A 56,653-nucleotide genomic window follows, 5' to 3' on the forward strand; every position below is an offset into this window, starting at 1 on the left:
AAAAAAGTTTGATTTTTAGAGTGCTAAATCCCCTGCGCTTGGCGATTCTGCGAATGTGGGAGAGGCGATTAAGCGATGAGGAATACTTCAAAAAAAGACATCAAAAAATCTTTGGTTATGTGCCTAATTTCGCCCACCCAAAGACATTTAATGAAAAAATCATCCATCGCATTTTATTTGATAGAAATCCGCTTTACACGCACCTCGCGGATAAATTAAAGGCGAGGATTTATATCGCTTATAAATTGCGAGATTTTGCGTTTGAGGGGGGGGGGCAGATGAGGTAAAGAACGCAGAATCTACGCCAGATTCTGCAAATTGCGATAAAAATAAATTAGATTCTGCGAAAAATTCCACAGAATCTCCCCCAGATTCTGCGCTTTTTCAAACACTTCAAAAACCAATCGATGAGTTAAAATCCACCCTTTTTGAGACGAATTCCTGCAAGTTTTTGCCAAAACTTTATGGCGTTTGGGAGTGCGTGGAGGCGATAGATTTTGATATTTTGCCAAATTCTTTTGTGTTAAAAACAAATCACGATGGCGGTGGCGTGGTGCTTGTGAGCGATAAAAATGCGCTCTTGCGCGATAAGAGCGCATTTAAATCCGCGATGAAAAAACTAAAAAAGCACCTTGCGACAAATTACTACACACTTTACCGCGAGTGGCATTACAAAAACATCACCCCACGCGTATTTGCGGAGGAGATGTTGTATGAAAAGTTTGAAAATGGGGATTTTCAATACCCAAGCGATTATAAAGTGCATTGCTTTGGTGAGTGTGCGTATATTCAAGTCGATACCGAGCGATTTACAAATCACACGCGCACGATTTTTAACGCGCAGTGGGAAAAAATGGAGTGCGAATATTTATATCCCACGCCAAAAAATATTCCGCCCCATCCGCAGAATCTCGCCCTTATGCTTCAAATCGCCACGCATTTATCGGCGCAAATAGCGTATTTACGGGTAGATTTGTATAATTGTGGGTGCGTTGTGGTGGGGGAACTCACGCTAACGCCAGAAGGTGGCACGGGGCGATTTAGTCCAAATTCGTGGGATGAAAAATTAGGTGCGCTGTGGAAATAGCGCAGATTCTGCGATTTTACACAAAAAAATTTAATAGATTCTGCGATTTTTGCGCTTTTCGCAGAATCTAAATTGCCACGATTTTCTAGCGAACATCCCACAATACCAAAAACGCGCAATCTACATTTTCCACAAGTCACCTAACTTCCTATCCCACTCAGTCGGCGTAAAAATATCCGTCCCACCCGCAGGCGTAAAGGTGAATTCCCCCACAAACACGCGCTTATTGACATTATACAAATCCACGCGCACATACTTTGTCACACTCAAAATTTCCGCGATTTGCAGCATTTGCGATAAATTCGTAGGTTTGCTTGGCAGGGAATTTGGGTGCTTTTGGTAGCGAAAGGGCATCGCCTGCCACTTGCAACTCATCGCAATCTCGCATTGCTTCACAAAGCGATTTGTGATGGTATCGATGTGACTTATCGCACCGCCAAAGCAATGCACTTTATAATCGCTTGGGTATTGAAAATCCCCATTTTCAAACTTTTTCGCGTGAGTTTTCTTAAAACGGCATTTTTAAAATAAAATTTTGCGAATCTCTACTCTTTAAACAATGCCTTAAACATTTTTTCTTTTTCCTCGCTAGACATCGCGCCGTCATCCGCAGAATCTGCCGAATTTTGCGTTAGATTCTGCGTTTTCTCCGTATTTATCGCAGAATCTAGCGCATTTTCCGCGCCTATGTCATTTATGACTAGCTCCAATCCCAAAAGCATCGAAGCCAAGCGGATATTTACGCCATCTTTGCCGATGACTTTGGGCTTTTGTTCGCTGTGGATTGTGATTGTGGCTTTTTCGTCCTCTATTTTTACGCTTTTGATTTTGGCTGGGCTTAACGCATTTGCGACAAAGATTTCAGGGACGGGCGAATACTCGATACAATCGATATTTTCGCCACATATTTTTTTGCTAACGGCGTTGATTCGCACACCTTTCACGCCAACGGTCGCGCCTACCGCATCTACGCGGGGCGTATTGCTTTGCACGGCGACTTTTGCGCGGACACCGGGGATTCGCGCACTTTTGATAATGCTGACTTCCCCATCGGCGATTTCAGGTACTTCAAGGCGCAAAAGTTCCTCCAAAAACTTCGGCGTAGTGCGACTTAGCTCGATTTGAATGCCATATTTTTTGTCAAAATAGATATTTTTCAAAATGCACGAAATATTCTCACCCACCGCGAATCTCTCGCCTTTTATGCGGTTTTTGCGTGGCAATTTTGCGCGTGTAGCGTCAATCTCTACGATACTATCCTCGCTTTTCTTATCCACAAAAATCACCATACCATTGACAATCTTGCCTATGTGACTTTTTAGTTGCTCATAGATTTGATTTTCCAAACTCTTATCCATAAGCTCTTCAAAGTCCTTTAACAGCGCACTTGTAATGTTGCGATTGATGTCAATTTCGCTTAAATTTATTTCAAGCAAAATCTCATCGCCGATGTGAAGTGCGCTACTATCGATATTTGGCAGATTTTGCGCCGAATCTAGCGTGATTTCTGTCTCACTATTAAAATCCGCCGAATCCACCACTTTTAGCTTATAAAAAAGCTTTATGGTTTTGTCTTTTTTGTCAAAATCAATGACATAGTTTTTATCCCAGCCAAGCGTGTTTTTTGCTAATTTTAAAATCTCGCCTTCGACAATATTTTGCACCGATTCAAGCTGCAAACCCTTCTCGTATGCGATAATCTCCATAACATCTAAAATCTTATCCAAATGATTATCCTTTGAAATTTAAAATCGCAAATTATAACAAAATTGCGCTAATTTTTAAGGGTAATTTGCTACAATCCGCAATTTAAAATTTTTCACATTTTTAAGGACGCAAATATGGAATTTAAACTAGCAAAACCCGAGCTAAACAGCAAGGCAAAAAGCATTTCGCTTGATGAAATCATCAAAGTGGCGCAGGAAAATGGTAGCGCGACATTTTATTTGGATAGCGAAAATGGCGCAAAAGACATTCAAAAACTCCGCACTTCGCTAGAAAAAGCAAATAAATCCGTGCAATTAAATGAGCTAAAATATGGATTAGATAGCTATCTTTACGAATTGCATATTATAAGTTACTGATGAATTTCGCAGAATCTAATTTGGTTTGTCATTCTCGCTCATTTTGTCATTCTGAGCGGAGCGAAGAATCTCAAAAATCCCCAGAATCTAGCGCAGATTCTGCGATTTTGGATAAAAAATTGCAAAAAAAACTTTTTATCAAAACCTTTGGTTGTGCGATGAATGAGCGTGATTCAGCCCATATCATCGCAGAACTTGGCGCAAAAGAAAATTACATTCTCACAGATGAGCCAAAAGACGCGGATTTGATTTTGATAAACACCTGCTCTGTTAGAGAAAAGCCTGAGCGCAAACTTTTTAGCGAAATAGGCATTTTTACAAAGCTCAAAAAAAAGGGCGCAAAGCTAGGGATTTGCGGGTGTAGCGCAAGTGCGATGGGCGAATCGATTATCAAAAAAGCCCCTAGCGTGGATTTTGTGCTTGGTGCGCGAAATGTCTCCAAAATCACGCAGATTTTAAATGTCCCAAAAGCAGTCGAAGTCGCCACAAATTACGATGAAAGCAATTATGAATTTGCGCTTGGCGGGGGCGAATCGGGCATTCATAAATTTCGTGCGCTGATAAATATCTCAATCGGTTGCGATAAAAAATGCGCCTATTGTATCGTCCCGCACACGCGTGGCAAAGAGATTTCAATCCCCCTTGATATGATTATAAATGAAGTGCGATTTCGCGCAGAACGGGGCGCAAAAGAGATTATTTTGCTAGGGCAAAATGTCAATAATTATGGCGCGAGATTTTCTAGCCCCCATAAGCGCGTGAATTTCACTGAACTTTTGCGCGAAGTAAGCAAAGTTAGCGGTGTTGAGCGCATTAGATTCGTCTCTCCGCACCCACTGCACTGCGATGATGAGTTTATCGCGGAGTTTGCGAGTAATCCAAAAATCGCAAAATACATTCACTTACCCTTGCAAAGCGGGAGTAGCAAGGTTTTGCGCGATATGAAGCGCGGTTACACAAAAGAGTGGTTTTTAAATCGTGTGGAGCGATTCCGCGCACTTGCCCCAAATGTCGGCATTGGCACGGATATAATCGTGGCATTTCCCACAGAGGGCGAATCTGACTTTGATGAAACGCTTGAAGTCGTGGAGAATGCGCAGTTTGATACAATGTATAGCTTTATTTATTCGCCTAGAAGCAATACAAGCGCGTTTGACTTGTCAGAAATCCCTAAAATCGTGGCAAATGAGCGACTAAAAAAACTGCAAAATTTGCATAAAAAAATTTTAGCGCAAAAAGCAAAGCGCGAAATAGGGCAGATTCATAGCGTGATGATAGAAAATCATAATGATAAGCGCGAATTTGAAGGGCGAAGCGACAATGGCAAATTAGTGCGCCTAAAAAGCGCAAATCCACTTACCATAGGCGCAATCTATGACACAAAAATCACACACGCCAAAAACGGCGCATTGTTTGGAGAAATCGTGTAGATTCACAGAATCCTGCGTGAAAATTTTATAAAAACGCAGAATCTCGCGTGAAATTTTTACAAAAACGCAGAATCTAAAATAAAAATTACCCACCCATAGCCCCCTCCGCAAGGGATGGGGAAATCAAAGCAGATTCTGCGATTTTCGCAGAATCTCTTTTTTGTTGAGATATTTCGCTACGCTAAATCCCCGCGCAAAAAATGGCATTTTTGACATTAAGCGCGTGAAAAATGCACTTATAAAACTTTTTTAGCGATTTAACTTCTTGCGCCAAAATTTTTTTCAAATATTTAAGTCAATTTTCAACCAAACTAAATTAGAATTGCGAAATTTATTTTTTGGAGTTTTTAATGGAAAATTTACCGCAAATTTGGAACACACTTGGCAGTTTAAGCACTATGACTTTTATAAAAATGTCTATAACAGGCGCACTAATTTTTGCCGTAGCCTATTTTTTATATGGCAAGATTCCTACACTGCTAAAAATTGCACTTTTGATTGTAGTGGTTAGTTTATTTGGTAATTATGGCGAATATATCGCAGATAGTGGCTATCACAACTTATTGCTACTTGTCTTTGGATATTTTGTAGTCTGCTCATTTTGGCATACCAAAATGCTAAATCATATCAAACAATTAGCTTATTACAATGGGGGGGGGGGAATTAGCCAGAATCTATAATAATTCTCGCCTATTTTATGCTTTTGGATTTTTGTATGCTTACGGGTTTGGCTTAAATCTAATCTTATTTCCGCTTACAAATGAATATTTTGAATATATCGCTTTAGCTTTTGGGATATTTCTATTCTTTTTAGTTAAAGATTTTGGCAAACTAAATAAAATCTACAAACAAATTAGCGAAATTGTCGGTAGTTTAGATGATAAATATTTGTATTTTACATTGCAAGATATTTATAGTGCTTGTGAGATTAAAGACAAAAGGCTAAAATTTAAAGGCTTTATTGATGAAGTGATTCAAGGTATTGAGTATAGCGGTTCAATTTCTGGCATTATGCTCTATGATAGAAATTTCTACTTTAAGCCAAAGGATTTGCAAAATATTATAAGCGCAATGGAATCTCTTATCAAAGAAACCCTCAAAGTTGCCTACAAAGAAGCCATATCACAAGCAAAAGACATTATAGATTTACCTGCCGAATATTTAGAGGATTTTTTAAAATCAAGTGGCAATGTCAATAAATATATTTTCGATAATGGAGCGTATTTTATCCACAATGTAAATTTGGATAATTTTGTCTTTTGCGAATCCTGTGGCAAGGCAGAGGACAAAAACGCCACAAATGACATTGATGGTGAGTGGTTTTGCTCTAACTTGTGCGAGGATACCGAAAATCGCTGTTTGGAAATTAGTGAGGATTTAAATCCTGTGATTTTAGATGGGGAGAGCTATGAATCTTATAAAGAAAGATTTACCAAAAATCTCTCAAACACCACTTCGACTGCTGCGACTACTTTGGGAGTGGCTGAAGTATGGACGAAAAATTTTAAGGCAATACAAGGAAGCGAGGATTATCTAAAATACATAAAAGGCTATACAGAAAGCACTACAAGCTACACAGATGCAAATGGTAGATTCGTAAAAATCGGTGATTTTGTAGATAGCAGTGGGAATAAAGTTAATCTTAATGCCACAGGACACGGATTTTCAGCAGAGATTATGAATCACGAAAATGACACAAACGCTTTTGAAAGATTTTTTAGGGTAAATAAAAATGAAATCGTAGGTGATGATAATGCCAAACACGGTGCAGACAGAACTGTAGGTGATACTAAAATACAAACCAAATATTGTAAAACAGCTAATAGAAGTGTTAATGCAGCCTGTGATGATAATGGCAATTATGTATATATCGATAAAGATACAGGCAAACCTATGCAACTTGAAGTGCCAAAAGACCAATATGAACAAGCCGTTAAAATTATGGAGGAAAAGATTAAACAAGGACAAGTGCCCGGTGTTACCGACCCAAACGAAGCAAAAAATCTTGTTAAAGGAGGTGTGCCTTACAAAGAAGCAAAAGCCTACTGCAAATTTTGTTCTAAAGAAAGCCTAAAATTTGACGCACAAAATGGAGCTGTTATAGCTGTGGTATCTTTTGGAGTGTCTTTTGTGATAAATACTAGCCTTTGCTATTATAGAGAGCGGGATTTGAAAAAAGCATTAAAAGAATCATTTATCATAGGCATAAAAACAGGTGGCAAGGCATTTGCTGTTTATATGGTAGGCGCACAAATACAAAGAATCCCCGCAATAAATCACTTTTTAGAACAAGTGATAAATTTTAACTTTAATGGTAATGCAGTAGGCAGAGCGTTAGCCGAAGTAGGCAAAAAGGGTGCGTCAAAAGCAGGTGAGAAAGCTGTTCATAGCGCAGCAAATAGCGCATTACGCGGAACTATCGTAGTAGCCGCTGCGACTATGGCGGTTACTTCTAGCGTGGAAGTCGTCCGAATGATGAGAGGGCAAATCTCTGGTATGCAGTGCGTGAAAAATATCGTGGTAAATGCTGGTGGTATCGCAGGTGGCGCAGCTGGAGCATTGGCTGGGGCGGCTGCATTGTCATTTATCCCGGGCGCAGGAACGATAATCGGCGGTTTGGCAGGTGGCATAGTCGGCGGTATGGGTGGCGGAGCAGTGGCTAAAAAGCTAATGGATAAATTTATCGAAGATGATTTAACCAAAAAACGGCGCATATTTTTTGAGCATATCATTGCGTTAAGTGTGCTATTTAAACTATCAAAAGATGAAGGGGCTGAATTTTCTGCCATAGTCAATAAAATCTTGCAAAATGATAATGATTTCTTTGGCAAAAAATTTGAAATTAAAGCAATGTTGCCTTATGCAAATAGCGTTCTAAAACCCATAGTTGTAGCTATCGTATCACAACGCCCAAAATTGCCAAACTTTGATAAAGATATGGTAATAGATGCAGTCGTGGAGGAAATACAAGAGGCTAGTTAGTGCGCTTACTCATTGCGCTAGATTGCAATATAGATTCTGCGATTTGCAATAATTTTCGCAGAATCTCGCACGAAAATTTTATCAAAACGCAGAATCTGCCCCAATTTTGTCATTGCGAGGCGCGTGAGCGATAGCGAACGCAACGAAGCAATCCACGCCTTATTTGTCATTGCGAGTCCTTGCGATAGCAAGGCGAAGCAATCCAAATTTTTGTCATTTGGTTGCTTTGCTACACTCGCAAAACAAGGCAAAGCCGAAGTTTCTTTATCCAATCCTACGGATTGAGCGTAGCGAAAAATCTCAAAAATAGAGTTTCTTCGATTGCTTCGCAATCTCAGAATGACAATTTTATTTAGATTGCCACGAAGTCGCCCGACTTCTCACAATGACGGGAATTTGGCGCACTAGATTCTGCGATTTTTAGCAAAGTCTAAAAGCTAAACACATATCGTGCCGTTACGCTAAATGGGCTATGGAGCGTATTTCTAACTTTTACATTTCCGCCTCCATTGCCATTTATTTTCACGGATATGCTTCTATCAAGCAAAGTGGTTTTCAAAAACGGCACTTTTGCCACTAGCTCAACGCCGTGATTTTTAGCGATATTTGCGCGAAGTCCCACATTTAGCGACAAATCAAAGCCCGTTTTGGCAAGGCTAACGGGAGCTGTGATATTTTGCGCCAAGCTATTCAAATAGTCCTCGTGCTCGTCCAAATCTTGCCCACTCCACGAGTTTCCACCCACTCCAAGCCCGATAAATCCGCCAAAGTCCATCGTCTCATTTGCCACAAAATTTGCCAAAAAATCCACATTCGCGCCGTAATTTATCAAAGTGCCTTCAACTCTATCTTTCCAATTATAGCCCTGCGCTACGGCGTTTGATTTTAGTGTGGCGTGTGTAATGCCGACATTTGCGTAGTAGCGCAATCCCAAGTATTGCGTGAAAAACTGCTTGTATCCTACGACAACGCCGTATTTTACGCCTCCGCCGTCATATTTTGCGCTTTGGTTGAATGCACCGCTGATTTTATTTTCAAATTTTCCCGCGCCATAGCCGATTTCCGCGCCTGCAAATACGCCACTTTCTTCGGCAAATGCGAGATTTGCGCTACAAAAAATTAGCGATAAAGCTATTTTAGGGAGTTTGTGAGTGTGTGTGAAGTTCGCAGAATCTGCGTGGTTTGCGCGACTTAAACCTTTACTGCCCCCCCCCCTATGCGCGAATCTTGTGCGTTTGATAAAAATGTCGAATTTTGTTTCATTTTGGTTTCTCCTTTATGATTAAATTTGCTATAAACCCACGCGAATCGACAATCCCCGCGAATTTATAAACGCGAAATTATAGCAGAAAATTGGATTTATTGTATATTTTTTAGGTTGCGTTGCGCGAATTTATGATTTCGCCAAAGCAATGACGGGGCAAAACACATTAGATTCTGCGATTCGCAGAATCTCGCGTTAAAATTTACAAAAACGCAGAATCTCGCAATGACGATTTTTCAAACTCCCGCAAACGCGCACAAAGCACGCACTTTCTTACGCGCCCTTTGCAGCTGCGCCAAGTCCCCACATCGGCAAGAAAATCCCAAGCGCAAGTAGCAACACCAAACACGCCAAAAAGAAAGTCATTATCGGCTCAATATACGCCGATAAGTTATCCAAAATGTAGTCATATTTGATTTTGTAATACTCTGCCACACTTGCTAGCATTTTATCTAGCTCACCGCTCTGCTCTCCCGTATTTACCATTTGAATGCTCATCGGGTCAAAATATTTTGTCTCAGTGAGCGCATCTGTGAGCGTGACACCCCGCTGAATCGCGCGATTTACGGTGATTAGATTGCTTTTCATATAGTCATTACCTAAAAGTGTGGCAGATGATTCTAATCCCTCTTCTAGCGCAATCCCCGCTTTTAAAAGAAGCGATAAAGTCGTGGCGTATTGCGTGATATTAGATAAAAATACGATTCTGCCTATCAGCTTTACCTTTAAAATATTCTTATCAAAGGCGTATTTGAACTTCTCGCTGCGCTTGTAGCGATTGATAATCAAAATAATCACCCCCGCAATGCAAAACGCCACCAAAATCCCATAATTTGTCAGCACCTCTTCAATACCGATGAGAATCCTAGTAGGCAACGGCAAGTCGCTACCAAGCTCGTTAAATATATCCTTAAACTGCGGGATAACAAGCAAGCACAACGCCACAAACGCCACGCTCATCGCCACCATAACGATTATTGGATAGCGCATCGCTTTTTTAAACTTCGCACGATTATCGCGGAGTTCTTCTAAGTTTTTTACAAGCATATCCAAAGATTCTGCGAGATTACCCGTCTTTTCGCCCAAAGAAATCATCGAAATTGGCAATCCGCCGATGACAAGCTTATGGTCCATAAATGAATCCGTTAGCGTCCGTCCGCTATTTACGCCTGTAAGCACTTCATCAAAAATGCCTACGAGCTTGTCATTATTCGTGTATTTTACCAAATCCTCCAAAGTCGCCTGAATCGAAATCCCCGCATTTAGCATAAAGCTCATCTGCTTAAATGCCGCAATCAAGTCATCATAGCGAATCGCCTTATCCTTCGTCATATCCGCATACAGCTTCAAATATGCCGGCGGGTCAGCTTCAACTGCGGAGATGGGTTTTAGATTATGCTTATTTCTAGCAAGCTCAAATGCCGCATCTGCCGTCATTGCTTTGATTGTCATCTCAACTTTTCTGCCGTTTTTCTTTGCTTTTACTTTAAAAAATTTCATAGTTTTGCCACCCTATACACTTCATCTAAACTCGTCCTACCCTCCAACGCCTTTGCTAACGCGTCCTCAAACATCGTAACAAAGCCATCTTTTCTAGCCTCCGCCAAAAGCTCATCTTTTGTCGCATTTGCCGAGATAAGTCGCCGCATACCTTCTGTGCCAAGCACGACTTCTGAAATAACCTCCCTGCCTGAATACCCCTGCATACCGCACTTTGAGCATCCGTGCGATTTGTAGAAGTGGTAATCCTCCGGTATCAAATTTTTGATTTGATTTAGCATTTTTTCAGGTGGCTCTACTTCATATCGGCATTCTGGGCAAAGTTTGCGCACAAGTCTTTGCGCCTGTAATCCACACATTGTCGAGCCGATGAAAAATGATTCAACGCCCATATCAAGCAAACGCGCAACCCCGCTAATGGCGTCATTTGTGTGAAGTGTCGCTAACACCAAATGCCCTGTGAGTGCCGCTTGGAGTGCGATTTGCAAAGTCTCTTTATCCCTAATCTCGCCTACCATTATGATATCCGGGTCTTGTCGCAGAATCGAGCGAAGCCCCGCAGCAAAAGTCATACCCGCGCGCTCATTTACCATCACCTGCTGAATCATATCCATTTGATACTCCACAGGGTCCTCAACCGTGATGATTTTGTGCGTGACACTTTTGATGGCATTTAGCGCGGCGTAAAGAGTAGTCGTTTTCCCGCTCCCTGTGGGTCCTGTAACTAGCACAATGCCATTTGGCTGTTTGATTGCTTCATTAAATCTATCGAAATTTAGCTCACTAATCCCCAAGTCCTCCAAGCGCACGAGCACTTTGCTCTTATCCAAAATCCTAATAACGATTGATTCGCCCGTGATAATTGGCAAAGTAGAGATACGAAAATCATAAGGTTTATTTAAAATAATATCGCTGTAACGCCCATCTTGCGGTTTTCTACGCTCGGCGATGTCCATATTTGCCATCAATTTAATTCGCGAAGCAAGTGGCGCAAACATATCTTTATCAAACTTAAATGCTTCTCTCATCACGCCATCCACGCGGATTCGCACCAAAGTGCTTTTTTCAGTGCCTTCGATGTGAATGTCGCTTGTCTTTTGCTTAATCGCCGTTTCAAAAATCACATAGACAAGCTTTGTAATCGAGCTTTGATTCACATCATCGGCGAGTAAAATATTTTGCGAATCGCCGCTAATTTCTTCGCGGATTTTTTTAACGAGCAATTTTACAGAATCGTGCAACGAAATGCGAATCACAATCCCCACAATCTGCTCTTTTTTAGCGATACAAAATGCTACCTTTTTGCCACGAATGGAGCGCGCCATCGCGTCCCTTGCCTGAATGTCAAATGGGTCTGCCAAAACCACCTTTACTTCGCCACCACTCTCGCTCAGCGGGAAGCTCAAATATCGCTCAATAATCGCAAACGGCACTGAATCTGCCACTTCGGGATTAAACTCAATCGCGTCTAAATCCACATACTCCATATTTAGCATTCTTGAGAGCAACTTCAAAATATTCTCTTCGCTATTTGGGAAGTCCTCCAAAATGGAGATTAGATTTAGCTCGCGCCGTTTGCAAAGCTCGACAAAAAATCCAAGTAATTTCGTCTCTTCTAAATATCCTAAATCCACTAAGATTCGGACGATTTTTTTGCGGCGGACTTGCTTTTTTTGCTCTTCTAGTGCTTTGTTTAATTGCTCATTTGTGATTAAACCAGCGGAGATTAGTCTATCTCCAATTCTCACTTTTGCCACTAGATGATGCCTTGTCGCATTTTGTTTAGCACATCAAGTGCGTCTTTGGCGTTTGTGCTTGAAGTGTAGCGGTCTAAAACGGAGATTGCCTGCTCTTTTTTGCCGCTTAAATAAAGCGACTTTGCATAAATTATCCAACTTTCGCTTTTTTGCTTACCACGCGAATCGGCATTTGACGCGTTGAGTGCCCATTTTATGCTGTTTTCATAGTCTTTGATTTCATAGTAATATCGCGCAACTTCAATGGCGGTTTTGTAGTCTTTGTTGTTACGAAAATCTACTTTTTTAAATTCGATGGTTTGCTCTTTTGTGATATTTTGCGAAGTGATGAGTAGTGGCTTTTTGGGTTTAGATTCAGCGATTTGGGGCGTAGTTTGAGATTCTGCGCTATTTATTGGTTTGTCAAATACGCGCACTTCTTCAACGCTCGTCTTTGGTATTTGCCTTTTAGCGGGGGTGGCGATATTTTGATATTTGTAAAATCCCGTATCGACAAACATATTCACATCTACGATTTGACTATATTTATCACTAATATTCACCCAACCATTTTGCGTTTTCGCCCAACTGCTATTGCTTTCACTCGCGCAAAAAATAGCATCCATTGGATAATAACCAAGTGGCGTGGATTTTACAGAGGCATTTTGCCTTGCGGTGAGTTTATCTACGATGACTTGCCTGCAAATAAATTCTATTTTGTCTTTATCTTGCGTGAGCGCAGAATCTGCGGTAGATTCTGCGACTTTATTAGATTCTGCGAAATTCGCAGAATCTGCATTAGAATTTATGACTTTCGCAGAATCTAGCGGTATTTTTGGCGCAGAATCTACGCTTTTTACTAGATTCTGCGGATTTTGGGCAATGCGATATTTTTTATCAAAAACTTGCATTTTGATAAAAAATGTAAGAAGCGCGATGAATGCCACAAGCAAGGCGACAAATAGATAAAATATCGCCCTTTTATATTTGTATGCTTTCCAGCGACCCTCTAACTCTACAACTTTTTTCATCCAAAAATCTTAATCCTCGCTGACAACTTCTTCGATATTTGCCTTGACATCGCCTGTTTTGATGATTTCATTCACATTTTCGCTATATCCTAAATCCTGCAAGCTTGGATTGTCATTTCGCTTAACAATATGCGGAGTGATGACAATCACCATCTCAGTGGTTTCTTCTTTTTGCGAATCATAAGAGAAAACATATTTAAAAAGTGGGATATGTCCTAAAAATGGCACTCTATTTTTTACAACTGTCGCATTTTTATTTATCAAACCGCCAATTACGATTTTATCACCATCTTTTGCACGGATGAGAGATGAAAGCTGACTTGCACTTAGGTTTGGTGGCTCCAACAAAGCCGTAGCTTGATTTTCCACTGTGGTATCTTTTGTCTTTGTAATGCTTGGATTGATTTTTAACATAATGTATTCGCCCTGAATGGATGGCGTAATATCTAGTAAAACACCGGCAAACACACTTGGATAATCCTCGTCGGTTGTAGTTGATGAAGTCCCGCTAGTCGCCGTTAAATATGATGAAGTTTTCTTATAGCGCAAAATGCTTCCTACGCTAATTAAGGCGGGTTGATTACTTAGCGTTAGCACTTTTGGATTTGAAACAGAGCGCACCGTGCCATAAGTAGCCAAAAGCTCTAAAACACGATTAAACGACATACCAGCCGGGACAAATCTCCAAGGACCAAATTTCTCCCCTGCGGTAATGTCACCTTGTTGCTGATTTGGTACATTAAAATTAGTTAAATTAAACACTTGATTCCAATCCACACCAACGGTGTTGCCATTATTATGCGTAACTGTCAAAATATTTACATCAATTAGCACTTGATTTTGAAGCTGTGCCTCTAAATCTTTGATATATTTTCTAGCGCGCTCAATTTGCTTAATCGTCCCTGTAATGCTAATAAATCCAGCTGCTTTATTCACCACAACTGCTTGTCCTTGGATACCAGCACTTGTATTTGCCTTTTTGACATTATTATCTGCGGTAGCACCATCATTTTCATTGCCCTCGCCCTCCAAACTCGCTGGTTTATTTGGGCGATACTCATCGCCGGGGCGAAATGTGATTTCAAAAATCTCTTTTTCTATTTTATCCCAAAAGTTATAATCATCAGTGGATTTTATTTTTGTCCCGCTAACGCTATCTGCCGTCCCGCTTTCACTGCTGCCACCGCTAGAAGTTCCGCTACTGCCACTGCTACTACCACTTGAAGTGCCCTGTGATAGTGTGATATCTGTGCTACTTTCGCCCGTCCTAGCAGTGCCAATATAGTTAATCCTAAAAGTCTCAGTCATAAGATATGAAATCCGCAGAATCTTACCATCAAACTCGTAATTTAAGTCGTGCTCCGTTAGCAATAAATCAAAGATTTTCTCCAAGGGCCACTCAACGACATTCAGCGCAGGCGCAGAATCTGCTAATTTATTCTTCGCGGCATCATCGCGCATAATCATACTATAACCGCACTCATTTGATAGCTGCACTAAAAGTTCGCCTATCGTAGTCCCATCCGTAGCACCAGAATAAAAACTAAATGTTTTATCCTCGCACACGCCACCTGCTTTTAACAAACCTAAAAACACCAATGATACAAAAATATACTTTTTCATCCTAATCCTACCTACTTATCGTTAAATTTGCTTACTATGATTTCGACTTTCTTTGGCATTACTGCTAAATTCACATCATCAAGTCCCTTAATCCGCGCATCCGCAACGCGCAAAGTCACCTTATCTTTATCGATTTTGATAACCTTCCACCCTACGATTTCATCGCATATTTGCTTGCCACTTTCCACTTTACACTCCTTCACCCATTTGTCATTGATGTGGGCAACATATCGCTGTTTTTCCGCAGAACCCATCGCAGAATCTGGTGCCACAACAATGCTCTTAACTTTTAGTGTAAGCACATCTTGTGCCAACTGAACTTTTTTCGCCTCTCGCTCTGCCATATCCTCCGGCTGACGATAAACATACACAAACGGGTCATCTACATTCCCCCCATTATCTTGGAAAAACTGCTCTCTCTCAAATCCCACAATATCATCTTTCAACTTAATATCCGGGTCTGCTGACGCGATAGTCGCCTGTGCTTCTGGTGCTTTTGCCTCATTTGCCATAAGCACAAATACAGCGATAAATGATAATAGCACTGCCTTCATCATACACCTCCTTTAAAATTGCGTATCAAAATGCTGAAATTAAGGCGATTATCCTTACTTTCGATGATTATACTATCAAGCGAGACAAACTGCCCGAAAGTCTCCAACCAATCGATATATTCTAAAATTTTATTATACCTGCCATAACCATACAGCACAAAGTTAGAATGCGTCATCCCGCCAAGACTGATATTATCTTGAAACTCAATATCCGTAGCATTTACGATAAGTCCTAATTCAGTTGCCTTTTTACTCGCCTCATCAAATGTGAGAAACCAATCTCTACTGCTATCAAAAACATCATTTAGCAGACCATTTAGTCGCTTCAAAGTGCCTTGTGCTTGCACTATTTGCTCATTTGTGCTACTTATTTGCTGCTCTAATGCCAAAAATCCGCCACTATCCATAGAGTTTATATAATCTCGTTCCTCTGCCACTTTGGTGCTAATATCGTTATGCGAGTATTCATATCCAGCGCGATATTCACTTGCCATATCATATACGCCAAAATACAGTGCCGCTGCTATTGCCGCACCGACAATTAACCCAAATAATGCCCGTTCGGATGAGTTCTTATCCGCTAGATAATCATCTAATTTATCTAGTTGTTCGTAAAATTGTGTTTGCAGTTGATTCATCGCACCACCACCTTAACTATTGAATTTAAACGCTGACTAACCCTCTTTTCCAAATCGGGATTTATGCTAAAATCATATTTCGCACTGATTGATTCAACTTCAAGCGTTTCACTCGCAGAATCTAGCGCAGATTCTGCGGTATTTGCGACATTTTTAGCGACATTTGCAATCTTTTGCGCGGGGGTTTGCTCTGCTTTATTTGGCGCAGTGTCCCTAGATTCTGCGAATCTTTGCACTTTTGTGGTTTTTACACTTTTATAAATCTTTTGATTATTTAGATTTAAGATAAAGTCCGAAATGTCTTTTTGCGTTTTGGCAAAGAGGTTTAGCTCGACAATCAACTGCTGATTATTATTCGCAATCGCCGTGTATTTCACAATATCTACCTTGCTATTTTTGGCGACTTTTAAAATATCATCTACGACTTTTGACTTTTGGATATATCCCACTTGCCAAGTGTGAATATCGCTCATATTTCCACGCACATCGGCAATCTCTTTATCAATTCCCGTTTTTGTTTGGCGCAAAGAGTCAATTTGCGTTTTTAGCTGTCCTTCCCTACCGCGATATTCCTCCGCTTGTGGGTGTAAAACGCTATCATATTCACTTTGCAAAGTATCGCCTCTAAAACTTAAAAATGCGCCCATTCCCAAATTATACACAGGATACGCAAGTGAAAGCACGAAAATCCCCGCCACAATCATCACAAACTGCCCGCATTCTCTTTGAGAAAGTGGCTTTGGACGCTTTGCATACGAGAAGTTTGGCAGTTTTGACTGCGGGTCGTTGATATATAAGTCCGCATAGTGCATTGCAATGCTTGCTATCGCGTGCTCGCCCCTTTGCACATCGGTAAATGCGAGTTGATTAAATGGCTGCACATCAATCAAAAATGAATCTTTGAAAAACTGCAAGTAAGCATTATCATACTCCGAACTCATCCCAAAATACATTGTGTGCGGGTCTAAATCCTGATAAACTCGCTTAATATACAAAATATTTTCCTCAATGTCTCTGCTGATTTTATCTAGCATTGAGTCGATTGACGCTTTGTGCTCGGCGGATTCCTGTGAGTTGCCAGAGATGAAGTTTTCAAACTCGGTTGTGCTAAGTTCTAGCGAAGTTTCTTGATTAAACTCCACGCGGAGGCGGTGCATATTGCAACCTATTGTTTTTACATAAATCGGTTCGCCCTTGCTATAAAAGGCAAAAATCCCGCTATTTGCCCCTACAAATACAAAAATATGATTATCCGCCACATCTAATTTGCCCTTTTTATAAAGCACAAGTGGCAAAAATGGCGAAGCGGTGATAACATCGATAAACTGCGACTTTGCGACTAAATCATCATAAGTTTTCTCTAACTGCCCCGCATCGATGGCATAAACATCATAATTCCAATGGTCTGCGTCAAAACTCGTCTCAATCTTAAAATACGATATTTCATAACTCGCATCCGTGGGGATATTTAGTTGCTTATAAGTATTTTCGATGATGAAGTCGTCTATGTCGTTTTCATCCGTATCTTTTGGCACTTCGATATTTGTTTTGAGTAACAAATCAAAATTTAGCAAAGTGGCAATTCTAGCACTTGGCGTGACTGCCTTTGTAAATTGCGAAATTTTCCCGCCCTGCGATGTAAAAGATATTTTCGAATCGCAGTTATAATACAGCAAATTTGCCGTTTTCTGCTTTATGCTCTTTTTCCCTGAACTAAACAGCGATGATATATTAAACTTCATTTTTATCCCTTGCTGACAAAATATTTTATCAAATCGGTATTATCGTTTCAATATTTATAAAAATTTGAAATTTTAGCAGTAAGTTTATAAATTTTTGTATATTATTTTTAAAAATCTACGATTTAAGATAAAATATTTTGAATTGTGGTAAGATTTTATTTATTTTTGATTTACGAAAGGAAAAGGAAATGCAAAATTTACAAGATTCTGCGCTAGATTCTGCGAAATTCGCAGAATCTACGACAAAACACAGCGCAAGAACCGCCTTTACGATGATTGAGCTCATTTTCTCCATCGTCATTGTCGGTTTTATCATCCTCTCCATCCCGCTAATCGTCCGCCAAAGTAGCGCAAATACGATGATGTCGCAAAATGTCATCGGTTATTACAACGCGCTAACGCTTATGGAGACGATAAAATCCAAACCTTGGGATAAAGAAAATGTCGATGATTTTCAAAATTCTGGCGTGTATTATATCCTAAACACGGGCAACACAGCGACAGATTGCAAGCAAGTCGCCGTTGAAAAATTCATAAACGGCATAAAAACAAATGTCACCGAAAATATTATGACAAAAAAGGGACTTGCAAACGCAAATAAACGCCGTATGTGCGACCCAAATACGAAAGTCGCGTCTTTTATCTTGCCAAACTTTAAGGATTTAAACTCCATCAATGATTTTCACACTTATGAGATAAAAGTCAAAGGTGGCAGCGAGCGGGACAAAAATGGCAATGTTACAAATCTAAATAATGAGATTTTTGCACTAAGGACAACTATTGCGTATAAAGATTTTGGCGATGGGGATGGCAATAGCGCGAATACTGCATATAAAATCATAAATCCCCGCTTTACTCGTAGCGATATTAAGGAAATCAAAATCGAGTTAAGACGCATCGACCCAAATGGTGGCAATGAACTCTCCGCCGTATTTACATATTATGCGACAAATATCGGCACGGATATCCCGCTAATCAAAGACAACACGCAGAATCCATAAAGGGGGAGAGATGAAAAATTTTAATAAATTCGCAGAATCTACCACAAAAAGAAGTGCCTTTACAATGTTAGAACTCGTCTTTGTCATCGCAATCGTAGGACTTGTCTCAGTCGCAGGTGGCAAGGCAATCGTGCAGATTCTCACAAACTACACTTTGCAAAAGGAATTCGCTAGAATTGAGTTAGATTCTGCGTCTGCCATCCGCCAAATTTCAAGTTATTTGCAAAATTCTATTTGGGATTCGATTGCTATTCAGGGGAACAATAATTATACTTCAATGCCCTTTGTAAATAACGCCGAGCAGGGTAAAATCGGCATCGAGCACGGCACGAGATTATATTTCATCGAAAAAAATAAGAACATCGAGCAGGGATATTTTGATGGTAATCGAAGACTAAATTTGCCGTTATTTAGCGGATTTGTCGATGTGGAAAAGAGCGGTTGCAAAATGAATAACGGGAAAATCGAGGGTTGCAACATAATTTATAGTCAAAGTTCAACGGATAATATGCGAAGTTTCATAAACAGCGATAAAATCGCGCTGTATTTCCCATTTGTCAATGTCGGGACGAATAGTTATGTGGGGAATAAATATTACGCACAAAAAGTAACGGACAACACCGCGATTTTCCCCATTCGCGGATTTAGCTACAACAATAAAGACAAGCAGGAAGTTATGGAACTTTTTAGCGTCCCAAAACAAATAGGCGATGTGGCGATTATCGTAAATCAACTGCCAAGTTTCATCACCATCGAAAATGGCGCAAATCAAAATTATGAAAAAGGCGACTTGACAATCACCCAAAGCGTCCAAACGACTAAAACCACGCTCATCGCCAAGCGCGTCTCAAATCTCCACATTTGGACGGAGGCGAGTTCTAGTCTCATTCGCATTCGCATTTGCTTTGAACCAAGCGTGGTAAAAAGCGTGATGGATGAATTTTGCAAAGAGGGGATAATAATGCAATGAAAAAGGTAAATGATATGAAAGAAAATAAATTTGTTGTGAGATTCTGCGAACGCAGAATCCAAACAATCCAAACAAATCTTTCGTCATTGCGAGGGAGCGAAGCGACCGAAGCAATCCAAAAAAACAATCCTATGGATTGCCACGATTTGCCTTTGGCAAATCTCGCAATGACGGAGAGCAATGCAGATTCTGCGAATCGCGCGAATTTCGCAGAATCTAATATAAAAAACAACTCAGATTCTGCGAAAATCGCAGAATCAAATGCGCGCAGAATCCCGCAAATATACGCAAGAGGCAATCGCGCTGCCTTTGGTATGATTTTTGCGATAATCTTAACCATCATAGTCGCCGGACTTGGCATTTTGGGACTGAAATTTAGCGCAAAAACGCTAAACACCACGACAAATGAATACATCGCAATTCAATTAGATTTATATCTAAACTCCACTGCGGAGTTAGCGATTTTATATGCGCAACGAAATGGATTTATTTGCGCGGAGGGCGCAGATTGCGATTTAGGACCGAATAATATTTCAGGGCAAACCGCCGGCAGAAATAAACGGCAAAACCCTGCCGACCCGATTGAAAAATATATCGAATACGGCGCAAATGGCGAGTATAAATTCAACTTCAAAATGACGCCATTTGATAATTATGACGAGTATGACGCAAGAGTGTATATGCAAAGCGCAGACCTTATTTCGTGCAAGGCGGATGTGCAAAAACCTGAAAATGCAAATAAGCGATGCTACGAAATACAAGAGGAAACCAAAAACGCCTTTTTGCTTGACATTTCAGGTAGCGTCACAAATCCAATCACAAATCAAACTTTGCGCGTTACCAAACGGCAAATCATTAAACCTTAAAAATGGAGTAGAAAATGGAAGAAACGAACTTAAATTACGACATCAGTATGCTATTAAGAACCACCGTAAAGCACAACGCAAGCGACTTGCATTTAGTCGCACGAAGCGAACCGCAAATCCGAATCGATGGGATTTTGGTAAAGCTAAATTTGCCTGTGCTAGACAAAAAGGACATCGACAAACTTTGCTATTCGCTTCTAACCGACAAGCAAAAAAAGACGCTTGAAGAAGAGAGAGAGCTAGACTTCTCAATCGAGTTAGAGGATGTGGGGCGATTTAGGGTGAATTACTATTACACGATGGGGAGCGTGGCAGCGGCGTTTAGGACGATTGTCACCAAAATCCCAACGCTTGATAGCATAAACGCACCGCAGATTTTAAAACAGCTAGTTACCCGCCGAAAGGGTTTGATACTCGTTACAGGACCCACAGGTAGCGGGAAAACCACCACCGTTGCCGCGATGATAAATGAAATCAATCAAAATGAAAAAAAGCACATTTTGTGTATCGAAGACCCCATCGAATATGTCCATAAGGGCATAAATTGCCTTTTTTCATACCGCAATTTGGGCGAGGATACAAAGTCATTTCAACGCGCGCTAAAATCCGCACTACGCGAAGACCCAGACATCATATTCATCGGCGAGATGAGAAATATTGAAACGATGGAAATCGCCCTTGAAGCCGCCGAAACGGGGCACTTGGTGATTGCCACACTTCACACAAACTCCGCAGCGCAAACGATAAACCGCCTTGTAAGCTCATTTGAGGGCGCGAAACAAGAGCAAGTGCGAAGCCAAGTGGCAATCACAATCGAGGGCATTTTGTCACAAATCTTGCTCCCACGCGTAGATGGCGGACGCGTAGCGGCAAATGAAATTCTAATCGGCACGCCCGCGATTCGCAACCTAATCCGCGAAAACAAAATCCACCAAATCAACTCACAAATGATGATAGGACAAACGCTAACCGAGATGAAAACAATGGCACAAAGCCTAAATGAGCTTTATGGCAATCGCATAATCTCAAAAGAGGAATACGACATCGCAAGCGCCACGCTGTGAGTTTTTGCGGATTTGTGTAAATTTTATAAGTTTTATGAGCTTTGCGAGTTTTGCGGGGAGATTCTTGCGCTTTTTGTGTGAAATTCTACAAAAACGCAGAATCTACGCTAATATTGTCATTCTCGCGCGAAGTGTAACGAAGCGAAGAATCTCAAAGATTCTGCGAAATTTACTTGATTTGCAGAATCTAGCGCGTTTATTTTTTGTCATTGCGAGAAGTCGCACTTTTAGGGCGACTTCGTGGCAATCCAAAAAAATCAAACACGAATCCACTACGCCGTCATTGCGAGATTCGGCAATGCCGAATCGAAGCAATCCATAAAAAACAATCCCACTCATTTTCTTAAAAATCCCCACAATTTCTTACAAATTTTTTCACTTTTTTATTGACTTGCGTTTTTTTTTTTTTGTATTATTCGCAGAAATTTAAAAATTAAGGAGTTAAAAATGAAACATTCATTTTTAAAAATGGTAGTCCTAGCGTTTATAGCGTTAGGATTCGTGGCGTGTGGCGATGATAGCGCAAGTGGCGATGATAAAGACAAGATAATGCGAAAGGCTAATAACGAATAAAGCTATGCGATGAAGGTGTAAGCGAGATATGCTACAAATTGGCGCATTATGAAAAAGGTTGCAATGGTAAAGATAAATATGGCGAAAAATATATTGGCGAATCTTGCAACAGAATAGCAGATATATATGCTCAAAAATTAGAGGGCGATAAAGCCAAACAATACTATGCCAAAGCCTGTGAAGTGGCTGGTAACTGCAATAACAGACTAGAACAATTAGATGAATCGCTCTACATCGCTTCTAAAAATTTATATGATTCGCGTAATAGTAAAAAAGCAGAAGCACAACAAAAAAAGCAAGAGCAACTAGAGCAAGAGAAAAGCCAAAAAGAGCTAACCCAAACTTGCGAAAGCGATGATGATACTTGTAAATGCGAAAATGGCGACGGCAAAGCGTGTAATTCGTTAGGCGATATGTATGAAAGAAAGTTAGATGGCAAACAAGCAAAAGCCTACTATCAAAAAGGCTGTGAATATGATGATTATGATTACAGAGCGTGTGGTAATCTAGAGAGAATAGAAAAAGATAAAGAAAAATTAGTCGCCATATTTAAAAAAATGTGTGATAATGGTAATGGCAGAGGTTGTTCATATTTAGCGAGTTATTACGAAGACCACAAACAAATAATAGCTACCTATGTGAAAGCTTGGGAGTTAGGATATGATGGCAGCTTAAATATTTTAGCTGGCTTTACAGCACCAGAATACAAGAACGAACTTTTAAAATATCTACCAAATCTTTGCAGAACAAAAGGTGGCAATGCTTGTAATTTGCTGTGGAAAATAGGAAATGATTCAAATTAAGCGAAATTTAAGTAAAAGTGGGAGGACTATTTTGGAAAATAATGAAACAAATGGGCAAGATTCGCTCGATAAACAAGCCAAAGATATTGTTAGAGTATTAAATCTTTATGAAAATGCAAAAGAGAGAAATATGCAAGAACAATCCAAAATAATTATGGCTATATCATCTGCCTTATTTGGGCTACTACTAGCGATAGTGGATAAAGATTTTTTATCCAAAATACCACCTATATCGCTTAAAGTGGTAATTGCAAGTAATGCGATTACGCTAATCTTTGCGCTTTTTTCTTATTGCACGGCAAATAAATCGATGGGCATAAAACAACAAAATACTTTGGATGGAATCCAAAGACCAAATTGCTGGGCTTGTGCTACAAAGTTTTTGAATTTTGGATATGTATTTGCTACCTACATAACAATTCTAGCTCTATCCACAATTATGTGGCAAATTTCTTAAAAGGAGGTGATATTATGAGTAATGATAGCAATGAAAATTCAAGTGTAAATAATCAAAAACCGCAGATTGCACAAGAAGATGCAACTTATCACACCGAAGAAGAGATTAAGAAAATAATAAGCAATCAGCAAAACAAAAATAACACTAACACACAGCCCAAAACTACGCAAACTACAACTAAAAAGTGATTGATGGTTGCGTGAATATTTTGTGTCATTGCGAGGCGAATCAAAGCGTAAAAATCCAGTCATTGCGAGAAGTCGCGCTTTTAGGGTGACTTCGTGGCAATCCAAAAAAATCTCAAATTCTCCCCCTCCCTTGTGATAAATACCCCGCCCCAAACCCCTCCCGCAAGGGGAGTGGCTTTTTCTAACTCCCATCCATTGCGAAGTGCAAATTCAAACTTCCCCCACCTTTGCGGTGTGCAAATCCGTAGCTCCCCCTCCCAAATGCGCGTGGGATTAAGGTGTGGGTAGATTCTGCGCTTTTTAGTTTTTTCACACTAGATTCTGCGATTTCACACGATTCGCAGAATCTAATCGCCATAAATCGCAGAATCTGCGTTAAAATCGTTACAATTCTACGCATTTTTTGTAAAATCTACATAAAAAATCAAAAAAATAATTATTTTTTAAGAAAACTTTAAGGGGGGGGGCAGTTATAATCGCTGTTTTTAATTAAAATTTAAGGGAGAAAATATGACAACTTCACTTTACTTATTGCGTCTGTTAAATAACCATAATACACCGCAAAATAAACGCAGTGAAATTAAAAATATCGAGCAAAAATGCCGTGAAACTAAGCATAGAGTTGCGTTTTATGAAGTGGATATTAGAGATGGCGGATTTATGAGAGAACCATTGGGAAATTCTAATGGGTTATATTAAGTGAAAGGATAGGGTATGTATTTAAATAATGAATTATTAGAATTTGCCAAAAGTGGCAATTTAAGCGGTGTCAAACAATGCCTAGCAAATGGAGCGAATATTAACTTTGCAGATGAGCAAAACAATACAGCTATAATGTATGCCTCTATGAATGGGCATTTGGAAGTGGTAAAATTTTTATTAGAAATCCCCACTGCTAAAATTTTTATTAAAAATGATGACGGCAAAATGGCTATTGATTTCTCAAAAACTAATGAAATAAAACAATGTATCCACAAATCGATGATTGCCGTAGTAGCAGAACAGATAGATGGAATAGTAAAAGCAGCAATTCGGGAAGGCGATAAAAAGGCAATGGCGATATTAAACAAAATGGGGAGACCTGATTTTTGGCATTTTATTTAACTTAAAATTTAGATTGAGATACAAAAATCAAAAGGCAAGATTTGTGTAAAATTTTGTTTGATTAGAGACAATCCACATTTAAAGTTAGATTCTACGATTTTTTATATTCGAATCGCAATCTGCTTTTATTTTGTCATTCCGAGCGAAGCGAAGTAATCAAATGACAAATTGGCGCACTAGATTCTGCGATTTTTAGTTTTTTTCACACTAGATTCTGCGATTTTCACACGATTCACGCGAATCTAGCGCAATTTCGCAAAATCTAACTTGCGCATTTTCTGTCATTTATCAAATGCCCGATTTTTAGATTGTAACTCTCAATCATCGCCAAATCTTTGCGCGGGGCTTCGCCACTTGTGGTTAGATAATCGCCAAGCACGATAGCATCAATGCCGTATTTGAAAATCTCGCGCTGATTTGCCCCAAAGACGACTTCTCTCCCCCCTGCAAGCATTAAAATGCAATCGCGCAACATTTCTCGCGCCATTATAATCGTCTCTAATGCCTCATCGCGCGACATAACGGCGTTTGGCAAGGCGGGGTTTGGCAAAGATGATTTAATGGGTATATAAAAATTTATCGGGGACGAATGCGGATTTAGGCTTTTTAGGGCGGATAGAAGCTCGATTCGCTGCGCCACGCTCTCGCCCAATCCATAAATCCCGCCACTGCATAGTTTTAGCCCCGCGCTTAACGCATTTTCACAAGTCTCAAAGCGCGATTCAAAGCTGTGTGTGGTGCAAATGCGCGAAAAATTGCTTCTCGCGGTCTCTAAGTTGTGATTGTAGCTATCCACGCCGTTTTGCTTTAAATGCAATAGCGAATCCCTATCGGCAATCCCACAACACGCAATTAGTAGCATTTTTGGCAACTTTGCCTTTATCGTGTGCGCCAAATCCGCGACATACTCGCATTTTTTGCTATCCAAACCACGCCCCGAAGTTACCAAGCAAAAGCCACTTGCGCCAAATTTTGCCAAATTTTGCGCTTCGCTTAAAACCTGCTCTTTTGGCTTGTAAATCTGTGCGTTTTTGCCATATTTTATGCTTTGATTGCAATATGCGCAATCCTCCGCACACGCGCCACTTGAAACATTGCTAATAGAACATAAAAAGACTTTTTTCATTGCGACTACCCCTTTATTTTTATGCGAATCTTACACAAAATTCACGCCAAAATTTTAGATACACGCAAAAATATTATTTTCACCGAACTCTCTCTTTTAGATTTTTATACGCTTCGCACGAATTTTCTACGCCAAAATCGCAACCTCTTTTGTAGATTCGCAATGCTTCATTTGTATCGATTTTCACGCCCACACCTGATTCAAAAAAGCTCCCAGCACTTAAACACGCGCTCCCTGTGGTGAGCTTTGTATTTCTAATGCAAATCTCTTGCGTTGCGTTTGTATCAAATTTGCCGATAGTTTGGCACTCTTTTAGTGGGTCGGCTTCACAGGCTTTTAGCGTGTTAATCGCAGCTTCTCTCATATCTTTTGCGCCCACTCCATAGCCTTGCACTTGATACATTCCAAGCAAATAGCACGAATGCGAAAGCCCCAAATCACAGCCTTTTTTGTAGAATTGCGATGCTTTTGTTTGATTTTTTACCGCGCCATTTGTGCCGTGATGATAGTTAAATCCAGCTCCCAAGCACCCCTGCGGGATACCATTTTCGCATTGCGATATTTTATCTAGCGCGTCTTTTGAAAGCACTTCGCCTTTGCTTAATTCTATCTCTTTTGCTAACTCGCACCCATCGCCAAATCCATATTTACACGCTTTGTTTGCGTAATCGCTTGCTTTTTTTAAATTTGCATTTTGGCTGTGGTATTCTAAAAGCGATAGATTGTAGCAACCACCGCCATCGCCCAAATCGCAGGATTTTGTATAGGCATTTTTTGCTTTTTTCATATCTGCTTTTAGCAAAATGTTTTCTTTTTCATTTAGCGCAATGCCTGTATCTTTGCCACTAAATTCGGCTATTGTGTTTAGATTTTCTTTTATGCCATATTTATACACCACGCCCAAAGCCCTACAACCAAACGCCGAATCTAACTCACAAGCGACATTTGCGTATTGTTGCATTAGTGTAGCTTTGTTTGCGGAGATTGCTTGAAAGCTACCTTGCCAAATATCCACTATCGCCACTTCGCAAGCCTTTTTTCTATCCATTTGCAAAATAATCTCTGTGGGCTTTTGTAGGCATAATTTGCCATATTTTGATTCTGCGCTTTTTAGCTTTGGCAGTGGGCTTTTAGCGGATTTTTTCACGCGCTCAATATAATCCCACTCAACCAAACCGCTATGCAAATTTGTAATGCTGAAAATAAAGCTATACTCCACGCTATTTATCGCGCCAAGTGCCTTTGATTCGCTTGAAATTGTCGCGCTCAAAGAATACTTGGGCGACAAAAGCAAACCCTTTGGGACAATATCGCCAAACTCGCTTTCATTGCGCATAGAGCGGATAGAATCTAACATTTTATCCTCGCTCATTGCATTGCCAGAAATGGCGGTGGTTAGATTTAGCGTTTTTGATTTGAGTATGTCTTTTAGCGTGGCACGGGCTAGAAACTCGATATTGATAGGATAGCTACTTGTGCTAATAAAATCCGAAATTGCGATGACTGCTTTGTCTATCTCATCTGTGCTATTTTCTTTGCGCAAGGTGCGGATAAAAGCGGAGTTTTGCAAATCAGCATTTGTAAGCTCGGCAATGGATAGCAAATCATCAGTGGTTAGAAAAAATGGCGAAGATTCATCTAAAAAAGATTCGCCCAAATTTGCGCTAGATTTGGCTGAATCTAGGATAGATTCTGTTAAATTTGTGCTAGATTCTGCTAAATTTGCGCTAGATTCTGCGCATAGATTCGATAGATTCAAAAACGCCAAAATAATGCAAAAGACTTTTTTCATTGCGATTCCTTTAAGGATTATTTAAGGTTTATTGTATTATTATTCGCCCGTTTTCAAGGTGGCACTTGCCACCACCTTCGCATTTTCCGCATAATAAATCAAATCCTTACATTGAAAATGATTTTATTTCGCCATTTTGATATTTTCAACCACAAATCGTTTGACACTCAATCTTTCCCCAAATCTACTTTCTTTTTGCAATCCAAACATTCCAAATATTTTTTGGTTTTGGTTTCTTTTAGCGTTAGCATTCCGCCAAACTCCGCGCCTTCGCAGGATTTGCACTTTTTGGCGGTAGGTTCGCCATTGCTTACAAATTTGCATTTTGGATAATTCCCGCAACCATAGAATTTTCCGCGCCTTGATATGCGCTCGACAATGTCGCCTCCGCATTTGGGGCATTTCACGCCTTCGATTACTTTGCGCTCTTTTTTCGCGCCAAGTGATTTGGTGTTTTTGCAGTTTGGATAGCCACTACACGCTAAAAATGCGCCGTTTCGCCCGACTTTTTTAATCATCGCTTTGCCACATTTTTCGCAAACGCCAAATTCATCGCTAGATTCTGCGTCAGATTCTGCGTTTTCGCCGACAACTTCATCTCGCTTTATAAATTTGCATTTGGGATAGCCGCTGCACCCGACAAATTCGCCAAATTTGCTTTTGCGCTTTACTAGCTCTTTGCCACACTCTGGGCAAGATTCGCCTGTGGGTGTGTTTTGCTTTAATGAAGCGATATTGCTTTTGCCGCGTTGAATCTGTGCATCAAAATTCTTATAAAATTCCCAAAGGACGCTCTGCCACTTTTCCTTTGCCTCCGCAATAGAGTCTAACTTCTCTTCAAGCCGTGCTGTAAAGCTCGAATCGACAATCTCCAAAAAATGCTCTTTTAGCATATCTACCACCACAAAGCTAATCTCTGTGGCAAAAATCTGCTTTTTTTCTACCTTAATATATTCGCGGTTTTTTAGCAGAGTGATTGTAGGCGCGTAAGTGCTAGGACGCCCGATACCAAGCCCTTCTAGCGTTTTGATTAAGGATGCTTCGCTAAATCGTGGCGGTGGCTCGGTTTCGTGCGCGTTTATGTCGCATTGTTTGAGATTCGCGCCATCTCCCACAGATAAAGGTGGCAAAATTTTGTCCTTATTTTTTGCGCCAGAAATTTTGTAAAATCCGTCAAACACAAGCTTTGAGCCACTTGCCTTAAAATCCATCGTCCCACTTTTATCACTAAAAATAATATTTTGGCTATCAAATTTTGCGTCCGCGCTTTGAGAAGCCAAAAATTGATTGTAAATCAGCGTGTAGAGTTTTAGCTCATCACTCGCAAGATAGGACTTTGCAACGCTTGGACTAAAATCCAAATTTGTCGGGCGAATCGCTTCGTGCGCCTCTTGGGCGTTTTTTTGTTTGTTTGCGTAGATTCGCGGTTTTGGCGGAAGATATTCTTTGCCAAATTCGCGCTCAATAAGTTTTAGTGCCGAATCTTGCGCGATTTTAGCGATATTTAGGCTATCTGTTCGCATATAAGTGATAACGCCCATCGTGCCTTTGTCGGTGGGGACGCCTTCGTAGAGCTTTTGTGCGATTTGCATCGTGCGGGATGGCGAAAAGCCCAAATTGCTAGATGCGCTTTGTTGCATTGTCGAAGTCATAAATGGCGGTGGCGGGGAGATTTTTTTGCTTTTGTTTTCAATATTTTGAATGTTAAATGTTGATTTTAGCGCAAGGGTTTGAATCTCTTTTGCTAATTTTTCATCTTGCAAGTCTAATTTTGCGATTTTTTTGCCTTTGTATGCGCATAAAATTGCTTCAATGTTGCCTAAATCCGCGCTTTTTTTGCCTTTTGATTCGCCTACATCTTTGCCAAAAATCGCATCAATGCTAAAATATTTCACAGGCTTAAAGTCGGCTATTTCGCGCTCTTTATCGACTATGAGTTTGAGTGCCGCACTTTGAACTCGCCCTGCGGATAAGCCTTTTTGGATTTTTTGGTTTAAAAGTGGGCTAAGTTTGAAGCCTACGATTCTATCCAAAAGTCGCCTTGCTTGTTGCGCCTGAACCATATCTAAATTGATTTCGCGTGGATTTTTTAGCGATTCGACAATGGCGTTTTTGGTGATTTCGTGGAATACGATTCGCGGGAATGATTGCTTTTTGTCGATGATTTGGGCGATGTGATAGCCGATTGCTTCACCCTCTCTGTCCTCGTCTGTTGCGATATATACGGCGTTTGCGTCTTTGGCAAGTTTTTTTATTTCGCTTACAATGTCCTTGTGGTCGGTGGGAATCTCGTATTCTGGGGTAAATGAGCTATCCTCAATCTTTATGCCAAATCGCTTTTTTGGCAAGTCGCGTATGTGCCCTTTACTTGCCACCACTTTGTAATCGCCACTCAAAAAATTCTTTATTGTCCGCGCTTTTGCGGGGGATTCGACTATGATTAGTTTCAAAAAGCTGTCCTTAAAATTTTTAAATAAAATGCGAATTGTAGCGAATTTTTTTAAATTTCGCAGAATCTGGCGTGATTATTGTTTGATTCGCAGAATCTAGCGGTAGATTCTGCGATTTTATGCTAGATTCTGCGATTCGCAGAATCTAGCGCACTTTTACGAATAATCGAAATTTTTTTCACACCTTAAATACAATCGGATTAAACGCCTTGCTTGCGACAAAAATCTCATCGCCGATTTTGAAATCCCACGCTTCGCGCCCCATTGTAATGGTTGCGATTTGATTATTTACCAAAATTTTCACAATAAAAATCAGCCCATTTTGCCATATATCAACGATTTTCGCGCTAAAATTAAACTTCGCGCTCACAAAATCCGCGCCCAAAACGCTATTCATATCGCCATCGCTGATGATTTTGCCATCTTGTAGGTGCAAGATTCGATTTGATAGCTTAAAAATCTCGCTAATATCGTGGCTAACCAAAATCGTAGTTAGCCCAAAGTGCCGATGAGCGCGGATAATCTCATCTTGCAAAAGGACGCGCATTTCATTATCAAGCGCGGAGAGCGGCTCATCAAGTAGCAAAATTTTTGCATTTGATACAAGCGCACGGGCAAGTGCCACGCGCTGTTTTTGCCCACCGCTCAATTCGCGTGGGAGTTTATCACGCAGATTTTCTAACTGCATTAGGTTTAAAATCTCATCGATTTTGTGCGATTCGCGCTTGTTTGGGAGTGCAAAAGCCAAATTTTTCCACACGCTAAAATGCGGAAAAAGCGCGTAGTCTTGAAATACGAATCCTATTTTGCGCCGTTGTGGCGGGAGATTTATTTTAGATTTGCTATCAAACCACACTTCATTATCTACCACGATTCGCCCAGAGTCCGCCACTTCAAGCCCTGCGATTAGACGCAAAAGCGTAGTTTTCCCAGCACCTGATTTGCCAAAAAAGCTGATAAAATCCCCGCGCTGAATCTGCGTAGCAATATCTAGCAAAATCGCCCCATTTGCGCCATTTAGCGACTTTTTTATATTAAGCTCAATCACTTTGCAAACCTTTTATTTATAAAAAAAATCACTAGCAAAAGGGCGAATGATACCGCAAATAGCGTGAATGAATACTTGTGCGCTAGTCCCATATTTATCGTATCGACTTCCTCATAAATGGCGATACTTGCGACTTTTGTCTCCCCTGCGATGTTGCCGCCTATCATCATCACCACGCCAAATTCGCCGATTGTATGCACGAAACTTGTGATTGCGCCTAGCATTAGGTTTGATTTGATATTTGGTAGCAAAATGCAAAATAGTGTCCGCATTTTCCCCGCGCCAAGCGTGTAACTCGCTTCGCTTAAAGATTTTGGCAGATTTGCAAAGCCATCTTTGATAGGGTTTGTCATAAATGGTATCGAAAAAATCACACTCGCCAAAATGAGCCCCTCAAAGCTAAAAACAAGCTTTATGCCAAATGTTTCTAATAGCCATTTGCCGATGAAATTTTGTGGCGAAAATGTGATAAGCAGGTAAAATCCAAGCACAGACGGGGGCAAAACAAGTGGCATCCACACCAAAACTTCGATGACTAGTGCGTAAGCGCGTTTGCAAAATGCCAAAAAGTAGCCTAGCATAATGCCTATCGGCAATAAAATCAGCGTGGTAATGGTGGCGATTTTAAATGTCAGTGCCATCGTCTCTAAAAATTCGCTTTGCATTTGTGTGCCTTAATATTTTTTTATATATATCGGTTTGGATTTGGGTGAATCTAATATTTGCAATCCACACAAAGCGCAATTTTGCTATAATGCCACCCTTATTTTCACAAAAGGATAAAAATGGCAAAGATTATTTTTCAAGGCGGGGGATTTGGCGATTTTTTGTGCTGTTTTAAGGCACTCTATGCAATCAAATGCCTTTTTCCAAATGATGAATTACTTATTTATCATAGTGGCATTCCGCTTGATTTTATGCAAAAAGTGGGGTTTATTGATGGCGTGATTGATTCAAATGAAGTTAGCATAGAGAGACTTCGCGCGATGAATCCCGATATTTTTATCACAAATCATCGCAGTGGTAAGTTTTTCCGCGAGATTTTGAAGCTAAATTTTAGGCGCATTATCGCTCATCCGCATTGGATTAGTTTTACTTCGCGCAAAATTGAAACGCCATTTCCGTATTTTCGCGCTAAAAAATATATGGCTGATATCGTGCTAAAACTCGTGCGCGTGATAAATCCAAAGCATTATGATAAGAATTTCGCCAAAATCGACTTTGGCAAAATGCGCGATTTTTTGCCACAAGATTCACGCCTAACTACGCCATTTTTTCAAAGCATAGATTTTCCGTATAAAAAAATCATCGGCATTAACGCTTTTTCAAATCACAAAGAAAGCGTGGGGGTAAATTTTTATTACAAAGATTGGTATTATTTAGCGGTGAATCTTGCGCGGAGTTATCCGCAGTTTTTGTTTGTGTTGCTTAATTTTTCGCATAATCCTTTGCAGTTTAATAATATCGCAAATCTCCCAAATCTAAAAATTTTTGTAAATGACGCAAATATCGCTTCGCTTGTGAGTATTTCGATGAGTTTGGATTATCTAATTAGCATTGATACGGGCAATGTGCATTTGTGTAATATCTTGCAAATCCCTACGCTTGTATTTATCGACAAAGCAGCGCAATATCGCTTCGGGGGGGGGCAAATCAAAGATTTGCAGTGGAGTTTGGATGGCAAAAAACTTATAGAAAAACCTTAAATGAATTTACGCAAAAAGCAAAAGAAGTATTGGATTTTGAAATGTTAAATTCGCAGAATCTAGCAAAATTTACGCCTTAAACTCCACCATAACTTCATTTGATTTCACAAACCACAGCACGATTTCGCCCACTTTTAGATTCAGCTCCAAACTCGCTTCTTTGGTGATAAGCGCGGTGATTTGAATGCCATCAAAATCCAAAAAGATTCGCGCAAAAATTTCATCGCATTCGATTTTGACAATGCGCGAAAGAAAGCAATTCCGCGCACTCACACGCGAATCTAGCGCTGCAATCATCACTTCGCTTTCTTTGAAAATGACATTGCATTCGTTGCCTTGCGCCAAATTATCCGCAAAGTCAAGCAGAACCGCGCTAAAAATCGCAGGATTTGCGGTAGATTCTGCGTTTTTGTTTGCAGGATTCGCTCTTGTTTGATTCGCCAAATCGCCATTTGGATTCGCACTAGATTTAAGCGATTCAAATTTCACTAGCGCGACTGCGCCACTTTTGGTGATTTTGGTGATTTTAGCGCGAATGCGATTCATAAAATATCCTTCTATTGCTCTAAATATTTGTGCGGAAGTATCTTGCGATGGATTTGTGGGTTTTCAAGCACGAAACTGCGAAAATAGGACATAAAAGTCAATGGTTGCTTCGTTTCACTCGCAAATCCTACGGATTGAGCAGTTGAGTGCGCAGAATCTCGCAAATACACGCAAGAGACAACGCACATCAGGGTTTATCATACCCATAACTCGCAAAAATTTCTTGCGCCTTTTTGCCTAAAATATACGCCTTAAAATCTTTTGCAAGTTTGGAGTTTTTCCCAGCCTCCGTGATAACCATAGCCTGAGCGATAGGCTCATAAAGTGCCGAATCCACCACAAAATAATTCGCGTCCTTATCTTTGATAACCATAGACAGCGCGTTAAAGCCCACTTCACTCGCTCCCGTTTTGATATACTGATACGCCTGCCCGATGGATTCGCCCAAAACAAGTTTGCCTTTCAGCGCGTCATACAGCTTTGATTTTTGCAGTGATTGCTCACCAGCCACGCCATAAGGGGCGAGTTTGGGATTTGGGAGTGCAATTTTTTTGATTTTGCTATCCTTTAAAATATCTAGCGAATCGATTTTCAAACTCTTATCATAGCTCACAAGCACAAGTTTGCCTTTGACATAATTCGTAGGCTTATCGCTCGTGCGCTTTTCATCGAAAAGTTTTTGCGTGTAGCCCGTGTCTGCCGCGATAAAAAACTGCGCGGGAGAGCCGTTTATGATTTGATTATACGCCTTGCCTGAGGCGATGTAGCTGACTTCTATTTTATCGCCTGCTCTATCCTTTAAAAATTCGGCTTTTATGTCTTCAAGCACGAATTTCAAACTTGCCGCCGCCAAAACCATTATATCCTCCGCATTTGCAAAAACTGCCAAAAATGCGATTAAAAGTAGCTTTTTCATTTCCCATCCTTTTGATTTAAATTTCAATATTTCGTTTGAAGCGAAATATATTTAAAAATATAGCAAAATTATCCATAAAAATACAAGATTCTGCGATTTTCGCAGAATCTAATCGCAGAATCTGCTAAAATCCCACTTTTATTTTCACAAAATTTCGCCAAAAAAGGATTTTTTTGTCAAAACGATTATCGATTCGCGCACTTGCTATCCCTATATTTTTTGAAATGTTTTTGCGCTATTTGAGCCTAATGCTAAACACTTATATGGTTTCAAAGCACTCAAGCTATCTTGTGGGCTCGATGGGCGCGGGAAATCAGGTGCTTGATTTATTTATCACCATTTTTAGCTTTTTAAGCGTGGGTTGTAGCGTGGTTATCGCACAGGCAATCGGCGCAAAGGACGCAAATTTAGCTTCAAAGGCAATGCACCAAAGCCTTTTTTTAAACGCACTTTTAGGGCTAATATGTGGCGTGATAATCCTAACGCAGGGCGATTTTTTGCTCTCTCAACTCAATGTCCCGCAAACGCAGTTTGAACAAGCGCACATTTACCTAAAAATGCTAGGAATCTGCCTCTTTTTTGACGCGCTTGGCATTGTCTTTGCCTCAATCGTGCGCGTGTATAATATGGCAAGTTTTGTTACGCTAACTAGCCTTGTGATGAATATCATTTCGGTTTGTTGCAATTATTACACGCTAAATCACACAGATTGGGAGCTTTGGGGCGTGGGACTTGCTACAATCATCGGGCGCGTGGTAGCTATGCTAATCTTGCTATGTGTGATAATCTTTAAGCTAAAAATAAAAATTTATTTTAAGCAACTTTTTAGATTTGAGCGCGAAGTTTTGTCGAAAGTCTTGCGAATCGGCTCATTTAGCGCGGGAGAAAATCTAATATGGATTGTGCAATACACTATCGCGCTAAGCTTTGTGTATTCGCTAGGTGCGGAAAATGCAAGTGTGCAGACGATTTATTTTCAAATCTCAATGCTGATAATGCTCACAGGACAGGCATTTTCAATCGCAAATGAAATCATCATCGGCAAATTAGTCGGCGCACGATATTTAGAAATCGCCTACAAGCACACTTGGCGGGTGCTATATTTAAGCATAATGGCGACTTTCATCGTAGTCATCACATTTTTTGTAGGCAAACATTTTATAATGGATAGATTGGGGCTAGATTCGGCACTGCGTGCGATAATGTTGCCACTTTTCACGCTCTCAATCGTCCTTGAAATCGGGCGGACATTCAATATCGTAATGGTAAATTCGCTTCGCGCAAGTGGAGACGCAAAATTCCCATTTTTCGCAGGAATCGTCTTCATGCTTGGTGTCTCGCTCCCTGTGGGTTATACGCTATGCTTTCACTTTGGGCTTGGAATCGTGGGGATTTGGATAGGATTTTGCGCTGATGAGTGGCTACGCGGACTTTGCAACGCATATCGCTGGAAGTCGCGCAAATGGCAAAACAAAGCGGTGGTGTGATTCTGCGGCAGAATCTAGCGTAAAAACGCAGAATCTAAATAATTTTTGCAGAATCTACCGCAAGATTCTGCAATTTCGCAGAATCTAGCATAGATTGCTTCGCCTTGCTATCGCAAGGACTCGCAATGACGAATTTAGCGTAGATTCTGCGATTTTCGTGCGAGATTCTGCGATTTCGCAGAATCTAATATATTTTCGCTATAATGCCAAAATTTTTTAATAATTTTTTAATGATTTTTGGAGCGTAAAAAATGATAAAACTACGAGAAGCCCTAAAACTCCCCAAAGACGCGCTAAAAGAGCTAAAATCCACTATCGCCAAAAATGCCAAAGATTCGCCACTAAATGCCTATATCATCGATGAAAGTTCGCTAGATTTGGGTGATTTTGGCGAATCAAGCGATTTAGATTCGGGCGATTCACGCAAATCTAGCGCAAATGCCGTCCCCATTCTTATCAAAGACAATATAAATGTCAAAGGCTGGGAAATCACCTGCGGTAGCGCGATTTTGAAAGGTTATAAGTCGCCTTACAACGCCACTGCGATTGAAAATCTACTGAAACACAACTGCGCCCCCTTTGGCAGGGCAAATATGGACGAATTTGCAATGGGAAGCACGACTGAATCAAGCGTCTATGGCGCGACAAAAAATCCGCGTGATTTATCGCGCACACCGGGCGGGAGCAGTGGCGGGAGCGCGGCTGCGGTGGCTGGTGGCATTGCGGTGGCGGCACTTGGGAGCGATACGGGAGGTTCGATTCGCCAGCCTGCGGGATATTGCGGGTGCGTGGGTTTGAAGCCCACTTATGGCGCGGTTAGCCGATATGGGCTTGTGGCGTATAGTTCTAGCCTTGATATTATCGGTCCTATCGCGCAAGATGTGCGCGATTGTGCGTTGCTGTTTGATTTTATCAAAGGGAGCGACAAATTGGATTCGACAAGTCGAATCGAAATAGATACGCAAGGTGGGGCGTTTGAGAAGCTAAATGAAAATCGCAAATTTAAAATTGGCATTTTAAAAAACGCGCTAAAAAACGCAAATAGCGAGATTTGCAAGGCTTATGATGATTTGGTGCGGACGCTAGATTCGCAAGGACACGAAATCAAAGAAGTGGTGATGATTGACTTAAACTACCACATTTCAAGCTATTATATCACTTCGATGGCAGAAGCAAGTGCGAATCTAGCGCGGTTTGATGGCGTTCGCTATGGCAATCGAGCGCAAGGTAGCGCAAATCTCAAAGAATTATACGAAAAAACGCGCACACAAGGCTTTGGCGATGAAGTCAAACGGCGAATCCTAATCGGCAATTTTGTGCTATCAAGCGGATATTATGACGCATATTATTTGAAAGCGCAACGGGTGCGGGATTTAATCGCATTTCAATATAGTGAGATTTTTAAAAATGTCGATGTGATTTTAAGCCCCATTGCGCCCAATGTCGCGCCCAAATTAGGTGAAAAATTAAGTCCGCTTGAAATGTATTTAAGCGACATTTACACAATCGGCGCGAATTTAGCAGGAATCCCCGCAATCTGCGTCCCTATCGCAAAAAATAGCCAAAATCTCCCCATCGGCATTCAAATACTTGGCAATCACTTTGATGAGCAAAACTTGCTAGATTTGGCACTATTTATCGAATCAAAATGCGAGGTTTAGGATTTATGAAAAGATTTTTGATATTTTTTATCGCAATAAATGTGCTATTTGGCGCAGAAATAAGCGAATCAAATTTACAAGATTTAATTAAAAAATGCAATGAAAAAGATAAAATCGCGTGTGGAGAAGTGTCTAGATTCTACGGCAAGAGCAGCAAAAAATCGCGCTTTTTAGATGTAGAATCTATGAAACTTTGGGTAAATTATGCGTTAAAGGGCTGTGAATTAAAAGACGGCGAGTCTTGCTACACAATCGCCTATCATTATGCGAAAGCTGGGGTGGCTTCACCGCGCTTTTTTAAGGCGGATAATGCCAAAAAAGAAGCATACCTTGCCAAAGGTTGCGATTATGGATTCGCGCAATCCTGCTACATACTTGCGCTTATAAACTACGATAATTTTTATAAATCGCAAGGGATTAAGCAAAATGAAGCGAAGCAAAAATCAAAGCAATTTATTAAAAAAGCCTGTGATTTAGGGCATAGTAGAGCGTGTGATGAAAAGTGGGATTTGCCTGAAAAATAACTAAATTGCATAAGAGTAAATTTGCTTTGGCGAGATTCTGCGAATCGCAGAATCTAAATTTTAATTTTGTCATTGCGAGATTTTGCGACTTTGCTAAAAGTTGCAAAATCGTGGCAATCTATCTTTTTTATTTTTGAAATTATGGATTGCCACGAAGTCGCCCAAAGTGCGACTTCTCGCAATGACGAAATATTTTTGAGATATTTCGCTTCGCTCCCTCAGAATGACAAAAATTAGATTCTGCGAATCAAATTAAAATCGCAGAATCTAAAATTTCAACTTTAAGCACCAAAACGATATAATGCCAAAATTTTTTAATTTTAGAGATTTCGCCCCGTGAATCTAAAAATGGCAAATCTAAAAATGACAAATTAAAAAAATGACAAATCTAAAAAATGAAAGGTTGAAAAAATGGCAGAGAAAATCATCAAAAAAGCCCTAACTTTCGAGGATATTTTGCTTGTCCCACGCTACTCCGAAGTTTTGCCAAAAGAAGTTAGCGTGAAGTCAAAATTAAGCAAAAATATCACGCTAAATTCGCCCTTTGTGAGTGCGGCAATGGATACGGTTACTGAATACAATACGGCGATTTCTATGGCTAGAATGGGGGGAATTGGCATAATCCACAAAAATATGGACATAAACGCGCAGATGAGCCAAGTAAAAAAGGTAAAGAAAAGCGAATCTGGCGTCATAACCGACCCTATTTACATTCAAGCCGACAGAACCCTAGCAGACGCAAAGCTAATCACCGATAATTACAAGATTTCAGGCGTCCCTGTGGTGGATAGTGAAGGCAAACTCATCGGCATTCTTACGAATAGAGACACGCGATTTGAGCGGGATTTGCGAAAATTAGTAGGCGATGTGATGACAAAAGCCCCGCTCATCACGGCAAAAGAAAACACGACGCTTGATGAAGCAAAAAAGATTATGCACAAACACAAAATCGAAAAACTCCCCATAATAAACACCCAAAATGTCCTAAAAGGGCTAATCACCATAAAAGACATTCAAAAGCGCATCGAATATCCAAACTCAAACAAAGACGCGCTAGGGCGACTTCGCGTGGGCGCAGCGATTGGCGTCCTCCAAATTGACAGAGCTAGGGCGTTAGTCGAAGCGGGAGTTGATGTCATCGTGCTAGATTGCGCACACGGGCATTCGATAAATGTGCTAAAAACCATTGAAGCGATAAAAAAAGAGCTAACGATAGACTTAATCGTAGGCAATGTCGTTACCAAAGAAGCCACGCGCGATTTGATTAGCGCAGGGGCGGACGCTGTAAAAGTCGGCATAGGACCGGGCAGTATTTGCACCACGCGAATCGTAGCAGGTGTGGGAATGCCACAGATTTCAGCGATTATGGACTGCGTGGCAGAGGCAAAAAAGCATAAGATTCCAATAATCGCCGATGGCGGGATAAAATATTCAGGCGATGTCGCAAAGGCAATCGCTTTGGGCGCAAGTTGCGTGATGATAGGCAGTATGTTTGCAGGGTGCGAAGAAACGCCGGGCGATTTAATCATTTATCAAGGACGACAATACAAAAACTATCGTGGTATGGGCAGTATCGGGGCGATGGCTAGTGGTAGCAGTGATAGATATTTCCAAGAGGGTGTAGCGCAAGATAAGCTCGTGCCAGAGGGCATTGAAGGGCGAGTGCCGTATAGGGGCAAGATTCGCGATATTATTTTTCAGTTAGAGGGCGGATTGCGAAGCTCTATGGGATATTTGGGGAGCAAGGACATTCCTACATTTTGGAAAAACGCCGACTTTGTGGAAATCACAAGCGCAGGACTTCGCGAATCCCATGTCCACGATGTCGATATTACCAAAGAATCGCCAAATTATCACATAGGATAGGCTTATGAGCGAAAAAGACAATATTCACTTTGAGGATAGAATCGCAAAGATAAAGCAAATCATCGACAAGCTAAATAGCACCGAAATCACGCTAAAAGACGGAATGCAACTCTACAAAGACGGCGTAGATGAGATAAACGAAGCGCAAAAAATGCTTGAATCCGCCAAAAATTTATATGATGAAATCAACAAAAAAGAGGGCAATAAATGAAGATTTTAATCGCGCAGTTTGCGCATATTTCGCCACAAAATAAGATTTTGGATAAGCATTTGAGTGCGTTAAAATTGCGTAAAAAAGAGATTGATTTAATGGTGCTTGGCGATTTTGTGCTAAATAAATTTTTCAAAGAATATCACACGAAAAGTGCGCTAAAAAGGGAATTTGCGGTGGGCGAGAAATATTTGGCGGGGTTAGCAAAAAAGTATCAAACCACCATCGTTGCGCCGTTGATTGAGTGGGTGGATGGGAGCGTTTATAAAAGCATTTTGGTGGTAGATTCTGCGAATGTGAAATATTATCGCGCCACGCGGTTGATGAGCTATCCGCATTGGGATGAAAAATCATTTTTTGATAACGCAGAATCTATTAAAAATGCAGAATCTCGCACGAAAATCGCAGAATCTCGCAAATCCGCAGAATCTACCGCAAAAAAACGCAAAATCGCAGAATCTACCGCAGATTCTGCGCTGATTTTTGAAGTGTGCGGATTGAAAGTAAGTGCGATTTTTGGCTGGGAGGCGCACTTTGATGAGATTATGATAGATTTACGCAAAAAGGGCGTGGATATTTTGTGTGTGCCGACAAGTAGTTCATTTGGCTCAAATGCGCGGTGGCAGCGTCTTTTGCAAACTCGTGCGTTTTTAAATTCTTGCTTTGTGGTGCGTGCGAATCGCACGGGCAGATTTATGGCGGACAAAATCGATGGTGGTGTTGCGTGGGATTTTTATGGGGAGAGCTTTATCGCCTTACCTGATGGGAGTTTGGGCGATATGCTGGGCGAAAAAGATGGCATTTTGGTAAGTGAGATTGATTTAAAGTTACTAAATGAAACAAAAGAAATTTGGAAATTAAGATAATTTTAAGCAAAATTATAGTAAAAGCAAAAATTTTTCGATATTTGAAAATCCAAAGGGGAAAAATATGAGCACTAAAAAATCCACCACAAAAACCGCAACAGATTCAGCGAAAAAGGCAAAACTAAATTTAAGCAAATATAAAACAATCAAATTTGCCAAAAAACCCGCCAAAAAGCCAAGCAAGGTAGTTTCAGTGAAATCTGTAAAAGATTCTGCGAAATCTGCGAAAAAAGCAAATTTAGCAAAAAAAATCGCCACAAAGCCAAAAATCGCAGAATCTACAAAAAAAATAGTTTCTGCGCCAAAAGTCGCTAAAAAACACATTGCACCAAAAGCAAAAACCACAAAAAAAGATTCAGCACCAAAAATCACAAAATCCGCCAAAATCGCAAAATCTAGCGCAGATTCTGCGAAAAAAGCAAATTCAGCAAAAAAACTCACACCAAAGCCAAAAATCGCAGAATCTACAAAAAAAGCAGATTCTGCACCAAAAATCGAAAGCAAACAAAAAGTTGAAAAAAAACAAAAAGAGATAAAAGAGGCAAAAACGCCAATGGGACGCTTGGAGCAGCTTTTTAGGAAAAAAGATGGCGATTTTGTCGCGTATGAGGAAATCGCAGCCACGCTTAAAAAGCCACCTACGGAGAGCCAAATTCAAAAGATTGAGATTTTTGCCAAAAAATATAAAAAGTCCTTTGTTAGCTCATCAGAGCTTGCCAAAAAGCTAAATTACGAGGAAAAGCAGCTCGCCAAAGAGCAAAAGAAAAAGCAGCTAGATGATGATGCCGATGATGAATTTGACTTGCTAAAAAAGCGCGAATCGCTTGAATGGAGCAGAAGCGATAGCCCTGTGCGAATGTATTTGCGCGAAATGGGGCAGATTCAGTTGCTTACAAAGGATGAGGAAACCGAGCTTGGGCGCAATATGGAGCGAGGCGAAAATATTATCATTGACGCGATTTGCTCTGTGCCATATCTCACGGAGTTTATTTACAACTATCGCGATGCGCTGATAAATCGTGAGCGGCGCGTAAAAGAGCTGTTTAAAAACTTTGAGGACAAGGATGGCAAAGAGGGATTTGATGATGACAGCGATGATTTAATGCTAAATGACGACAAAAAGGACGATGAGGACGAGGATTTTGATGAATTTGAGGATGGCGAATTTAAAGCAAAGCCACCCAAAAAGACTGCCAAAGACAATGAGCGCGTAAAAGCCGTGCTGTCGGCGTTTAAGGATTTGGATAAAGCTAGAAAAGATATGTTAAAGACGCGCGATTCGCTCCCGCAGGATTTGACGAAATTAAGCGATATTTTGCTTTTGGCGCATAAAAAGGAAGTGCTGAAAGAAAAATTACTTGCTTTGGGACCAACAAGTAAGCTAATCACTGAAATCGTAAAGATTATGGAAAATGTCCTAAAAGGCGATGAATCCTTTGAGCGCGAAATGAAAAAGTTAGAATACAAACTCCCGCTTTTTAATGAAACATTGCGCGAAAATCACCGCAAGATTCTCTTAAATATCACAAATATGAGCAAAGCCGACATCGCCCAAGCTGTGCCAGAGACGACTATGGTAAGCACTTATGTGGAGATAAAAAAGCTGATTTTGACAAAGGAAGCGAGTAAGGATAGCTTTGATTTAGAGCCAGAGAAGCTAAAAGAGATTTTGGAGCAAATCAAGCGGGGCAAAGTCATAGTCGATGAGGCAAAAAACAAAATGGCAAAAAGCAACCTGCGCCTTGTGGTATCAAACGCTAAAAAATATACCAATCGCGGGTTGCCGTTTTTGGATTTGATTCAAGAGGGCAATATCGGGCTAATGAAGGCGGTGGATAAGTTTGAATACAAGAGAGATTTGAAATTCTCCACTTATGCGACTTGGTGGATTAAACAAGCCATTTCACGCGCCATAGCCGACCAAGCGCGGACGATTCGAATCCCTATCCATATGATTGACACCGTGAATAAAATCAATAAAGCACAGCGCGACTATATGCAAAAGCACGGCAAGGAATCTGATATTGACAATATCGCAAAAGAGGTGGCAATCCCCATCGATAAAATCAAAAATGTGATAAAAATGACAAAAGAGCCAATTAGTTTGGACGCTCCAATCGGCAACGATGATGACGGCAAATATGGGGACTTTGTGGAGGATAAAAATATCATAGGACCGATGGAGCAGGTGCTAAAAGATGATTTGCGAAACCAAATCGAAGATGTTTTGTCGCAACTAAATGAACGCGAACGGGCGGTAATCAAAATGCGCTTTGGGCTGCTTGATGATGAGAGCGATAGGACGCTTGAGGAAATCGGCAAGGAATTAAATGTTACGCGTGAGCGAGTGCGCCAAATCGAATCAAGTGCGATAAAAAAACTAAAACATCCGAGAGTGGGAAGGAACTTAAAAAAATATATGGAGGATTGAAACGCGTTTGTCTCGTGCGCGTCTTTGCGGGAGTTTGAAAAATCGTCATTGCGAGGAAGTGCGTAGCACTGACGAAGCAATCCAAAAAAAATGTCATTTTGAGCGAAGCACTTGTGCGTAGCGCAGAATCTCGTGTGTTTTTCGTCATTGCGAGTCCTTGCCAAAGGCAAGGCGAAGCAATCTATTTCAGCGATTCGTGAATCTTATGCGAATCGCTTAATTTAGGCGAATCTAAATGCAAATAATTTATCGATTCGCTTTTGGGTCATTTATTTTATTTATCTTTTAGATTCGTGTGTTTTGGATTGCTTCGGCTTTTTCAAAGCCTTCGCAATGACGGAAATTTTATGATTTGATTCACCTTTTTTTCAAAATAACCCCACCATTTTTTTTGCTCTTTCATAAGTCGCTTTTGCGATGGGGGCGACATTTTCGCGCCCTTGTTTTAGAATATCCATCACAAAATCCCTATTTTTTTGCAAGTCGTTATATTTTTCACGAATCGGCGTTAGCTCTGCGATTAAAAGTTCGGCAAGCGCACTTTTTAGCGCACCATAGCCTTTGCCACTAAATTCACTCTCAATTTCACTGCGATTTTTGCCACTTAAAATCTCCACCATACAAAGCAGATTATAAAGCCCTGCGCGGGATTCATCAAAGGCGATTTTGCCATCTGAATCCGTTACCGCGCGTTTGATTTTGCGCGAAATATCATCGGGCGAATCTAGCAAAAAGATTGCGTGATTGGGCGATTTCACGCTTTTGCTCATTTTTATACTTGGGTTGTCTAATCCCATAATCCTAGCTCTTTCGCGCACGATGAGCGCGTCTGGGATTTTAAAGCACTCGCCAAAGTCTTTGTTAAATTTCTCCGCCACATTGCGCGTTAGCTCGATATGCTGTTTTTGGTCGCTCCCCACAGGCACTAAATCCGCGTCATAGAGCAAAATATCCGCCGCCATAAGCGCGGGATAGTTGAAAAGTCCGACATTGATATTTTTGGCATTTTTCGCGCTTTTGTCCTTAAACTGCGTCATACGGCTCATATCGCCCATAAAAATATTGCAATCCAAAATCCACGCAAGCGCGGGGTGATAGTCGATTTCGCTTTGGATAAAGAGATTTGATTTTTGGGGGCTGATGCCACAGGCAAGTAGCATTGTGGCAAGATTTAGCGTCTCTTCGCGCAAGGTGGCGGGATTTTGGCGAATCGTGATTGCGTGAGAATTTACCACGCAAAAGATATTTTCATAAATCGCCTGATTTGCCACCCAAGTCTTAATCGCGCCAAAATAGTTGCCAATATGAATGCTCCCTGTGGGCTGAATGCCCGAAAATACGATTTTTTTGGGGGCTAGATTCTGCGATTTGGTAGAATTTGTATTCATTTTTCACCCCTACATTAGATTCACTTTATCCACGCGAATCTTATGCCGTCCGCCCTCAAACTCCGCGCCCAAAAATTTATCCACGATTTCAAGCGCAACACCGCTCCCCACCACACGCGCTCCCAAACACAGCACATTTGCGTTATTGTGCGCCCTTGCAAAATGCGCCATATATTCATTTGCGCAAAGCGCGGCGCGAATGCCCTTAATTTTGTTTGCGGCGATACTCATACCAATGCCACTGCCACACACCAAAATGCCAAACGCATTTTCGCTCAAAACTTCTTTGCAAGTAAGATTCGCATAGTCTGGGTAATCCACTTTTTGCCCACTTTGCGGAAAAATGTGGATAATCTTTGAAGCCCTATTTTGCAAGTGCGCCAAAATCTCATTTGCCAAATCTAACCCAGCGTGGTCGCAACCGATAATACAAGTCATTTTGCCCTCCATTAAGCCAAAAATAGATTTATTAGCGCGTTTATGGGGATTGCCAAAAATTTCGCGCCAAAAAATAGCACCGCCATCACAATCACAATGCCAAATCGCTCGATTTTGTTGAAAAATAGCGGGATTGTATCGCTACCAAATTTTAGGCTCAAATATCCTACTGCCTGTGCGCCATCTAGCGGTGGGATAGGCAGTAGATTAAAAACGGCAAGGACTACATTATAAATCACGCAAAGTGCCAAAAAATACGCCATAATCGAGCTCAATCCCCCCTGTAATTCGCCCGTAAAAAATGCGCGTAAGATTATCGCTGCAACAAGCGCAATGAAAAGATTATATGCGATTCCAGCCAAAGAGACGGCAATCGCGCCGTTAAAATCGCCATTTTCAATGACTTTGCGAATATCCACAGGCACGGGCTTTGCCCAGCCAAACAAAAATGGCGCATTTAGCAAAAATAGCCCCAAAGGCAACAAAATAGAGCCAAAAATATCAATGTGGCGAATGGGATTTATGCTTAATCGCCCTGCGATTTTTGCGGTGGTATCGCCGTATTTTAGTGCGACAAACCCGTGCATAATCTCGTGCCCGATGATTGCGATAAGCAAAACGGCGATTTTTATGGCTAAATCAAGTGGGTTGAAGTCGGGCATTTGCTACCTTAAAATCGCAGAATCTAGTGCGTTTTTTCTTGTCATTGCGAGATTCTGCGAATTTTTGCTTTTTATTTCGTCATTGCGAGATTTGCTTTGCAAATCGTGGCAATATAAAAATCCCCCCTCCCTTGCGGAGGTTAAATCAACTCGTCCCCCCTCCCTTGCGGAGGGGGTTAGGGGGTGGGTAATTTTTATTTTAGATTCTGCGATTAGATTCTGCGAATTTGTAGCAGATTCTGCGATTTTCATTTGAATCGCAGAATCTGCGATACTCTCCGTCATTGCGAGATTTTGCGTAGCAAAATCGTGGCAATCCATTTTGTCATTCTGGGCGGAGTGCGAAGCACGAATCGAAGAATCTATTTTTAGATTCTGCGCTTTTATGTGGGATTCTGCGCTTTTTATTTGATTCGCAGAATCTGCGATAGTTTCGTTATTTTGTTTATTTGATTCGTTTGTTTTTTCTCGCAAAAAGGGCTGCACCCCGCTCCCGCTCCCCCAGACTTCATTTAAATTGTGTTCCCAAAAAGCAGCCGCTTTTTCGCTTTTAGGGGAGTGCCCAGCTTTCGCTTCTAGCAAAAAATCGGCGGTTGCACTACTGCAACCTTGAATCCGATTTTTTGCACCACGAAGCGGGCGAGATTTGGTGCTGTCGCACGAATTGTTTTTATCATTTTTGCTATCGCAAAAATTTGTGGATTGCTTCGGCAAATCTATCGATTCGCCTCGCAATGACGAAGTGGGGGCAGATTCTGCGTTTTTTGCGTGATTTGTAGAATCTGCCTTTTGTGTTGCTAATTTTTCTAATCCATCCACACCTTTAAACATTCTATTCCAGCGGATTTTGTAAGTGTGCTTTGAATCGATTTTGGATTCATCGCTATTTGCCAAATTTAGACTAAAATAGATAAACCACGGCGTGCCGATAATGTCGCGGTATGGCACACTGCCCCAAAAGCGCGAATCCTCGCTCCCATCGCGATTGTCGCCTATCATAAAAAAGTGGTCTTCTTCAACTTTATGATAAAAATAAATCTCGCCATTACGCGCTTCAAAGGGCTTCATTGCACTTTTATTTAAAGTATTTGCGCGAATCAAAAGCGCATTGTAAGAAATGCTCTCGACTTCATTGTAATGAATCCCCTTAAATTCGCGCATAAGCGGATTTTTCACAAAAATCTTGCCCATAAATTCGCGCTTTTCAAAGTCAGCGTATTTTTCGCTTATCAGCGAATCGCCCTCAACAGGACGCAAATACAGCCCGTCCTTTGCCATCACCACTTCATCGCCCTGCGTTGCAAATGTGCGCTTCACAAAATAAGTCTTTTCTAAATGTGGCGGGATAAAAATCACAATCTCCCCGCGTGTGGGGCGTTTGCCCTCTATTATGTGTCCGTTGCCACGAAAATCGGGCAATACGGGGACTTCAATCCACGGGATTCGCGGGATTGGAATGCCGTAGGAAAATTTTTTCACAAAGAGCAAATCGCCCTCATAGAGCGTATTTACCATTGAGCGCGATGGGATTATAAAGGCTTGTGCGACAAAAAAGATAAGAAATAGCACGATGATAATCGTCCCCGTCCAAGTGGTCGAAAATGCGTAGAGTTTTTTAAGGAAGTTCATTTTTGTCCTTTGTGGTGGGATTTGCGCTAGATTCGTGTAGGATTTGCGCACATAAAAGCGTATTTTTAAGCAACATCGCAATCGTCATCGGTCCCACGCCACCCGGCACAGGAGTGATAAAACTCGCCTTTTTTGCGACAGATTCAAAATCCACATCGCCTTTGATTTTGCCATCCACCTTGTTTATCCCAATATCTATCACAATCGCGCCATCTTTTATCATATTTGCCGTGATTAGATTCACCTTGCCAACGCCCACGCACACGATGTCCGCGCTTTTGGTAAAAATGCTAATGTCCTTTGTCAAAATGTGGCACACGCTAATTGTCGCCCCTGCGTTTAGCATAAGCGCGGAGAGTGGTTTGCCTACGATATTGCTAGCACCGATGATGGCGACATTTTTGCCACTGACTTCAATGTCGTAGGCTTTGAGTAGCCACATAATGCCAAGTGGCGTAGCGGGAGCAAGAATAGGCGTAGAATCTGCAAAAGATTCGCCTTGTTGGCAATTTGCCTTTGGGTATGCAATTTGCGCCGTTTCCGCATAAAACTGCGCTCGATGAACCCCAAGTTCTATCTCGCTTGTTTCACGCGAAAACGGCGCAAAGCCACACCGCAAATCCTTCGATTGTTTATCTTGTGAATCGTGCGCTGTGTGAGATTCTGCGTTTATTTTGTCATTCTGAGCGAAACGAGAGTTGAGCGAAGAATCTCTATTTTTTTGAGATATTTCGCTTCGCTCAATATGACAATTTGAAGCACAATTTGCAGAATCTGCAATTTTTGCATTTTTTTCATTAGATTCTGCGTTCGCAGAATCTACAATCGAAGTATTTGCGGTAGTGCTTGTGGAGTTTTTGCGAAATTTTGGGGCTGAGACTAGACTAGCGGTCTGCGAAGCCCCGAAATTTTGCAAATCTACGCAATGATTACCCAAAGACGAATTGCCACTAGATTCAGCAATATTTGAAAAAAGTCTCCCCACATTATACGGGCAAAACCCATCGACATCTTTTTTTGCCCAAATCGCCTCCAAAATCACGCCCGTATCAATATGCTTTGGCAAAGGCAACTGCACCAAAATCCCGCTCACACTTTTATCGGCATTCAAACGCGCGATTTCATCAAGCAAAGATTTTTGCGCGATATTTTCATCAAACTTTATGATTTGCGATTCAATCCCCGTGCGCTCACAAGCCTTTTTTTTCATATTGACATAGCTTACTGACGCTGGATTTTCGCCTACCAAAATCACGCAGAGTTTGGGGAGAATGCCTTGTGCTTTTAGATTCGCAACTTCAAGTGCGACTTGTGCTATGATTTTTTCGCTCAAACCCTTGCCATCTAAAATCGCGCCCATAAATTCGCCCCTAAATCACCACATAGCTGACAGATAACGCCGCTTTTATTTTGCGAAGTTCGCCAAGTGTGGCGTCTAATATGTCATTATCTACGATTATCATCGCTAACGCCTCGCCTTTGTTGTTGCGCCCTAGCCGAAAGTCTGCGATATTGATATTGTTTTGCTCCATAATTTTGCCTATGTTGCCGATGACGCCGGGCACATCGGTGTTTTTGAAAAGCACGATTTTGCCCTGTGGTTCGATGTCCATCGCAAAGCCGTTGATTTCTACGATTCTAAGTTTATCCTCATCAAAGACACACCCGCTCACCGCAATTTCTTCGCCTTTTGCGCTGGTGATTTTTATGGTTAGCAGATTTTTATAAATGCTTGAATCGCTCTCTTTTGTGGCGACTTCGACATTTATGCCACGCTCTTTTGCCACAAACGCCGTATTTACATAATTTACGCTATCGCCAAGCGAATGTTTCAAAATCCCAAGCGCAGCAAACGCGCTCAAAGATTCGGCATAAGGCGCGATTGTGCCACTTGTGGTAATTTTTAACGAACGAATCGCGTCCTTTGCGATTTGTGAGACAAAAAAGCCAAGTTTTTGCGCTAACTCCAAATATGGATTCATAAAGTTTGGCAATTCGCTCTCTTTTATAGGCAAATTTAGCGCGTTTGGATAGCTGCTACCACGCGCTGATTCAACGGCGGCGGTGGCGGCTTCAAGGGCGATTTTTTCTTGTGATTCAAGTGTATTTGCGCCAATGTGGGGCGTTACATAAATATTTGGCAAATCTAAAAGTGGATTGTCAATCGCAGGCTCTTTGCTAAAAACATCTACGCCAAGATGGCGAATCTTCCCACTCTTTGCCGAATCTATCAAATCAGCTTCATTATAAAGCCCACCACGCGCGACATTTATGAGAATCACACCATCTTTCATTTTATCAATTTGTGCCTTTGTGATGATGTTTTTTGTCTCGTTATTTTTTGGCGTGTGAATGGTGATAATGTCGCATTTTAGGATTTCATCTAAACTTTTGGCGCATTTCACACCTGCGTCAATCATCACAGATTCTTTGATATATGGGTCATAAGCGATTATATCCATCTCAAATGCCTTTGCGCGTTTTGCTACGCGTGAGCCGATATTGCCAAAGCCAATCACGCCTAATTTTTTGTCCTTTAACTCCGTGCCATACCAATCCTCGCGCTTCCATTTGCGCTCCACTTTTAGCTGATGATTTGCGCCGGGAAAATTGCGCACGGAGTTTATGATATGTGCCATTGTGAGTTCAACCGCTGCGATTGTGTTTGCGGTGGGGACATTCATCACAATTATGCCCTTTTTGGAGCAACCCTCAATATCCACATTATCCACGCCAACACCTGCGCGAACGATTGCTTTAAGATTGCCAACCGCGCTTAAAAACTTCTCGCCCACTTCCGTAGAACTTCGCGTAATCGCCACATCTGCGTCTTTTAGCTTCGTCAAAAGCTCATCTTTTGGGAGATTTGAGTAATCCACCATTTCAATGTCTTTTTCTTTTTGCAAAAACTCTAACCCAGCCTTGTGAATGTGGTCGCAGACTATAATTTTATGCTTCATTTTCTATCCTTTTGTGATGTGATATGCGATATTGTATCGCTTTAAGTCATTTAAGAGATTTTTGCGCTTATTTGCTGAATCTAAAATAACTCGCAAAGTCGCCCTCCCGCGCAGAATCTCATAAGTAAATTTTACATTATTTGCTTTTAAAATCTCTTTTAGGCAAAAAAGTTTGTAGCTATCCAAATTGCTAATTTGCAAAATATCCGTGCTTTTCGCTTCGCTTAAATCAAATGTGATAAATGCCTCTGGCGCGGGATAGCGAAAGTGCGGGATTTCTTTTTTTGCGAAAATGCCACGCCAAGATTCTGCGAATTTGTTAGATTCTGTGCTAGATTCTGCGATTTTCGTGCTAGATTCTGCGAAATTTGTGCTAGATTCTGCGCTAGATAGATTCGCCCAATCGCCTAAAATATTTAAATCCTTCAACTCTAATCCCTTCATATACACATTTACAAGCACCGCAAATAGCACAAGCAAGGCGGTTGCAGTGATAAATAATAGCGCATTTATCAAAGAATTCATTGCATTTTATCTTTTAAAATATCTCCCAAAGTCATTTTGCCATCGTCTTTTTTGTTGTAATTTTCGATGGCGTTTTGCTCTTTTTGGCGTGATAATTTTCGCACAGATAGGCGAATCCTACTATTATCAATATGCACGATACACGCCTCAATGCTGTCTTTTAATTTGATTTCATCTTTTTTTAACGGCGATAAATCCTCGTTTTGAATGAGCGCATCGACATTTGAGTCAATTTTCACAAACACGCCAAAGTCCTTTATTGAGACTACTTCACCTTTGACAATCTCGCCTATTTTGTGCGTTTTACCAAAAATGCTAGCGGGAGATTGCAGCAATGCCTTGCGCGAGAGCGAAATCTTTTCTTTTTCTCTGTCAATTTTTAAAATCCTAACTTCGATTGTCTCGCCGACTTTTAGTTTATCCTTGCATTTGTCCTTTCGCTCCCACGATAAATCTTCGTTGTGAAGCAATCCATCGACTTTGCCAAATCGCACAAACGCCCCAAAATCCGTGATTGTCGCTACCTCGCCACTTATTGAATCGCCCTCTTTGTATTTTTTGACAAACTGCGTAAATGGCTTATCGATGAGTTTTTTAAGCGAAACGCGAAGTCGCTTTTTTGCCGTGTCTAGCTCGATAATCTCCACATCGATTTCTTGCCCGACTTGAAGATAATCGTGCGGATTTTTGATATTTTTCTCCCACGCCATTTCTGTAATATGCAAAAATCCCTCGATATCATTGCCCGCATCGACAAACGCGCCATAATCTTTAATGCTACTTACCACCGCCTTTATCGTATATCCCACTTGCAACTGCGTGGCGATGTCCTCCCACGGGTCTTTTGTGAGGGCTTTGATGGATAGCGAAAGTTTGGACTTTGCCTCATCAAATTTTAGCACCTTTGCCTCCACGATATCGCCTACTTTGTAGAGTTGCGAAGGGGTTGCGAAATTTTTATGACTTAGCTCACTTGCGTGAATCATACCCTCAACGCCATCAATATTCACAAAAATCCCAAAGTCAGTCACGCTAACAACTTCACCCCGCAAAATCTTATCGCCTTCCATTAGCTCTTTCATCTTTTCGCCTCTAACCTTATCAGCGATGTCAAAATACCTCTTGCGCGAGATAATCACGCTATTTTCGCCAAGCTTGGTAATGCAAACTTTGATAACCTTATCGCTAAACTTCGCTTCTTTGCTGATTGCCGATTCTCTAAACGGCAAAAAGCACTCAATCTCTTTGCCATCATCGCTCCACTGCGCGATAAATCCATTTTTCGCTTTGCTTAATAACCTTACTTCGATGATTTTATTTTTGATATTTTCGCCATATTTTTTAGATACCGCCTCTAAATCATCTTTTGCTTTTAGTAGTCGCTGTGCCTTTTTATGCGAGATTCGACCACCGCTGACAAATACCGCTAGCAAATCGCCCTTTTTGAAAAGCAACTCGCCATCTTTGCCTGTAATCTCGCTAATGTCGAGCTTTTTCTCGCTTTTCCCACCGATATCCACCATCGCAAAATCTTTATTTATCTCAACGATTTTCCCTTGCTGAATGTCGCCATCCGCGCCGTCTGCGCCCTTGCTGATTGAGTTTGTGAAGAGATTTTGCTCATCTTTGCTTAACTCGATTTTTGCTAACTCTGCCTCTGAAATTGCCATTTTTAAAAATCCTTGCTTTGCTTAAATTAAAAGTGCGTATTATACAAAATTTTTTAAAAAATATATAAATCGCACAAAGATTCTGCGAAATCGTGCTTTTTGTGTGGTGAGATTCTGCGAAAATGGCGGTTTAGATTCTGCGAAAATGATGAGATTCTGCGCTAGATTCTGCGATTTTTAGTGAGATTCTGCGATTTTTGTGAGATTTGCAGAATCTTGCCACAAAACAGCAAAATCGCAGAATCTGCGGTTTAGATTCTGCGGTTCGTGCGACAAAATCGCAGAATCTAAAATCTCAAAAATTGCCTTTGTGTTTTTACCTTTTCCATTTTTTTGCCCAAAGTTTTTTTCTCCGCCAAAAACCACTCGCTAACTTGCGCGATTAACTCCCTTGCGCAAGTCATTTCATCCACTTTTTCAAACGATGGGAGATTTTCTACTAAATTTATTGCTTGTGCTTCATTTTTATTCACAAGTGCGATTTTTAGGGCATTTATCCAAGATTCTGCGTTTAGATTCTGCGAATTTGGATTGCCACGCTCACCACTCGCAGAATCTTCATTAGATTCTGCATTTAGATTCTGCGAATCCACCCTAAATCCCGCTATTTTGGTGGATTTCCCTCCACGCATCAAGCAACCCACGCGCAACTCTTATCACAATGTCAATCTTTGCCGTGTCATTTTCCAAGTTCGCCTGTGTCAAAAATTTGATTTGCTGCATATAAAGTCCCGTTAGATAATGCGCCACTTCCCCGCCATTCTCGTAATCAAGCACATTCAAAAGTTCGGTAAAAATATCTGTAATGCGATTTATATAATAGATTTTTTTCTCAATATCGCCTGCCTCAATGCTCTTTTTTGCGAGACTACTAAATCGCAAAATCCCCTCATAAAGCATCTCAATCAACTTTTGCGGCGACTCCGTGCTTGTGTGAGTTTGCTGATATAACATATACGCATTTTGATTTGTCATTCTTGCCTCCAAAATATTTCCTTATTTGCGCTTATCGGCGATGGATTGCTCAATTAGCATATTTAAGTGATTTGACGCGTTATTTGTCTTTGCGATTTGCGAGTCATACGCTGCAAAGCGATTTGCCATCGTCTCATAGCGCGAGTTTAGCAACTCTAAATTGCGTTTTCGCTCATCTTTTAGGCGTTTATCGTCATTTGTGAGATTTTCCTCAAATAATTTTAGGCGAGAATCGCCAAGTCCCACTAGCGCGTCTAACTCCCGCTCCACAAGCGTAAAAACGCCTTTTCTACTTTCCTCTTTTCCTGCAATCATCACTTTGCTTTCTCTAAAAAAACTCATCGCAGATTCTGCGTCCGTGCTTAGTTCGCTTCGCAGTTTGCTTTCATCGATAAGCATTCTCCCATCGTCATTAAAACTAATGCCAAAGTTCGCCAAACTCACATTTTTGCCATTCTCAAAATATGTCATCCCAAGCGCACGGCGCAGGTTGCTTTTAATGCTTCGAATATCGCTATTTCCATTGAAAACCCCGGCGATTTTTGTATCCTCATCATAGCGCGTGAGTTCCTCTAACTTTGGAATTAGCATATTATAAGATTCTGCGAATGCCTTTATTTCATCCAAAATCATCTGCGTATTTTGCGAAATGCTGACGCTTATATTATTCTCACTTTCGCCAAAAAGTTCGAGTGTGACGCCACTTACGATATCATCTACCACATTGCTTGGGCGAGTCATCTGCACTCCATTGTATGAAAATCGCGCGTCACTTGCGCTTTGAATATTTTTTATGCCGATATTTGCCACGCCAAAGTCTTTGTAAGTCCCGACATTTATGCCAAGTGCCTTTAATGCTTCGCTATCTTTTGGTGCTTTTATGCTAACCTCGCCTGTGGTGGAGTTTATCGCCAAAAATCCTTCCTTTGTGATTTTCGCGCTGTATCCATCGATATTATTTATCGCCTCTAAAATCGCTTCTTTGTTAGATTCTGCGCTAGTGCCTGTGATTTTGCCAAAGTCGATTGTTGTGCCACCAATTGTGATTTCACCGCTGATTTTCCCGCCTGTGATGGTTTTTTTAGCGATTAGCGTGTCTTTTTCATTTGCGATAAAATCTGTGAAAATCTCTCCCGCTTTTTCGCCACCCACAGAAATTTCAAATCCTCTATTATCATTTAGCAAAATCTTTTTCCCATCACCGCTGATTGAGACGCTAATATTGCCATTTTTCACCAAATCTGCGAACTCCAAATCATTGCTTAGCGCATCTAAAATCGCCGATTTTAACGCACTTAAATTGCCCTCTGCGCTAATATTTAGCGTCTTGTGCGCCCCGCTGCTTGTGATTAAAGTGAGATTAAAATCGCCATCTTTGAAATCCACGCTATTTATTTCTTTTGACTCCAAATTCGTCCCAAAAAATATATTAGATTCTGCGCCGCTGCCTTTTGAATTTATCATCAAAGAGTAAGATTCTGCGCCACTGCCTGTTTTCATAATGCTCGCATTCACCGCGCCGTCCGTTTCATCGATGATTTTTTGTGCCACCATCTCCAAACTCTCATTTGCGCTAATTGCAATGCTGTAATCCTTCCCGCCCACGCGAAAATTTAGACTTGTATCAAATCCCGCGAAGTTATCTTGGCGTGATGAAAATTTCTTGCCAATCTCATTTACGGAGTTTTTGGCGATTTCATCGATTTTTATAGTTAGATTCTGCGGTGGGACGCCGGCGTTTGCGCTAACTTTTAATTTGCTCTCATCGCTTGAAGTGGCATTCCGCCCTAAATATGTCGAGTAATCGGAGATTTTTCTAGCGTTGCTATGTAGGGCGCTTAGCATTCCTTTTAATGCGGCAAGTTCGGTTTGTTTATTTAGATTCTGCTGTAATTTTCTATCAATGGGCGCAACCTGCGCGTTTTCATCTGCTTTTTTTAGTTTATCGATAATGTCGTAATTTAAAACGCCACTACCCACGCCAAGCGAACTCAAAGGATTCACGCCCTACCCTTTTGCATCAAAAATCACGCTAATAATATCGCGCATTTTTTTCATCAACTCCATCGCTTCATCGGTGGGAATTTTACGGATAATCTCCCCGCTATCGCGTTGCTTTATCGTTAGCACAAGCGATGAGATGGAGTCTTCATAATCAAACATAAGACTTGTTGTGATTGATTGCATTTCTTTATTTAAATATTGCGCCAATTCCAAAAGTTGCTTTTCCAAATCTGCCTTTTGCTCTTTTGTGAGTTCATCTAATCGCTCATTGCCGACTTTGAACTGCGTGGTTACGAGATTTGTTTTAGAAGTGTCATCATAAGTGCTTTGTTGCATAACATTATAAATTTGCGTATTTGTAACAGAATTTATCATCATAAAATCTCCGTTTGCAAAAAATATTTTTTATTATCGGTAAAAAAAGCAAGTTTTTTATTTAACTTTTATTAGTTGAAGCGGGTCGATATGCTTGTCTTTTTGCGTGACTTCAAAGTGCAGTTTTTCGCTCACAAATGCGATTGTGTCGCCCTTTTTTATGCGCGTATTTACAGAAATATTGCGCGGAATTTCATCTAAATATGAATAAATCGTGTGAATGCCATTTCTATGCTCTATAATTACGACTTTTTTAAGCACCGGCGTGCTTTTGGCAAATACGACTTTTCCATCCATCACAGATTGCACAGCAGAGCGGGTATTCACGCCAAATGTGACAAATTCATTAAAAACACGCATTTTATAAACCGGGTCAAAATATGGTCCATATTTTGTCAAAATTTTGTAGTTTTTCAGTGGCGCAATCGTCTTTGTGCCGTTGTATTTTGCGGTGCTTACATTGCGATAGGAACTGCCGATTTGCCGCACTTCAAGCGGAGCGATTGGGAGGGCGGAGGATTTTTGCTTAGATTCTGCGTTTTTCGCAGAATCTGCCTTTTTCGCCAAAAGTGCCTTGCGCTTTTTTTCCTGCTCTTGCAACTCTTTCTTTTTTAAAATATTTAAATCCACCAAAATCTTTTGAATTCCCACGCGCTCTTTATCCAAACGCTTCAATTCATCATCATAATTTCCTAACTCG

Annotated in this window: 62 protein-coding genes and 3 pseudogenes (1 of these 65 cut by a window edge); 30 read left to right on the forward strand and 35 right to left on the reverse strand. The window is 40.9% G+C overall.

Annotation, left to right across the window (positions count from 1 at the left end):
- Window positions 1-53 precede the first annotated feature (53 nt).
- Window positions 54-287 carry a hypothetical protein gene (locus ACWIUD_RS10355; RefSeq protein WP_454148939.1) on the forward strand — a complete coding sequence of 78 codons (234 nt, stop codon included), beginning with the start codon at window positions 54-56 and terminating at the stop codon, window positions 285-287.
- A gap of 12 nt (window positions 288-299) precedes the next feature.
- On the opposite strand, the gene ACWIUD_RS10360 is transcribed toward ACWIUD_RS10355, so the two are convergent.
- A complete protein-coding gene (locus ACWIUD_RS10360) occupies window positions 300-458 on the reverse strand; it encodes a hypothetical protein (protein ID WP_454148837.1) in 159 nt (52 codons plus the stop codon).
- Between ACWIUD_RS10360 and ACWIUD_RS10365 the strand changes: the two genes are divergently transcribed.
- Entirely contained in the window at window positions 452-1,087 is a 636-nt protein-coding gene (locus tag ACWIUD_RS10365) for an ATP-grasp fold amidoligase family protein (protein WP_454148838.1), read from the forward strand. The two genes, ACWIUD_RS10360 and ACWIUD_RS10365, sit on opposite strands and share 7 nt — an antisense overlap.
- Before the next feature lie 120 nt (window positions 1,088-1,207).
- On the opposite strand, the gene ACWIUD_RS10370 is transcribed toward ACWIUD_RS10365, so the two are convergent.
- The gene (locus tag ACWIUD_RS10370) at window positions 1,208-1,507 is read right to left on the reverse strand and encodes an ATP-grasp fold amidoligase family protein (protein WP_454148941.1); all 300 of its coding nucleotides are present in this window, start codon (window positions 1,505-1,507) and stop codon (window positions 1,208-1,210) included.
- On the opposite strand from ACWIUD_RS10370, the gene ACWIUD_RS10375 reads away from it, so the two are divergent.
- Window positions 1,418-1,618 (forward strand): hypothetical protein, encoded by a 201-nt coding sequence (locus ACWIUD_RS10375; RefSeq protein WP_454148947.1) that lies wholly within the window; start codon window positions 1,418-1,420, stop codon window positions 1,616-1,618. The two genes, ACWIUD_RS10370 and ACWIUD_RS10375, sit on opposite strands and share 90 nt — an antisense overlap.
- A gap of 14 nt (window positions 1,619-1,632) precedes the next feature.
- Here the strand turns inward: ACWIUD_RS10375 and nusA are convergent, their stop codons facing one another.
- Window positions 1,633-2,814 carry a transcription termination factor NusA gene (gene nusA / locus ACWIUD_RS10380; protein ID WP_454148839.1) on the reverse strand — a complete coding sequence of 394 codons (1,182 nt, stop codon included), beginning with the start codon at window positions 2,812-2,814 and terminating at the stop codon, window positions 1,633-1,635.
- 114 nt (window positions 2,815-2,928) lie between these two features.
- Between nusA and ACWIUD_RS10385 the strand changes: the two genes are divergently transcribed.
- From ACWIUD_RS10385 to ACWIUD_RS10400, 4 genes are all read left to right on the forward strand, one after another.
- Window positions 2,929-3,171, forward strand: a complete 243-nt coding sequence (locus tag ACWIUD_RS10385; RefSeq protein WP_454148840.1) for an HP0268 family nuclease — start codon at window positions 2,929-2,931, stop codon at window positions 3,169-3,171.
- 119 nt (window positions 3,172-3,290) lie between these two features.
- On the forward strand, window positions 3,291-4,601 hold the full coding sequence (gene miaB, locus ACWIUD_RS10390; protein ID WP_454148943.1) for a tRNA (N6-isopentenyl adenosine(37)-C2)-methylthiotransferase MiaB: 1,311 nt from the start codon (window positions 3,291-3,293) through the stop codon (window positions 4,599-4,601).
- 350 nt (window positions 4,602-4,951) lie between these two features.
- Window positions 4,952-5,281: a hypothetical protein gene (locus ACWIUD_RS10395; RefSeq protein ID WP_454148841.1), complete on the forward strand. Its 330-nt coding sequence runs from the start codon at window positions 4,952-4,954 to the stop codon at window positions 5,279-5,281.
- Complete coding sequence (locus ACWIUD_RS10400) at window positions 5,250-7,583, forward strand: hypothetical protein (RefSeq protein WP_454148842.1); 2,334 nt, start codon at window positions 5,250-5,252, stop codon at window positions 7,581-7,583. The genes ACWIUD_RS10395 and ACWIUD_RS10400 overlap by 32 nt, the downstream gene beginning before the upstream one ends.
- Before the next feature lie 17 nt (window positions 7,584-7,600).
- On the opposite strand, the gene ACWIUD_RS10405 is transcribed toward ACWIUD_RS10400, so the two are convergent.
- From ACWIUD_RS10405 to ACWIUD_RS10445, 9 genes are all read right to left on the reverse strand, one after another.
- On the reverse strand, window positions 7,601-7,915 hold the full coding sequence (locus ACWIUD_RS10405) for a hypothetical protein (protein ID WP_454148843.1): 315 nt from the start codon (window positions 7,913-7,915) through the stop codon (window positions 7,601-7,603).
- A gap of 98 nt (window positions 7,916-8,013) precedes the next feature.
- On the reverse strand, window positions 8,014-8,517 hold the full coding sequence (locus ACWIUD_RS10410) for an outer membrane beta-barrel protein (protein ID WP_454148844.1): 504 nt from the start codon (window positions 8,515-8,517) through the stop codon (window positions 8,014-8,016).
- Between the two features lie 603 nt (window positions 8,518-9,120).
- Window positions 9,121-10,347, reverse strand: a complete 1,227-nt coding sequence (locus ACWIUD_RS10415; protein WP_454148845.1) for a type II secretion system F family protein — start codon at window positions 10,345-10,347, stop codon at window positions 9,121-9,123.
- Entirely contained in the window at window positions 10,344-12,104 is a 1,761-nt protein-coding gene (locus ACWIUD_RS10420; protein ID WP_454148846.1) for a GspE/PulE family protein, read from the reverse strand. The genes ACWIUD_RS10415 and ACWIUD_RS10420 overlap by 4 nt, the downstream gene beginning before the upstream one ends.
- Complete coding sequence (locus ACWIUD_RS10425) at window positions 12,104-13,114, reverse strand: tetratricopeptide repeat protein (protein ID WP_454148847.1); 1,011 nt, start codon at window positions 13,112-13,114, stop codon at window positions 12,104-12,106. Before ACWIUD_RS10425 ends, ACWIUD_RS10420 begins: the two co-directional genes overlap by 1 nt.
- A 9-nt stretch (window positions 13,115-13,123) precedes the next feature.
- On the reverse strand, window positions 13,124-14,737 hold the full coding sequence (locus tag ACWIUD_RS10430) for a secretin N-terminal domain-containing protein (protein WP_454148849.1): 1,614 nt from the start codon (window positions 14,735-14,737) through the stop codon (window positions 13,124-13,126).
- 11 nt (window positions 14,738-14,748) lie between these two features.
- Complete coding sequence (locus tag ACWIUD_RS10435) at window positions 14,749-15,294, reverse strand: hypothetical protein (RefSeq protein WP_454148851.1); 546 nt, start codon at window positions 15,292-15,294, stop codon at window positions 14,749-14,751.
- A complete protein-coding gene (locus tag ACWIUD_RS10440; protein WP_454148853.1) occupies window positions 15,291-15,929 on the reverse strand; it encodes a hypothetical protein in 639 nt (212 codons plus the stop codon). The genes ACWIUD_RS10435 and ACWIUD_RS10440 overlap by 4 nt, the downstream gene beginning before the upstream one ends.
- Window positions 15,926-17,671 carry a hypothetical protein gene (locus tag ACWIUD_RS10445; RefSeq protein WP_454148854.1) on the reverse strand — a complete coding sequence of 582 codons (1,746 nt, stop codon included), beginning with the start codon at window positions 17,669-17,671 and terminating at the stop codon, window positions 15,926-15,928. The genes ACWIUD_RS10440 and ACWIUD_RS10445 overlap by 4 nt, the downstream gene beginning before the upstream one ends.
- A 188-nt stretch (window positions 17,672-17,859) precedes the next feature.
- Here ACWIUD_RS10445 and ACWIUD_RS10450 point away from each other — a divergent pair, with 188 nt between their 5' ends.
- The 10 genes from ACWIUD_RS10450 (at window position 17,860) to ACWIUD_RS10495 (ending at window position 23,729) form a co-directional block, all read left to right on the forward strand.
- Window positions 17,860-18,672, forward strand: a complete 813-nt coding sequence (locus tag ACWIUD_RS10450) for a hypothetical protein (RefSeq protein ID WP_454148855.1) — start codon at window positions 17,860-17,862, stop codon at window positions 18,670-18,672.
- 10 nt (window positions 18,673-18,682) lie between these two features.
- The gene (locus ACWIUD_RS10455; RefSeq protein WP_454148857.1) at window positions 18,683-19,642 is read left to right on the forward strand and encodes a type II secretion system protein; all 960 of its coding nucleotides are present in this window, start codon (window positions 18,683-18,685) and stop codon (window positions 19,640-19,642) included.
- The gene (locus ACWIUD_RS10460) at window positions 19,639-20,508 is read left to right on the forward strand and encodes a hypothetical protein (RefSeq protein ID WP_454148859.1); all 870 of its coding nucleotides are present in this window, start codon (window positions 19,639-19,641) and stop codon (window positions 20,506-20,508) included. Before ACWIUD_RS10455 ends, ACWIUD_RS10460 begins: the two co-directional genes overlap by 4 nt.
- 14 nt (window positions 20,509-20,522) lie before the next feature.
- Window positions 20,523-21,572 carry a type IV pilus twitching motility protein PilT gene (locus ACWIUD_RS10465; protein WP_454148860.1) on the forward strand — a complete coding sequence of 350 codons (1,050 nt, stop codon included), beginning with the start codon at window positions 20,523-20,525 and terminating at the stop codon, window positions 21,570-21,572.
- 4 nt (window positions 21,573-21,576) lie between these two features.
- Window positions 21,577-21,894, forward strand: a complete 318-nt coding sequence (locus ACWIUD_RS10470) for a hypothetical protein (protein WP_454148862.1) — start codon at window positions 21,577-21,579, stop codon at window positions 21,892-21,894.
- Between the two features lie 125 nt (window positions 21,895-22,019).
- Entirely contained in the window at window positions 22,020-22,145 is a 126-nt protein-coding gene (locus ACWIUD_RS10475; protein ID WP_454148864.1) for a hypothetical protein, read from the forward strand.
- Window positions 22,146-22,183: 38 nt separating this feature from the next.
- Window positions 22,184-22,948: a hypothetical protein gene (locus tag ACWIUD_RS10480; protein ID WP_454148866.1), complete on the forward strand. Its 765-nt coding sequence runs from the start codon at window positions 22,184-22,186 to the stop codon at window positions 22,946-22,948.
- 31 nt (window positions 22,949-22,979) lie between these two features.
- Window positions 22,980-23,405 carry a hypothetical protein gene (locus ACWIUD_RS10485; RefSeq protein ID WP_454148868.1) on the forward strand — a complete coding sequence of 142 codons (426 nt, stop codon included), beginning with the start codon at window positions 22,980-22,982 and terminating at the stop codon, window positions 23,403-23,405.
- Between the two features lie 14 nt (window positions 23,406-23,419).
- Window positions 23,420-23,593 (forward strand): hypothetical protein, encoded by a 174-nt coding sequence (locus ACWIUD_RS10490; RefSeq protein ID WP_454148870.1) that lies wholly within the window; start codon window positions 23,420-23,422, stop codon window positions 23,591-23,593.
- 7 nt (window positions 23,594-23,600) lie between these two features.
- Window positions 23,601-23,729: a hypothetical protein gene (locus ACWIUD_RS10495; RefSeq protein ID WP_454148872.1), complete on the forward strand. Its 129-nt coding sequence runs from the start codon at window positions 23,601-23,603 to the stop codon at window positions 23,727-23,729.
- 45 nt (window positions 23,730-23,774) lie between these two features.
- Here ACWIUD_RS10495 and ACWIUD_RS10500 read toward each other — a convergent pair whose 3' ends face one another.
- Window positions 23,775-23,993, reverse strand: coding sequence for a hypothetical protein (locus tag ACWIUD_RS10500; RefSeq protein ID WP_454148874.1), 219 nt, complete (start codon window positions 23,991-23,993; stop codon window positions 23,775-23,777).
- 110 nt (window positions 23,994-24,103) lie between these two features.
- Between ACWIUD_RS10500 and ACWIUD_RS10505 the strand changes: the two genes are divergently transcribed.
- Together ACWIUD_RS10505 and ACWIUD_RS10510 are read left to right on the forward strand one after the other, a co-directional pair.
- Window positions 24,104-24,292, forward strand: coding sequence for a hypothetical protein (locus ACWIUD_RS10505; protein WP_454148876.1), 189 nt, complete (start codon window positions 24,104-24,106; stop codon window positions 24,290-24,292).
- A gap of 15 nt (window positions 24,293-24,307) precedes the next feature.
- Window positions 24,308-24,697 (forward strand): ankyrin repeat domain-containing protein, encoded by a 390-nt coding sequence (locus ACWIUD_RS10510; protein WP_454148877.1) that lies wholly within the window; start codon window positions 24,308-24,310, stop codon window positions 24,695-24,697.
- 262 nt (window positions 24,698-24,959) lie between these two features.
- Here ACWIUD_RS10510 and ACWIUD_RS10515 read toward each other — a convergent pair whose 3' ends face one another.
- The 5 genes from ACWIUD_RS10515 to modB form a co-directional block, all read right to left on the reverse strand.
- Window positions 24,960-25,823, reverse strand: coding sequence for a biotin synthase (locus tag ACWIUD_RS10515; RefSeq protein WP_454148879.1), 864 nt, complete (start codon window positions 25,821-25,823; stop codon window positions 24,960-24,962).
- A 79-nt stretch (window positions 25,824-25,902) separates the two neighbouring features.
- A complete protein-coding gene (locus ACWIUD_RS10520; protein ID WP_454148881.1) occupies window positions 25,903-27,615 on the reverse strand; it encodes a hypothetical protein in 1,713 nt (570 codons plus the stop codon).
- A gap of 167 nt (window positions 27,616-27,782) precedes the next feature.
- A complete protein-coding gene (gene topA, locus ACWIUD_RS10525; protein ID WP_454148883.1) occupies window positions 27,783-30,065 on the reverse strand; it encodes a type I DNA topoisomerase in 2,283 nt (760 codons plus the stop codon).
- Between the two features lie 178 nt (window positions 30,066-30,243).
- Complete coding sequence (locus ACWIUD_RS10530; RefSeq protein WP_454148884.1) at window positions 30,244-31,113, reverse strand: ABC transporter ATP-binding protein; 870 nt, start codon at window positions 31,111-31,113, stop codon at window positions 30,244-30,246.
- On the reverse strand, window positions 31,110-31,778 hold the full coding sequence (gene modB / locus ACWIUD_RS10535; RefSeq protein WP_454148886.1) for a molybdate ABC transporter permease subunit: 669 nt from the start codon (window positions 31,776-31,778) through the stop codon (window positions 31,110-31,112). Before modB ends, ACWIUD_RS10530 begins: the two co-directional genes overlap by 4 nt.
- Before the next feature lie 120 nt (window positions 31,779-31,898).
- On the opposite strand from modB, the gene ACWIUD_RS10540 reads away from it, so the two are divergent.
- Window positions 31,899-32,819, forward strand: coding sequence for a glycosyltransferase family 9 protein (locus ACWIUD_RS10540; RefSeq protein ID WP_454148888.1), 921 nt, complete (start codon window positions 31,899-31,901; stop codon window positions 32,817-32,819).
- 69 nt (window positions 32,820-32,888) lie between these two features.
- Here ACWIUD_RS10540 and ACWIUD_RS10545 read toward each other — a convergent pair whose 3' ends face one another.
- The 3 genes from ACWIUD_RS10545 to modA are packed head-to-tail and all read right to left on the reverse strand — an operon-like array spanning window position 32,889 to window position 34,281.
- On the reverse strand, window positions 32,889-33,365 hold the full coding sequence (locus ACWIUD_RS10545; RefSeq protein ID WP_454148890.1) for a TOBE domain-containing protein: 477 nt from the start codon (window positions 33,363-33,365) through the stop codon (window positions 32,889-32,891).
- An 11-nt stretch (window positions 33,366-33,376) separates the two neighbouring features.
- Complete coding sequence (locus tag ACWIUD_RS10550) at window positions 33,377-33,553, reverse strand: hypothetical protein (RefSeq protein WP_454148892.1); 177 nt, start codon at window positions 33,551-33,553, stop codon at window positions 33,377-33,379.
- Window positions 33,553-34,281, reverse strand: coding sequence for a molybdate ABC transporter substrate-binding protein (gene modA / locus ACWIUD_RS10555; RefSeq protein ID WP_454148894.1), 729 nt, complete (start codon window positions 34,279-34,281; stop codon window positions 33,553-33,555). The genes ACWIUD_RS10550 and modA overlap by 1 nt, the downstream gene beginning before the upstream one ends.
- A gap of 173 nt (window positions 34,282-34,454) precedes the next feature.
- Here modA and ACWIUD_RS10560 point away from each other — a divergent pair, with 173 nt between their 5' ends.
- From ACWIUD_RS10560 to rpoD, 10 genes are all read left to right on the forward strand, one after another.
- Entirely contained in the window at window positions 34,455-35,768 is a 1,314-nt protein-coding gene (locus ACWIUD_RS10560) for an MATE family efflux transporter (protein ID WP_454148895.1), read from the forward strand.
- On the forward strand, window positions 35,695-35,856 hold the full coding sequence (locus tag ACWIUD_RS10565; protein WP_454148897.1) for a hypothetical protein: 162 nt from the start codon (window positions 35,695-35,697) through the stop codon (window positions 35,854-35,856). Before ACWIUD_RS10560 ends, ACWIUD_RS10565 begins: the two co-directional genes overlap by 74 nt.
- Window positions 35,857-35,862: 6 nt before the next feature.
- On the forward strand, window positions 35,863-35,988 hold the full coding sequence (locus ACWIUD_RS10570) for a hypothetical protein (RefSeq protein ID WP_454148899.1): 126 nt from the start codon (window positions 35,863-35,865) through the stop codon (window positions 35,986-35,988).
- Between the two features lie 31 nt (window positions 35,989-36,019).
- A complete protein-coding gene (gatA, locus tag ACWIUD_RS10575) occupies window positions 36,020-37,429 on the forward strand; it encodes an Asp-tRNA(Asn)/Glu-tRNA(Gln) amidotransferase subunit GatA (protein ID WP_454148901.1) in 1,410 nt (469 codons plus the stop codon).
- Window positions 37,430-37,434: 5 nt separating this feature from the next.
- Window positions 37,435-37,953: a hypothetical protein gene (locus tag ACWIUD_RS10580; RefSeq protein ID WP_454148903.1), complete on the forward strand. Its 519-nt coding sequence runs from the start codon at window positions 37,435-37,437 to the stop codon at window positions 37,951-37,953.
- Between the two features lie 66 nt (window positions 37,954-38,019).
- Window positions 38,020-38,190: a hypothetical protein gene (locus ACWIUD_RS10585; protein ID WP_454148905.1), complete on the forward strand. Its 171-nt coding sequence runs from the start codon at window positions 38,020-38,022 to the stop codon at window positions 38,188-38,190.
- 174 nt (window positions 38,191-38,364) lie between these two features.
- Entirely contained in the window at window positions 38,365-39,819 is a 1,455-nt protein-coding gene (gene guaB, locus ACWIUD_RS10590) for an IMP dehydrogenase (RefSeq protein ID WP_454148907.1), read from the forward strand.
- Window positions 39,820-39,823: 4 nt separating this feature from the next.
- On the forward strand, window positions 39,824-40,030 hold the full coding sequence (xseB, locus tag ACWIUD_RS10595; protein WP_454148909.1) for an exodeoxyribonuclease VII small subunit: 207 nt from the start codon (window positions 39,824-39,826) through the stop codon (window positions 40,028-40,030).
- Entirely contained in the window at window positions 40,027-40,896 is an 870-nt protein-coding gene (locus ACWIUD_RS10600; protein ID WP_454148911.1) for a carbon-nitrogen hydrolase family protein, read from the forward strand. The genes xseB and ACWIUD_RS10600 overlap by 4 nt, the downstream gene beginning before the upstream one ends.
- 64 nt (window positions 40,897-40,960) lie before the next feature.
- Window positions 40,961-43,327 carry an RNA polymerase sigma factor RpoD gene (rpoD, locus tag ACWIUD_RS10605; protein WP_454148913.1) on the forward strand — a complete coding sequence of 789 codons (2,367 nt, stop codon included), beginning with the start codon at window positions 40,961-40,963 and terminating at the stop codon, window positions 43,325-43,327.
- Between the two features lie 368 nt (window positions 43,328-43,695).
- On the opposite strand, the gene trpS is transcribed toward rpoD, so the two are convergent.
- The 14 genes and pseudogenes from trpS to ACWIUD_RS10675 all read right to left on the reverse strand — a co-directional run.
- Window positions 43,696-44,715: a tryptophan--tRNA ligase gene (gene trpS / locus ACWIUD_RS10610; protein WP_454148915.1), complete on the reverse strand. Its 1,020-nt coding sequence runs from the start codon at window positions 44,713-44,715 to the stop codon at window positions 43,696-43,698.
- Window positions 44,716-44,724: 9 nt separating this feature from the next.
- Window positions 44,725-45,153 (reverse strand): ribose 5-phosphate isomerase B, encoded by a 429-nt coding sequence (rpiB, locus tag ACWIUD_RS10615; RefSeq protein ID WP_454148917.1) that lies wholly within the window; start codon window positions 45,151-45,153, stop codon window positions 44,725-44,727.
- 11 nt (window positions 45,154-45,164) lie between these two features.
- Window positions 45,165-45,785 carry a site-2 protease family protein gene (locus ACWIUD_RS10620; RefSeq protein ID WP_454148945.1) on the reverse strand — a complete coding sequence of 207 codons (621 nt, stop codon included), beginning with the start codon at window positions 45,783-45,785 and terminating at the stop codon, window positions 45,165-45,167.
- 798 nt (window positions 45,786-46,583) lie between these two features.
- Window positions 46,584-47,444 (reverse strand): annotated as a pseudogene (lepB, locus tag ACWIUD_RS10625) (signal peptidase I); the annotation flags it as partial.
- Window positions 47,431-47,952, reverse strand: a pseudogene (locus tag ACWIUD_RS10630) (bifunctional 5,10-methylenetetrahydrofolate dehydrogenase/5,10-methenyltetrahydrofolate cyclohydrolase); the annotation flags it as partial. The pseudogenes ACWIUD_RS10630 and lepB, both read right to left, overlap by 14 nt.
- A 555-nt stretch (window positions 47,953-48,507) precedes the next feature.
- Window positions 48,508-48,804: pseudogene (locus ACWIUD_RS10635) on the reverse strand (tetrahydrofolate dehydrogenase/cyclohydrolase catalytic domain-containing protein); the annotation flags it as partial.
- 10 nt (window positions 48,805-48,814) lie between these two features.
- The gene (gene serA, locus ACWIUD_RS10640) at window positions 48,815-50,404 is read right to left on the reverse strand and encodes a phosphoglycerate dehydrogenase (RefSeq protein ID WP_454148919.1); all 1,590 of its coding nucleotides are present in this window, start codon (window positions 50,402-50,404) and stop codon (window positions 48,815-48,817) included.
- A 3-nt stretch (window positions 50,405-50,407) separates the two neighbouring features.
- Window positions 50,408-50,929 carry a hypothetical protein gene (locus ACWIUD_RS10645; RefSeq protein ID WP_454148921.1) on the reverse strand — a complete coding sequence of 174 codons (522 nt, stop codon included), beginning with the start codon at window positions 50,927-50,929 and terminating at the stop codon, window positions 50,408-50,410.
- Entirely contained in the window at window positions 50,926-52,599 is a 1,674-nt protein-coding gene (locus ACWIUD_RS10650) for a S1 RNA-binding domain-containing protein (RefSeq protein ID WP_454148923.1), read from the reverse strand. Before ACWIUD_RS10650 ends, ACWIUD_RS10645 begins: the two co-directional genes overlap by 4 nt.
- 287 nt (window positions 52,600-52,886) lie before the next feature.
- The gene (locus ACWIUD_RS10655) at window positions 52,887-53,231 is read right to left on the reverse strand and encodes a hypothetical protein (protein ID WP_454148925.1); all 345 of its coding nucleotides are present in this window, start codon (window positions 53,229-53,231) and stop codon (window positions 52,887-52,889) included.
- The gene (gene fliS / locus ACWIUD_RS10660) at window positions 53,194-53,574 is read right to left on the reverse strand and encodes a flagellar export chaperone FliS (protein ID WP_454148927.1); all 381 of its coding nucleotides are present in this window, start codon (window positions 53,572-53,574) and stop codon (window positions 53,194-53,196) included. Before fliS ends, ACWIUD_RS10655 begins: the two co-directional genes overlap by 38 nt.
- 21 nt (window positions 53,575-53,595) lie before the next feature.
- On the reverse strand, window positions 53,596-55,578 hold the full coding sequence (fliD, locus tag ACWIUD_RS10665) for a flagellar filament capping protein FliD (RefSeq protein WP_454148929.1): 1,983 nt from the start codon (window positions 55,576-55,578) through the stop codon (window positions 53,596-53,598).
- 3 nt (window positions 55,579-55,581) lie between these two features.
- Window positions 55,582-55,956, reverse strand: a complete 375-nt coding sequence (locus ACWIUD_RS10670) for a flagellar protein FlaG (protein WP_454136289.1) — start codon at window positions 55,954-55,956, stop codon at window positions 55,582-55,584.
- Between the two features lie 54 nt (window positions 55,957-56,010).
- On the reverse strand, window positions 56,011-56,653 hold the 3' portion of the coding sequence (locus tag ACWIUD_RS10675; protein ID WP_454148931.1) for a murein hydrolase activator EnvC family protein. Its footprint extends 602 nt past the window's final position; 643 of the gene's 1,245 nt are visible here — the last part of the coding sequence; its start codon lies beyond the right edge, outside the window; it ends in the stop codon at window positions 56,011-56,013.

It is taken from the genome of Helicobacter sp. 23-1044 (assembly GCF_053654695.1).

What these genes read in the sequence shown, in the direction of transcription:
- ACWIUD_RS10355 (WP_454148939.1), top strand. Translation starts at nt 54, where the DNA reads ATGTGGGAGAGGCGATTAAGCGATGAGGAATACTTCAAAAAAAGACAT.
- ACWIUD_RS10385 (WP_454148840.1), top strand. Translation starts at nt 2,929, where the DNA reads ATGGAATTTAAACTAGCAAAACCCGAGCTAAACAGCAAGGCAAAAAGC.
- ACWIUD_RS10395 (WP_454148841.1), top strand. Translation starts at nt 4,952, where the DNA reads ATGGAAAATTTACCGCAAATTTGGAACACACTTGGCAGTTTAAGCACT.
- ACWIUD_RS10400 (WP_454148842.1), top strand. Translation starts at nt 5,250, where the DNA reads ATGGGGGGGGGGGAATTAGCCAGAATCTATAATAATTCTCGCCTATTT.
- ACWIUD_RS10415 (WP_454148845.1), bottom strand. Translation starts at nt 10,347, where the DNA reads ATGAAATTTTTTAAAGTAAAAGCAAAGAAAAACGGCAGAAAAGTTGAG.
- ACWIUD_RS10425 (WP_454148847.1), bottom strand. Translation starts at nt 13,114, where the DNA reads ATGAAAAAAGTTGTAGAGTTAGAGGGTCGCTGGAAAGCATACAAATAT.
- ACWIUD_RS10430 (WP_454148849.1), bottom strand. Translation starts at nt 14,737, where the DNA reads ATGAAAAAGTATATTTTTGTATCATTGGTGTTTTTAGGTTTGTTAAAA.
- ACWIUD_RS10435 (WP_454148851.1), bottom strand. Translation starts at nt 15,294, where the DNA reads ATGATGAAGGCAGTGCTATTATCATTTATCGCTGTATTTGTGCTTATG.
- ACWIUD_RS10440 (WP_454148853.1), bottom strand. Translation starts at nt 15,929, where the DNA reads ATGAATCAACTGCAAACACAATTTTACGAACAACTAGATAAATTAGAT.
- ACWIUD_RS10445 (WP_454148854.1), bottom strand. Translation starts at nt 17,671, where the DNA reads ATGAAGTTTAATATATCATCGCTGTTTAGTTCAGGGAAAAAGAGCATA.
- ACWIUD_RS10450 (WP_454148855.1), top strand. Translation starts at nt 17,860, where the DNA reads ATGCAAAATTTACAAGATTCTGCGCTAGATTCTGCGAAATTCGCAGAA.
- ACWIUD_RS10455 (WP_454148857.1), top strand. Translation starts at nt 18,683, where the DNA reads ATGAAAAATTTTAATAAATTCGCAGAATCTACCACAAAAAGAAGTGCC.
- ACWIUD_RS10460 (WP_454148859.1), top strand. Translation starts at nt 19,639, where the DNA reads ATGAAAAAGGTAAATGATATGAAAGAAAATAAATTTGTTGTGAGATTC.
- ACWIUD_RS10465 (WP_454148860.1), top strand. Translation starts at nt 20,523, where the DNA reads ATGGAAGAAACGAACTTAAATTACGACATCAGTATGCTATTAAGAACC.
- ACWIUD_RS10475 (WP_454148864.1), top strand. Translation starts at nt 22,020, where the DNA reads ATGAAACATTCATTTTTAAAAATGGTAGTCCTAGCGTTTATAGCGTTA.
- ACWIUD_RS10490 (WP_454148870.1), top strand. Translation starts at nt 23,420, where the DNA reads ATGAGTAATGATAGCAATGAAAATTCAAGTGTAAATAATCAAAAACCG.
- ACWIUD_RS10500 (WP_454148874.1), bottom strand. Translation starts at nt 23,993, where the DNA reads ATGCGTAGAATTGTAACGATTTTAACGCAGATTCTGCGATTTATGGCG.
- ACWIUD_RS10505 (WP_454148876.1), top strand. Translation starts at nt 24,104, where the DNA reads ATGACAACTTCACTTTACTTATTGCGTCTGTTAAATAACCATAATACA.
- ACWIUD_RS10510 (WP_454148877.1), top strand. Translation starts at nt 24,308, where the DNA reads ATGTATTTAAATAATGAATTATTAGAATTTGCCAAAAGTGGCAATTTA.
- ACWIUD_RS10515 (WP_454148879.1), bottom strand. Translation starts at nt 25,823, where the DNA reads ATGAAAAAAGTCTTTTTATGTTCTATTAGCAATGTTTCAAGTGGCGCG.
- ACWIUD_RS10520 (WP_454148881.1), bottom strand. Translation starts at nt 27,615, where the DNA reads ATGAAAAAAGTCTTTTGCATTATTTTGGCGTTTTTGAATCTATCGAAT.
- modB (WP_454148886.1), bottom strand. Translation starts at nt 31,778, where the DNA reads ATGCAAAGCGAATTTTTAGAGACGATGGCACTGACATTTAAAATCGCC.
- ACWIUD_RS10540 (WP_454148888.1), top strand. Translation starts at nt 31,899, where the DNA reads ATGGCAAAGATTATTTTTCAAGGCGGGGGATTTGGCGATTTTTTGTGC.
- ACWIUD_RS10545 (WP_454148890.1), bottom strand. Translation starts at nt 33,365, where the DNA reads ATGAATCGCATTCGCGCTAAAATCACCAAAATCACCAAAAGTGGCGCA.
- ACWIUD_RS10550 (WP_454148892.1), bottom strand. Translation starts at nt 33,553, where the DNA reads ATGTGCGTTGTCTCTTGCGTGTATTTGCGAGATTCTGCGCACTCAACT.
- modA (WP_454148894.1), bottom strand. Translation starts at nt 34,281, where the DNA reads ATGAAAAAGCTACTTTTAATCGCATTTTTGGCAGTTTTTGCAAATGCG.
- ACWIUD_RS10565 (WP_454148897.1), top strand. Translation starts at nt 35,695, where the DNA reads ATGAGTGGCTACGCGGACTTTGCAACGCATATCGCTGGAAGTCGCGCA.
- gatA (WP_454148901.1), top strand. Translation starts at nt 36,020, where the DNA reads ATGATAAAACTACGAGAAGCCCTAAAACTCCCCAAAGACGCGCTAAAA.
- ACWIUD_RS10580 (WP_454148903.1), top strand. Translation starts at nt 37,435, where the DNA reads ATGAAAAGATTTTTGATATTTTTTATCGCAATAAATGTGCTATTTGGC.
- guaB (WP_454148907.1), top strand. Translation starts at nt 38,365, where the DNA reads ATGGCAGAGAAAATCATCAAAAAAGCCCTAACTTTCGAGGATATTTTG.
- xseB (WP_454148909.1), top strand. Translation starts at nt 39,824, where the DNA reads ATGAGCGAAAAAGACAATATTCACTTTGAGGATAGAATCGCAAAGATA.
- ACWIUD_RS10600 (WP_454148911.1), top strand. Translation starts at nt 40,027, where the DNA reads ATGAAGATTTTAATCGCGCAGTTTGCGCATATTTCGCCACAAAATAAG.
- rpoD (WP_454148913.1), top strand. Translation starts at nt 40,961, where the DNA reads ATGAGCACTAAAAAATCCACCACAAAAACCGCAACAGATTCAGCGAAA.
- trpS (WP_454148915.1), bottom strand. Translation starts at nt 44,715, where the DNA reads ATGAATACAAATTCTACCAAATCGCAGAATCTAGCCCCCAAAAAAATC.
- rpiB (WP_454148917.1), bottom strand. Translation starts at nt 45,153, where the DNA reads ATGACTTGTATTATCGGTTGCGACCACGCTGGGTTAGATTTGGCAAAT.
- serA (WP_454148919.1), bottom strand. Translation starts at nt 50,404, where the DNA reads ATGAAGCATAAAATTATAGTCTGCGACCACATTCACAAGGCTGGGTTA.
- ACWIUD_RS10645 (WP_454148921.1), bottom strand. Translation starts at nt 50,929, where the DNA reads ATGAATTCTTTGATAAATGCGCTATTATTTATCACTGCAACCGCCTTG.
- ACWIUD_RS10650 (WP_454148923.1), bottom strand. Translation starts at nt 52,599, where the DNA reads ATGGCAATTTCAGAGGCAGAGTTAGCAAAAATCGAGTTAAGCAAAGAT.
- ACWIUD_RS10655 (WP_454148925.1), bottom strand. Translation starts at nt 53,231, where the DNA reads ATGCGTGGAGGGAAATCCACCAAAATAGCGGGATTTAGGGTGGATTCG.
- fliS (WP_454148927.1), bottom strand. Translation starts at nt 53,574, where the DNA reads ATGACAAATCAAAATGCGTATATGTTATATCAGCAAACTCACACAAGC.
- ACWIUD_RS10670 (WP_454136289.1), bottom strand. Translation starts at nt 55,956, where the DNA reads ATGATGATAAATTCTGTTACAAATACGCAAATTTATAATGTTATGCAA.